This window comes from Marinomonas epiphytica (assembly GCF_054780655.1).
In genome coordinates this window covers 1-44,926 of sequence record NZ_BAAGVX010000013.1, presented here as the reverse complement: position 1 = coordinate 44,926, position 44,926 = coordinate 1, and the positions used below count along the sequence as shown (strand labels likewise).

Annotated in this window: 44 protein-coding genes and 5 tRNA genes; 24 read left to right on the top strand and 25 right to left on the bottom strand. The window is 43.9% G+C overall.

Annotated features, from left to right (window positions below; genetic code table 11):
- Nucleotides 1–274 precede the first annotated feature (274 nt).
- On the bottom strand, nucleotides 275–1,582 hold the full coding sequence (gene tyrS, locus ACYVGZ_RS04230; protein WP_460751665.1) for a tyrosine--tRNA ligase: 1,308 nt from the start codon (nucleotides 1,580–1,582) through the stop codon (nucleotides 275–277).
- A 108-nt stretch (nucleotides 1,583–1,690) separates the two neighbouring features.
- Here tyrS and ACYVGZ_RS04225 point away from each other — a divergent pair, with 108 nt between their 5' ends.
- Nucleotides 1,691–3,136, top strand: a complete 1,446-nt coding sequence (locus ACYVGZ_RS04225; protein ID WP_460751662.1) for a peptidoglycan DD-metalloendopeptidase family protein — start codon at nucleotides 1,691–1,693, stop codon at nucleotides 3,134–3,136.
- A 57-nt stretch (nucleotides 3,137–3,193) separates the two neighbouring features.
- On the opposite strand, the gene trxA is transcribed toward ACYVGZ_RS04225, so the two are convergent.
- From trxA to lptM, 6 genes are all read right to left on the bottom strand, one after another.
- On the bottom strand, nucleotides 3,194–3,520 hold the full coding sequence (gene trxA, locus ACYVGZ_RS04220) for a thioredoxin TrxA (protein ID WP_460751660.1): 327 nt from the start codon (nucleotides 3,518–3,520) through the stop codon (nucleotides 3,194–3,196).
- Between the two features lie 101 nt (nucleotides 3,521–3,621).
- Nucleotides 3,622–4,335, bottom strand: coding sequence for an HAD family hydrolase (locus ACYVGZ_RS04215; protein WP_460751657.1), 714 nt, complete (start codon nucleotides 4,333–4,335; stop codon nucleotides 3,622–3,624).
- Nucleotides 4,332–4,997 (bottom strand): DUF484 family protein, encoded by a 666-nt coding sequence (locus ACYVGZ_RS04210; RefSeq protein WP_460751654.1) that lies wholly within the window; start codon nucleotides 4,995–4,997, stop codon nucleotides 4,332–4,334. The genes ACYVGZ_RS04215 and ACYVGZ_RS04210 overlap by 4 nt, the downstream gene beginning before the upstream one ends.
- A gap of 7 nt (nucleotides 4,998–5,004) precedes the next feature.
- On the bottom strand, nucleotides 5,005–5,838 hold the full coding sequence (gene dapF / locus ACYVGZ_RS04205) for a diaminopimelate epimerase (RefSeq protein ID WP_460751652.1): 834 nt from the start codon (nucleotides 5,836–5,838) through the stop codon (nucleotides 5,005–5,007).
- A gap of 10 nt (nucleotides 5,839–5,848) precedes the next feature.
- Nucleotides 5,849–7,102: a diaminopimelate decarboxylase gene (gene lysA / locus ACYVGZ_RS04200; RefSeq protein ID WP_460751650.1), complete on the bottom strand. Its 1,254-nt coding sequence runs from the start codon at nucleotides 7,100–7,102 to the stop codon at nucleotides 5,849–5,851.
- Nucleotides 7,103–7,112: 10 nt separating this feature from the next.
- On the bottom strand, nucleotides 7,113–7,232 hold the full coding sequence (lptM, locus tag ACYVGZ_RS04195) for an LPS translocon maturation chaperone LptM (protein ID WP_460751668.1): 120 nt from the start codon (nucleotides 7,230–7,232) through the stop codon (nucleotides 7,113–7,115).
- A gap of 187 nt (nucleotides 7,233–7,419) precedes the next feature.
- On the opposite strand from lptM, the gene ACYVGZ_RS04190 reads away from it, so the two are divergent.
- On the top strand, nucleotides 7,420–8,193 hold the full coding sequence (locus ACYVGZ_RS04190) for a hypothetical protein (RefSeq protein WP_460751647.1): 774 nt from the start codon (nucleotides 7,420–7,422) through the stop codon (nucleotides 8,191–8,193).
- A gap of 43 nt (nucleotides 8,194–8,236) precedes the next feature.
- Here ACYVGZ_RS04190 and argH read toward each other — a convergent pair whose 3' ends face one another.
- Entirely contained in the window at nucleotides 8,237–9,637 is a 1,401-nt protein-coding gene (gene argH / locus ACYVGZ_RS04185; RefSeq protein WP_460751645.1) for an argininosuccinate lyase, read from the bottom strand.
- Nucleotides 9,638–9,785: 148 nt separating this feature from the next.
- Here argH and hemC point away from each other — a divergent pair, with 148 nt between their 5' ends.
- From hemC to ACYVGZ_RS04165, 4 genes are read left to right on the top strand one after another with little or no spacing between them, the layout of a single operon-like run.
- Nucleotides 9,786–10,712: a hydroxymethylbilane synthase gene (hemC, locus tag ACYVGZ_RS04180; RefSeq protein WP_460751642.1), complete on the top strand. Its 927-nt coding sequence runs from the start codon at nucleotides 9,786–9,788 to the stop codon at nucleotides 10,710–10,712.
- A gap of 3 nt (nucleotides 10,713–10,715) precedes the next feature.
- Nucleotides 10,716–11,462 carry a uroporphyrinogen-III synthase gene (locus ACYVGZ_RS04175; RefSeq protein ID WP_460751639.1) on the top strand — a complete coding sequence of 249 codons (747 nt, stop codon included), beginning with the start codon at nucleotides 10,716–10,718 and terminating at the stop codon, nucleotides 11,460–11,462.
- Nucleotides 11,463–11,466: 4 nt separating this feature from the next.
- Complete coding sequence (locus ACYVGZ_RS04170) at nucleotides 11,467–12,819, top strand: uroporphyrinogen-III C-methyltransferase (RefSeq protein ID WP_460751636.1); 1,353 nt, start codon at nucleotides 11,467–11,469, stop codon at nucleotides 12,817–12,819.
- Nucleotides 12,816–14,054, top strand: a complete 1,239-nt coding sequence (locus tag ACYVGZ_RS04165) for a heme biosynthesis HemY N-terminal domain-containing protein (protein WP_460751633.1) — start codon at nucleotides 12,816–12,818, stop codon at nucleotides 14,052–14,054. Before ACYVGZ_RS04170 ends, ACYVGZ_RS04165 begins: the two co-directional genes overlap by 4 nt.
- A gap of 41 nt (nucleotides 14,055–14,095) precedes the next feature.
- Here ACYVGZ_RS04165 and ACYVGZ_RS04160 read toward each other — a convergent pair whose 3' ends face one another.
- Together ACYVGZ_RS04160 and ACYVGZ_RS04155 are read right to left on the bottom strand one after the other, a co-directional pair.
- Complete coding sequence (locus tag ACYVGZ_RS04160; RefSeq protein WP_460751631.1) at nucleotides 14,096–15,004, bottom strand: hypothetical protein; 909 nt, start codon at nucleotides 15,002–15,004, stop codon at nucleotides 14,096–14,098.
- Nucleotides 15,005–15,036: 32 nt separating this feature from the next.
- The gene (locus ACYVGZ_RS04155) at nucleotides 15,037–15,219 is read right to left on the bottom strand and encodes a hypothetical protein (RefSeq protein ID WP_460751628.1); all 183 of its coding nucleotides are present in this window, start codon (nucleotides 15,217–15,219) and stop codon (nucleotides 15,037–15,039) included.
- Nucleotides 15,220–15,311: 92 nt separating this feature from the next.
- On the opposite strand from ACYVGZ_RS04155, the gene yaaA reads away from it, so the two are divergent.
- Entirely contained in the window at nucleotides 15,312–16,091 is a 780-nt protein-coding gene (gene yaaA, locus ACYVGZ_RS04150; RefSeq protein WP_460751626.1) for a peroxide stress protein YaaA, read from the top strand.
- 42 nt (nucleotides 16,092–16,133) lie between these two features.
- Here yaaA and prmC read toward each other — a convergent pair whose 3' ends face one another.
- Genes prmC through hemA form a run of 3 tightly spaced genes read right to left on the bottom strand, consistent with a single transcriptional unit; the run spans nucleotide 16,134 to nucleotide 19,348 of the window.
- Entirely contained in the window at nucleotides 16,134–16,976 is an 843-nt protein-coding gene (prmC, locus tag ACYVGZ_RS04145; protein WP_460751623.1) for a peptide chain release factor N(5)-glutamine methyltransferase, read from the bottom strand.
- A gap of 12 nt (nucleotides 16,977–16,988) precedes the next feature.
- Nucleotides 16,989–18,077 carry a peptide chain release factor 1 gene (prfA, locus tag ACYVGZ_RS04140; protein ID WP_460751621.1) on the bottom strand — a complete coding sequence of 363 codons (1,089 nt, stop codon included), beginning with the start codon at nucleotides 18,075–18,077 and terminating at the stop codon, nucleotides 16,989–16,991.
- Nucleotides 18,078–18,079: 2 nt separating this feature from the next.
- Nucleotides 18,080–19,348 (bottom strand): glutamyl-tRNA reductase, encoded by a 1,269-nt coding sequence (hemA, locus tag ACYVGZ_RS04135; RefSeq protein WP_460751618.1) that lies wholly within the window; start codon nucleotides 19,346–19,348, stop codon nucleotides 18,080–18,082.
- Between the two features lie 218 nt (nucleotides 19,349–19,566).
- On the opposite strand from hemA, the gene ACYVGZ_RS04130 reads away from it, so the two are divergent.
- The 13 genes from ACYVGZ_RS04130 (at nucleotide 19,567) to ACYVGZ_RS04070 (ending at nucleotide 27,504) form a co-directional block, all read left to right on the top strand.
- Nucleotides 19,567–21,366 carry a tetratricopeptide repeat protein gene (locus ACYVGZ_RS04130; RefSeq protein ID WP_460751615.1) on the top strand — a complete coding sequence of 600 codons (1,800 nt, stop codon included), beginning with the start codon at nucleotides 19,567–19,569 and terminating at the stop codon, nucleotides 21,364–21,366.
- 3 nt (nucleotides 21,367–21,369) lie between these two features.
- A complete protein-coding gene (gene lolB, locus ACYVGZ_RS04125; protein WP_460751612.1) occupies nucleotides 21,370–21,942 on the top strand; it encodes a lipoprotein insertase outer membrane protein LolB in 573 nt (190 codons plus the stop codon).
- On the top strand, nucleotides 21,927–22,802 hold the full coding sequence (ispE, locus tag ACYVGZ_RS04120) for a 4-(cytidine 5'-diphospho)-2-C-methyl-D-erythritol kinase (protein ID WP_460751610.1): 876 nt from the start codon (nucleotides 21,927–21,929) through the stop codon (nucleotides 22,800–22,802). Before lolB ends, ispE begins: the two co-directional genes overlap by 16 nt.
- A 64-nt stretch (nucleotides 22,803–22,866) precedes the next feature.
- On the top strand, nucleotides 22,867–23,814 hold the full coding sequence (locus ACYVGZ_RS04115; RefSeq protein WP_460751607.1) for a ribose-phosphate diphosphokinase: 948 nt from the start codon (nucleotides 22,867–22,869) through the stop codon (nucleotides 23,812–23,814).
- Between the two features lie 69 nt (nucleotides 23,815–23,883).
- The gene (locus ACYVGZ_RS04110; protein ID WP_460751604.1) at nucleotides 23,884–24,462 is read left to right on the top strand and encodes a 50S ribosomal protein L25/general stress protein Ctc; all 579 of its coding nucleotides are present in this window, start codon (nucleotides 23,884–23,886) and stop codon (nucleotides 24,460–24,462) included.
- Between the two features lie 19 nt (nucleotides 24,463–24,481).
- A complete protein-coding gene (gene pth / locus ACYVGZ_RS04105) occupies nucleotides 24,482–25,066 on the top strand; it encodes an aminoacyl-tRNA hydrolase (protein ID WP_460751602.1) in 585 nt (194 codons plus the stop codon).
- A gap of 24 nt (nucleotides 25,067–25,090) precedes the next feature.
- A complete protein-coding gene (gene ychF, locus ACYVGZ_RS04100; RefSeq protein WP_460751599.1) occupies nucleotides 25,091–26,182 on the top strand; it encodes a redox-regulated ATPase YchF in 1,092 nt (363 codons plus the stop codon).
- Nucleotides 26,183–26,293: 111 nt separating this feature from the next.
- Nucleotides 26,294–26,368: transfer RNA gene (locus ACYVGZ_RS04095), tRNA-Gln, on the top strand.
- 10 nt (nucleotides 26,369–26,378) lie between these two features.
- A tRNA-Met gene (locus ACYVGZ_RS04090) sits at nucleotides 26,379–26,455 on the top strand.
- A gap of 15 nt (nucleotides 26,456–26,470) precedes the next feature.
- Nucleotides 26,471–26,545, top strand: a tRNA-Gln gene (locus ACYVGZ_RS04085).
- A gap of 20 nt (nucleotides 26,546–26,565) precedes the next feature.
- Nucleotides 26,566–26,642, top strand: a tRNA-Met gene (locus tag ACYVGZ_RS04080).
- A gap of 17 nt (nucleotides 26,643–26,659) precedes the next feature.
- Nucleotides 26,660–26,734: transfer RNA gene (locus ACYVGZ_RS04075), tRNA-Gln, on the top strand.
- A 104-nt stretch (nucleotides 26,735–26,838) separates the two neighbouring features.
- A complete protein-coding gene (locus tag ACYVGZ_RS04070; protein WP_460751597.1) occupies nucleotides 26,839–27,504 on the top strand; it encodes a TIGR04219 family outer membrane beta-barrel protein in 666 nt (221 codons plus the stop codon).
- A 95-nt stretch (nucleotides 27,505–27,599) separates the two neighbouring features.
- Here the strand turns inward: ACYVGZ_RS04070 and clpB are convergent, their stop codons facing one another.
- The 3 genes from clpB to ACYVGZ_RS04055 form a co-directional block, all read right to left on the bottom strand.
- Nucleotides 27,600–30,176: an ATP-dependent chaperone ClpB gene (clpB, locus tag ACYVGZ_RS04065; RefSeq protein ID WP_460751594.1), complete on the bottom strand. Its 2,577-nt coding sequence runs from the start codon at nucleotides 30,174–30,176 to the stop codon at nucleotides 27,600–27,602.
- A gap of 116 nt (nucleotides 30,177–30,292) precedes the next feature.
- On the bottom strand, nucleotides 30,293–31,027 hold the full coding sequence (gene pgeF / locus ACYVGZ_RS04060) for a peptidoglycan editing factor PgeF (protein ID WP_460751590.1): 735 nt from the start codon (nucleotides 31,025–31,027) through the stop codon (nucleotides 30,293–30,295).
- Between the two features lie 420 nt (nucleotides 31,028–31,447).
- Nucleotides 31,448–32,011: a TetR/AcrR family transcriptional regulator gene (locus ACYVGZ_RS04055; protein ID WP_460751588.1), complete on the bottom strand. Its 564-nt coding sequence runs from the start codon at nucleotides 32,009–32,011 to the stop codon at nucleotides 31,448–31,450.
- A 134-nt stretch (nucleotides 32,012–32,145) separates the two neighbouring features.
- Between ACYVGZ_RS04055 and lpdA the strand changes: the two genes are divergently transcribed.
- A complete protein-coding gene (lpdA, locus tag ACYVGZ_RS04050) occupies nucleotides 32,146–33,552 on the top strand; it encodes a dihydrolipoyl dehydrogenase (RefSeq protein WP_460751585.1) in 1,407 nt (468 codons plus the stop codon).
- Between the two features lie 941 nt (nucleotides 33,553–34,493).
- Here lpdA and rluD read toward each other — a convergent pair.
- Nucleotides 34,494–35,477, bottom strand: a complete 984-nt coding sequence (gene rluD, locus ACYVGZ_RS04045) for a 23S rRNA pseudouridine(1911/1915/1917) synthase RluD (protein ID WP_460751582.1) — start codon at nucleotides 35,475–35,477, stop codon at nucleotides 34,494–34,496.
- Nucleotides 35,478–35,639: 162 nt separating this feature from the next.
- On the opposite strand from rluD, the gene ACYVGZ_RS04040 reads away from it, so the two are divergent.
- The gene (locus ACYVGZ_RS04040) at nucleotides 35,640–36,482 is read left to right on the top strand and encodes an outer membrane protein assembly factor BamD (protein ID WP_460751580.1); all 843 of its coding nucleotides are present in this window, start codon (nucleotides 35,640–35,642) and stop codon (nucleotides 36,480–36,482) included.
- A 32-nt stretch (nucleotides 36,483–36,514) separates the two neighbouring features.
- On the opposite strand, the gene ACYVGZ_RS04035 is transcribed toward ACYVGZ_RS04040, so the two are convergent.
- Together ACYVGZ_RS04035 and ACYVGZ_RS04030 are read right to left on the bottom strand one after the other, a co-directional pair.
- Entirely contained in the window at nucleotides 36,515–37,195 is a 681-nt protein-coding gene (locus ACYVGZ_RS04035) for a glutathione S-transferase (protein WP_460751577.1), read from the bottom strand.
- Between the two features lie 81 nt (nucleotides 37,196–37,276).
- Nucleotides 37,277–37,492, bottom strand: a complete 216-nt coding sequence (locus tag ACYVGZ_RS04030) for a cold-shock protein (protein ID WP_460751574.1) — start codon at nucleotides 37,490–37,492, stop codon at nucleotides 37,277–37,279.
- A gap of 400 nt (nucleotides 37,493–37,892) precedes the next feature.
- Here ACYVGZ_RS04030 and ACYVGZ_RS04025 point away from each other — a divergent pair, with 400 nt between their 5' ends.
- Together ACYVGZ_RS04025 and ACYVGZ_RS04020 are read left to right on the top strand one after the other, a co-directional pair.
- Nucleotides 37,893–39,104 carry an ammonium transporter gene (locus ACYVGZ_RS04025; protein ID WP_460751571.1) on the top strand — a complete coding sequence of 404 codons (1,212 nt, stop codon included), beginning with the start codon at nucleotides 37,893–37,895 and terminating at the stop codon, nucleotides 39,102–39,104.
- Between the two features lie 80 nt (nucleotides 39,105–39,184).
- Nucleotides 39,185–39,643 carry a DTW domain-containing protein gene (locus ACYVGZ_RS04020; protein WP_460751568.1) on the top strand — a complete coding sequence of 153 codons (459 nt, stop codon included), beginning with the start codon at nucleotides 39,185–39,187 and terminating at the stop codon, nucleotides 39,641–39,643.
- Here the strand turns inward: ACYVGZ_RS04020 and ACYVGZ_RS04015 are convergent.
- From ACYVGZ_RS04015 to ACYVGZ_RS03990, 6 genes are all read right to left on the bottom strand, one after another.
- Nucleotides 39,633–40,355, bottom strand: coding sequence for a fumarylacetoacetate hydrolase family protein (locus ACYVGZ_RS04015; RefSeq protein ID WP_460751565.1), 723 nt, complete (start codon nucleotides 40,353–40,355; stop codon nucleotides 39,633–39,635). The genes ACYVGZ_RS04020 and ACYVGZ_RS04015 overlap by 11 nt on opposite strands.
- Nucleotides 40,356–40,371: 16 nt before the next feature.
- The gene (locus ACYVGZ_RS04010; RefSeq protein WP_460751562.1) at nucleotides 40,372–41,016 is read right to left on the bottom strand and encodes a cupin domain-containing protein; all 645 of its coding nucleotides are present in this window, start codon (nucleotides 41,014–41,016) and stop codon (nucleotides 40,372–40,374) included.
- 243 nt (nucleotides 41,017–41,259) lie between these two features.
- Nucleotides 41,260–42,171, bottom strand: coding sequence for a porin (locus tag ACYVGZ_RS04005; RefSeq protein WP_460751559.1), 912 nt, complete (start codon nucleotides 42,169–42,171; stop codon nucleotides 41,260–41,262).
- Between the two features lie 431 nt (nucleotides 42,172–42,602).
- The gene (locus ACYVGZ_RS04000; protein ID WP_460751556.1) at nucleotides 42,603–43,262 is read right to left on the bottom strand and encodes a DUF2058 domain-containing protein; all 660 of its coding nucleotides are present in this window, start codon (nucleotides 43,260–43,262) and stop codon (nucleotides 42,603–42,605) included.
- 20 nt (nucleotides 43,263–43,282) lie between these two features.
- Entirely contained in the window at nucleotides 43,283–43,492 is a 210-nt protein-coding gene (locus ACYVGZ_RS03995) for a cold-shock protein (protein WP_012071288.1), read from the bottom strand.
- Nucleotides 43,493–43,749: 257 nt separating this feature from the next.
- A complete protein-coding gene (locus ACYVGZ_RS03990) occupies nucleotides 43,750–44,148 on the bottom strand; it encodes an MmcQ/YjbR family DNA-binding protein (RefSeq protein WP_460751552.1) in 399 nt (132 codons plus the stop codon).
- Nucleotides 44,149–44,926 lie beyond the last annotated feature (778 nt).

The following is a 44,926-nucleotide window of genomic DNA, read 5'->3' as shown; positions in this document are numbered from 1 at the left end:
GAAACACTAACAATTTACTTAATAAAGCGAATTGACGTGTTAGACGTCTCGTAAGACTTCAATTTCTTTTTGAAGCCTCCAGCGAGCGCCCACACAAATTATCTGATTATCTATTTTAAAGAGCGTCTGACACTGTTGCCGTGTCAGTGGATGCGTATATTACCGACTAGATTTTTTTCTGCAAGTAGTTTTTTTACTAAATCTAAAAAAAGGCAGAAAAAAGCGTTTTTACCATACGCCCTCTTCCGCCTCTTTCGAGTTCACTCGTTAAACATTAAGAAATAACAAAAAGGTGATGCTTCTTCTTACCGAGCTTAACAAGGAAGTATTTGTTGAAGTAACCATTTTGCGGTGTAAATATGTCTGCAGCGGTCATGTTGTCTTCCATGCCTTTTGCAACACCATTTACTACGACCGAATTTCTTTGCAGCGCATCTTTAACTTGCTTACCGCTTGCAGCGAGACCTGCGTCTGCTAATAGACTAGTCAAAGGTGTTGACTCTAAGGCTATGTTTTCAAGACTACTACTAGGCAGGCCATCTTGGCGAATTTGTTCTAAGTCACTTTCACTTAAGGAAGCCACATCACCGCTAAACAGCGCTTGGGTAATTCGCTCAGCAGCTTGCAAGCCTTCTTCACCGTGTACAAGTCGCGTCACTTCCTTTGCTAAGACTGATTGTGCTTGGGGCTTACCTGTACTGGCTTTATCTTGTTCTTCAATAGCGTCAATTTCCGCTAAATCCATGAAGGTAAAGAACTTCAGAAATTTATAAACATCTGCATCAGCCGTATTCATCCAAAACTGGTAGAAGGCATATTGAGACGTTTTCTTAGGATCTAACCAAACAGCGCCTGACTCTGTCTTACCAAACTTAGTACCATCTGACTTAGTTACAAGAGGTACGGTCATACCAAAGACTTGAGTTTTATTTTGGCGACGAGATAGATCAATACCACCAACAATGTTGCCCCACTGATCGCTTCCGCCTATTTGGACACTGCAATCATGCATGCGATTGAGTTCGGCAAAGTCCATTCCCTGCAATAAGGCATAGGAAAACTCTGTAAAAGAAATACCTGCACCTTCGCGATTTAGGCGCTGCTGAACCGACTCTTTATTGATCATAGCATTAACAGAGAAGTGCTTACCGACATCTCGCAAGAAGTCGAGGACATTCATTTCCCCAGCCCAATCCAAGTTATTTACCACTCTTGCAGGGTTATCTACACCTTCAAATTTAATAAACTGGCTCACCTGGCCGCGAATTTTTTCCGCCCAACCCGCAACCACATCAGATGTATTTAGCTGTCTTTCAGCAGCTTTAAAACTTGGGTCACCAATGAGACCGGTAGCACCGCCCACGAGTGCAATAGGATTATGACCGTAATCTTGAAAACGCTTTAAAACCAAAAGTGGTACTAGGTGACCAAGATGTAGACTGTCAGCAGTAGGGTCAAAGCCACAATACAATGTACGGCTACTATTATTTAAATGAGCACGTAGCTCGTCTTCCGCCGTCATTTGAGCTATCAGCCCACGCTCTTGTAGGTCTGCTAAAAGGTCTTTACTACCGGTTGTCATTATTTCAGTCCATATCCTAGTAAGTTAATCAATAATTAAGCATTCAATTATAAAAGTAATGTTGGTAGGATTATAAGGCTTTTATAAAAGATTTTTTGGGTACTAATTTTGATTAAGTTACTTCCAGCTAAACATTTAATGCTTTTGGCTGCCGCCAGTGCATTCATTGCCGTTGGCCTTCTCATTATTCCAAGCGGAACAGACCAACAACCATCCTCGGTTTCATTGGAGACAAATTTTGCCATTGTCGACCAGTCACAACTAAAACTGTCCGACTTACCAACATTACAAAGCAAACCTTTTGCTAACCAGAACAGCATTATTGCCGCCCCCAGCACTCCGGCGGTGCCCTATGAATTAGATTCCCCTATTGCGCAGCAAAAAATAACGCAAGATCCTATAGCCCAACAACAAACAGAGCTCCCCGTTAAAAAAGAACCAAATCACTACTCTGTTAAAGTGGTTGCCGGAGACTCTCTGTCAAAAATTCTCAATAAATACGATGTGTCAGCAAACGATATTTACCGCGTCTCACAAGCAGACAAAGAACATAAGTCGTTATTACGTATGCGTCCAGGTCAGTCTCTTGATTTTGCAACTGACCCTGAAAGTGGCCAACTTACCTCATTAACCCTTACCCTAAATCGGCTCGACAGCATCACTTTTGAGCGCGATGAGACGAGCTTTCAACGCAAAGAAATTTCTCGCACCCCAGAAATTGTCCAAACTTATAAAGAAGCCACCATCAATAATTCCCTATTTGTTGATGGTATGCGCGAAGGCATTAAGCAGTCACTATTGATTGAACTTGCCAATATCTTTGGCTGGGACATAGACTTCGCCTTAGATATTCGTAAAGGTGACAGCTTAGGAATTCTTTACGAAGAGAAATTTCTAGATGGAGAAAAAATTGGCGAAGGCAATATTATTGCTGCTCAATTCATTAACAATGGTCGAACTTTTCAGGCCATTCGCTATGAGACAGACCGTGGCCCAAGTTACTACACCCCTGATGGTCTAGCCATGCGAAAGGCCTTCATTCGAACCCCTGTGGACTTCACTCGAATTTCATCTAAATTCAACCCCAATCGATTACACCCTATTTTTAAAACCAAACGTCCTCACCGAGGAGTGGATTATGCGGCTGCCAGTGGCACACCGGTTAAAGCAGCTGGTGACGGCAAAGTAACCTTTGCAGGAAAACAAACTGGCTATGGAAACGTTGTGATTATTGACCACGGCAAAGGCTATCAAACTCTTTACGCACACTTAAGAGGCTTCGCCCGCGGAACTAAGCGCGGCACTCGTGTTAAGCAAGGCAAAATAATAGCTTATGTTGGTCAAACTGGGTGGGCGACAGGCCCTCACTTACACTATGAATTCCGTATTAACGGCGTTCATAAAAACCCTGTAACAGTGAAGCTGCCAAATGATGACCCTATGGCTAAAAAGGATCTGAAAAACTACCTTCCTTATGCCAAGCAAGTTCTTGCCACTCTTGAGAATTCTCACTCTCCTGAGTTTGCCCAAAAACTGGCTTTACTTAGCAATTAATTATCAGACATAAAAAAAGCAGCCTCGGCTGCTTTTTTATGTCGTTGACCGAGCTAGTTAGATAGCGCTGTTAATGAACTCAACTAACTGAGATTTAGAAACAGCACCTACTTTTGTTGCTGCAACTTCCCCACCTTTAACAATTAACAGTGTTGGAATACCACGTACATTGTATTTAGGAGCAGTTTCTTGGTTCTCATCAACGTTTAGTTTAACGACTTTCAAACGACCTTCAAACTCAACAGCAATATCTTCTAAAACAGGCGCAATCATTTTACAAGGACCACACCAAGGAGCCCAAAAGTCAACAATTACAGGAGTTTCTGAATTTAGCACTTCATCAGCGAATTGCGCATCAGTAATTTGGATAATATTTTCACTCATCAGTTTAATCCTTAAATCTAAGTATCTATTTAATGAGCCTAGTGTACCATCAAATGACACAGGTAAAAATGAGTTCCTACTAATAAGCTAATAGTAAAACGCTATGACAATAAAGAAGAAATGGCACCTGGAAGCTCGAGCAAAGAGTAGACTTCGGCATCCGCACTAGCTGGCCACTCTTCATTCCATCGCCTTGCGCCATGACGGTTAAACCAGATAGATTTAGCTCCTGCATTGGCCGCACCATAAACATCATCGATTGGATGATCACCAATATGGATAATACTCTCAACAGCCACTCCAGCACGGTCGGCAACGCGCTGAAAAATGCCTTTGTCCGGTTTAGCAATACCCATTTGATCCGCACGTTGTGCGAACTCAAAATACTGCCCTAGCCCAACATAAGGGTGAAACACATCAGCATTGCCGTTAGTAATCACTGCCAGCTTATAATCGGAATAAAGATCTCTCAGCACGTCTTGTGCATGAGGAAATAAATCCACCCTTTGACGCCACTCAGTAAAGTGGGCAAGAGCGGCTTCAGCAACCATATTCGCTTCTTCACTAGGCAAGCCATAATGCTTTAATAAGCGCAAATATACGGCCAATCGCAGAGCCGTTAGATTGGTTTTTAGGTCTGGCTGTTCAAGCAACACATCTTTGCGCAGCTCAAACTGGGTAGTAACAGGGTATTGCTCATACAACCCTGGAAAGCGCTCTTCAAACCAAGATTCCATGGCATATTCGGCACGTTGAATCACAGGTTCAACATCCCATAACGTGTTATCAAGATCAAAGGTGATTAACACACTCATGGCAGCAACCTCGACAGCAAAGCGCACACTAGGTCAGCTATGTATTCAAGAAACAAAGCCCCCTTATCTTGATGGAAAGCTTCAGCACGATTGGAAGCCAACACCAACACCCCAAGTTTTTTGGTCTCTCCAGCACGCTTTAAAATAAGCGGCAAAACGGCCGTGGAGGCAATTCCCTCTGCTTCTTTTTCAAACAAAAAGGCAATTTCATTAGCGGGAAGCTCGCCACAAAAACATTCGGTAAAACCAGATACCTGAGGAATAATGAGGTCGTCTTCAGTTAAAAAGTGAGAGCGAACAGACAAGTCGGGGAAGTCACCAAAGAGCACAAAACGATGAAAGGGAATATTAAATTCATTTTGCACCATATCATCGATCACGACGGCTAGATCTTCAACGGAATCGCAAGCCAAACCAGATAACACTAAGCGCCGACTCTTTTTCATGGTCGCTTCGTTTTCACGGGCAACTGCTACTAGCCGCTCAAACTCCTGTCGATAGCTGGCAGTGGATTTGCGTAGCAAGTTCACCTGGTATTCCAGTAACGATATCGCATTACCTGAAACAGGGTGAGGAAGGGTTAAGCCTTCCAGTAGCTCTGAATTTTTAAGAAAAAAATCAGGGTGACTCGATAGGTACTTAACCACATCCTTTTCGTTCATAATGCCTCTATAGGTAAATTTGACCTTCAAAAACAGTTTCAGCCGGTCCAGTCATCAGAATCGGATGCCCTTCCCCTTGCCATTCAATCCGTAGATCACCACCACGTAAGCGAGCTGTCACTATTGGACCAAGCCAGCCTTGTTTAATACCAGCAACCACGGCCGCACAGGCACCTGTGCCACACGCTTGAGTCTCTCCGACTCCTCGCTCATACACCCTTAAGTTAATTTCATCAGCAGACACCACATCCATAAAACCAACATTCACGTTGTTAGGAAACACATCATGTGATTCCAGCACAGGGCCAACGCTAGACACTAATTCGTCGGTTAAACTACCTACTTTAATAACCGCATGAGGGTTACCTACTGATACAGGTGTGATAGTTTGCACACCAAACTCGGTGTCTATGTCATACAAGGAAGAAGCAGATGCTGGCAGACTAAAAGGCAAATCCTTTGGCTCAAAACTAGGGGTCCCCATGTCTACAGTAACTTGGTCATCATTCATGACTCGCAACTGAATAGGACCTCTTTTGGTTTCAACATTAATAATGTGTTTATTAGTCAGCTCTTTATCTAGTACGAATTTGGCGAAGCAACGAGCACCATTTCCACAGTGCTCAACTTCGGTGCCATCTGAATTAAAAATTCGATAGCGAAAATCCATCTCTGGGTGAGAAGGTGGCTCAACCACGAGCAACTGGTCAAAGCCAATCCCCCAGTTTCGATCACTTAAGCGCTCGATTTGCTTCTTGTTAAAAAACACCTTACGTGAAACCGCATCAACGACTACAAAGTCATTTCCCAAACCGTGCATTTTAGTAAATTTTAATAACACAATAGACTCCTTAGTCTGGTAACACTTGCTCACCAGCCAATTGATGTTCTATCGTTTCACGAGCACGAATTAGGTGAGTTTGTTCACCGTCAACCATCACCTCAGCAGCACGATTACGACTGTTATAATTTGAGGCCATAGTGAAACCATAAGCCCCTGCAGATAACACGGCTAAGTAATCCCCTTCTTGAATATCAAGATCACGGTCTTTACCCAAGAAATCCCCGGTTTCACAAATAGGCCCAACCAAATCATATTGGCGAGTCCCTTGCTCTGTAGGCGTTTGAGAAACTGGCACTATATCCATCCACGCACTGTACAAAGAAGGACGAATAAGGTCATTCATGGCACCATCAATCACTGCAAAGTTTTTATGTTCAGTACACTTTAAGAACTCAACTTGCGTTACTAGCACCCCAGAGTTTGCAGCAATAGAGCGGCCTGGTTCAAAAGCCAACGAGATATCTCGGTCACCTAGTTTTTCCAATAACAAGGCCGCATATTCAGCTGGTTGCGGCGGCTGCTCGTCTTTATAACGCACACCTAAACCACCACCAAGATCAAGGTGTTTAATTTCGATCCCCTGCTCGGCCAACTCATCAATCAGTCCCGTTAGGCGATCAAAGGTATCAAGGAACGGCTGAAGGTCCGTTAATTGGGAGCCGATGTGACAATCAACCCCCATCACATTTAAGTTTGGTAGGCTATGAGCAATTTTATAAATGCGCACCGCGTCTTGAATATCAATGCCAAACTTATTCTCTTTCAACCCCGTTGAAATATAAGGGTGAGTTTTTGCATCAACATCAGGGTTAACTCGCAGAGAGACGGGGGCTTTCTTGCCCATTTCCCCTGCCACTTTATCAAGACGATACAGTTCGGCTTCAGATTCTACATTAAAGCAGTGGATGCCAACCTCTAAAGCCCGTTGCATTTCTAACGCTTGTTTACCAAGCCCTGAAAACATAACTTTTGAAGGGTCGCCACCCGCTTTTAATACACGCTCTAGTTCACCAATTGAGACAATATCAAAACCCGCTCCTAGTCGAGCGAGTACATTTAATATAGCAATATTGGAACAAGCTTTAACGGCATAACATATTAATGTCGGGTGACTAGAAAATGCTTCCGCATAAGCCAGATAACGGGATTCAAACGCCGCACGAGAATATACATAGCAAGGCGTGCCATACTGTTCCGCGATAGTGTTCAGCGAAACCCCTTCAGCATGCAACTGCTGATTCGAGTAGTTAAAAAAATCCAATCTAAATTCCTCAATTCGCAGATGATAACGACTCAATTTGGACGCTTTCAGTTGGTAAATAAAGCGCACCTTTATTACCACACGCCACTATGAACAGGGCAAAAAACACCATAAAGAACCACTTCAACATCATCTTTATCTCTTCTAAACGTATTTGTAACAGTATACTGGCAGGCTTTACGTTTCCCAACCCTAGAAGCACCAATTAACTCAATATTACCAATATATTGAGAAATTACTTTGGTAAACTTGATATTCGGTTTTTCATCACAAGCATTAATGAAACAAGATCAGACTGGAGACGATTAACACCTCACATGAGACAACACTTTTTGCCTAAAAGCCTTGCCATCGTCATTGCTGTGCTGATTCATGTTGCGCTCTTTTTCTGGCTCAACCAATCTCAATGGTTGGCGGACCTATTTGTGCCCTATGAGCCTGCGAAATTGGAAATCCAAATCCAGCCAGCTCAAATTGAAGATGTCGCGCAAGCTGAACATCAAGCGGCCACTGAGCAGGGTCAAACCAAAGAGGTAAAATCGGCTCAGACAGACACTCTACCTGCCTCTACAGAAAAACACGTGGAACAATCTGACATGGGAGATTTACAACCTTTTCTAGAGCAAAGCCCGTTTAAAGAAATCTACCCATGGCAACCAACTTCCGCCCCCCCCTCTTTTTCTTATTCAGACCAAGCGAACTTAACAGCCAAAGAACAAACTCAGACAATTGATACCAGCAAGTTGCTTGATATTGGTGGTCTCACCATCGCAGATTCTGAAGACCCTGCGACCAATGCGATTTTCTCACCGGAATTAAAAAAGCAGATTAAAAAAGCTCAGAGTGACCATCAAGAATATTTAAAAAATCAGGAAAAAGAGCATAACTACCCTATTACCGAAGATGCGGACGGAACTCGTTATGTGAACATTGAAGGAGTATGCTGGAAAATCCCTAACGACCCCACCAAAGAAGAATGGGCGATCGTCTTATCTGGCTGCGGTGGCCAAACCAAGACATTTCATTTTGAACTTAATATTGCGCCAGACTTATTAGGCCCTGACTCACCTTTGCTGTTTCCAACGGAGTAAAGCAACGGCTCAAGCGTAAAACTAGAGCCGTTGTTTGTCGTCTTTAGCGTTTGGCCAACTCTTGCTCTGCTCTTTCTACGGCCAATAACACTTGACGTGGTGCTGTGCCACCAACGTGGTCACGAGCAGCAACAGAACCTTCTAAAGTTAACACATCAAAAACATCTTGCTCTATCATATCGCCGAATCCTTTTAGCTCTTCAAGGGACATTTCAGAAAGATCTTTGCCTTCAGCCACACCGTAACCTACTGCTTTACCCACTACTTCGTGGGCATCACGGAATGCAACCCCCTTACGCACTAGATAATCTGCTAGGTCGGTAGCCGTTGAGAAGCCGCGACGGGCAGCTTCATACATATGCTCTTTACGAGACTCGATCGCAGGGATCATGTCCGCAAAAGAACGCAAAGACCCCTTCAAGGTATCCACGGTATCAAATAAAGGCTCTTTGTCCTCTTGGTTATCTTTATTGTAAGCCAAGCACTGAGACTTCATGAGAGTCAAAAGCCCCATAAGATGACCGTATACACGGCCTGTTTTACCGCGCACTAGCTCTGGCACATCAGGGTTTTTCTTCTGAGGCATAATAGAAGACCCAGTACAAAAACGATCCGGTAAGTAAATGAAGTTAAACTGCGCAGATGCCCACATAACCATTTCTTCCGCCCAGCGAGACAAGTGCATCATGATTATGGATGCAGCTGATGTAAACTCGATTGCAAAGTCACGGTCACTGACCGAGTCTAAAGAATTGTACGTCGGACGCTCAAAGCCCAGTAAGTCGGCCGTCATATTGCGATCAATCGGATAAGTTGTGCCAGCTAATGCAGCGGCTCCTAATGGTAAAATATTGATACGCTTACGGCAGTCCACTAAACGCTCGTAATCACGCAGCATCATTTCATACCAAGCCATTAAGTGGTGGCCGAATGTGACCGGCTGAGCGGTTTGTAAGTGAGTGAAACCTGGCATAATCGTATCAGCTTCAGTTTTTGCAAGGCTTAAGATACCCTGCTGAAGTCGAGTTACTTCTTCCAATAAGAAGTCGATTTCATCACGCATATACAGGCGAATGTCCGTTGCAACCTGATCATTACGAGAACGGCCGGTATGCAACTTTTTACCTGTAATGCCAATTTTTTGCGTCAGACGTGCCTCTATGTTCATGTGCACATCTTCAAGCTCAATTGACCACTCAAATTCGCCGCGCTCAATTTCCGCTTCAATTTCAGTCAACCCCTGAATGATCTGATCTCGCTCGTCTTCTGTCAAAACCCCAACACTTGCTAGCATTTTGCCATGAGCAATCGAGCCTTGAATGTCTTGTTTCGCCATACGTTGGTCAAACTCTACAGAGGCAGTAAAGCGCGCAACAAACGCATCGACAGGCTCAGAAAAACGGCCACCCCATTGTTGATTTGTGGTTTTATTTGTATCAGTCATTCAGTTGTTTCCCAGACAAGTTCAGTAAGACGCAAAGAGTACCTTATGAGGCAACACTTATAAAGTATTGAAAGATGACGCACGAGATTGGAACGAGTATGATTAATGCTTAATAAAGCCACTCCCTTAGACCCTTGTAGGAGAAACAGTGAAAGATAAAATTGTGATTGCCACCCGAGAAAGTCAGTTAGCCCTATGGCAAGCAAACAACATTAAAGACCAACTCTTGAGTCATTACCCAAATCTTAGCGTTGAGCTACTTGGTATGACCACAAAAGGCGATCAAATTTTAGACTCCCCCCTTTCCAAGATAGGGGGTAAAGGCTTATTTGTTAAAGAACTTGAAACGGCGCTAATGGATGGACGAGCAGACATTGCGGTTCACTCAATGAAAGATGTTCCTATGCAGTTCCCTGATGGGCTCGAACTTGCGGTAATTTGTGAACGAGAAGACCCAAGCGATGCCTTTGTATCCAATCAATATAACACTTTAGCTGAACTACCAGATGGCGCGATTGTTGGTACTTCCAGCTTGCGCCGTGCCTGCCAACTACAAACTCTATATCCTCATCTTGTTATCAAAGAACTGCGTGGTAACGTTAATACTCGTCTAGCCAAGCTCGATAACAAAGAATACGACGCCATTATTCTAGCGTCTGCCGGTTTAATACGACTTAAAATGGAAGACAGAATCGCCCAACGCATTCCTGATACCATCAGTTTACCTGCCGGTGGCCAAGGGGCAATGGGCATAGAGTGTCGAAGCGACGACCAAGACACCATTTCCATGCTCCAAACTGTAAAGCATCAAGAGACAAGCTACCGAGTGATGGCGGAACGGGCTGTAAACGAAAGATTAAATGGTGGCTGCCAAGCTCCCATTGCCTGCTTTGCTTTACTCGAAGATAACGAGCTTTGGATTAGAGGATTAGTCGGCAGTCCGGATGGCAAACAAATGCTCACTAGCGAGATCCGTGGCCCCAAAGAACAAGGTATTGAACTGGGCATTCAACTAGCAGAAGACCTCCTCAAACAAGGCGCAGATCGTATTCTAGCGGCTATCCAAGGCAGCTAGGCAATGGGTTATCAGATACTCGTTACACGTCCCGAACCAGAGAACACATTAACCTGCCGTGCAATAGAGCATGTCGGACATCGCCCTATTGCTTTACCCATGTTAGAAATAACACCTATTACCGACCAAGCAAGCCAAGCAGCCATTCGCTCGCAAATATTTAATATCGATGAGTTTCACTATGTCATCTTCGTCAGCAAGAACGCCGCTCGAATCGCCTGTGACTATTTAGACGAATGCTGGCCAATGCTCCCTGTCGGTGTTCATTGGCTAGGTATTGGCCAAGGCACAACACAAGCTCTTATTGATCAAGGTATTCCCGCCTTGTCTCACCCAGGCCACACCAGCGAAGAGCTTTTACATTGGTTAAAGCCTGCTAGAATGAGAGATCAAAAAATTCTTATTGTCAGAGGGGTTGGTGGTCGTACCACTTTAGGCGACAGCTTAATCGCCCGTGGTGCTAAAGTAAGCTACCTTAACCTCTACGAAAGAAAAAAACCTACTTATTTTGCTCAAACATTCACTATGTTGCCCGATATCAATATGATATGGGTTACCAGTGGCGAAGGTCTGAGCAACTTAACGGACTATGCCCAACAATATATGCCGAGCTGGTTTACATTGCCTATTATGACACCAAGTGCAAGAGTAACCGCTCAAGCAAAGAGTCTAGAATGGACCAACGTAATATGCTCTAGCGGAGCAGACGACACTAGCCTGATCGCCGCGACGAACCTTTATAAAGGATGATCGAATGACAGAAAAAAATGAGCCAAACAACGAATTAAAACAGGCTGAAACAACTCCTATGGATAACACTCCTCCTTCATTCGCACAGCTCGACAATAATCAACCAGAGCAGGAACACTCTTCCAGGCAAACTAAGCATACTGTCAGTTTTGTCGCTTTAGGGACTTCCATTGCGGCACTGTTAGCAAGCGGTTGGATTTACTACCAAAGCAGCCAAGCCTCCCATGACCTTGAGATTGCGCAACTCAAAACACATTATTCAACGGTTAGCCGTACTCTAGAGGCGTTAAAAACCCCAAATCAACAGTTGCAAACAGTGCAACAAAACCTAGCTAAACAGCAGCAATACTTCCAACAACAAAATAAAGACTTTGCTGAGCAAAGCGAAACACAACAGCAACAGATCAGCCAACTGCAAGCCAAGGTAAACCGCTTAACCAATACGACTAAAGAAGATTGGAAATTAGCAGAAGCTGAGTACCTCGTTCGTTTGGCAAGCCAACGCTTATTATTAGAGTCTGATAGCCAAGGCTCTGAAGCCTTGTTAAGCAATGCTGATGACATTCTTAAAAGCCTGGAGGACCCAATCGTCTTCGATGCTCGCAAAGCCATAGCAGCGGATATTCAAGCACTTAAAGCCATTGACCATTTTGATCTTGAAGGCCAATACTTAAAATTAGACGCCCTATATCATGCAATTAACACTCTTCCGCAAAGAGAGCCATCAAAAGCTTGGCAAGCCACCCAGACAAACGATTCTGAATCTGACACCACGCCCAATGACAACACCTTTAACAGCACGCTCAATGAACTGTGGCAATCATTGAAATCTTTAGTGGTTATCAACTATCAAAGCAAACCCATTGAAGCTTTATTGCCACCAGCCCAATACCAACAGCTTATTACTGGATTACAGCTACAAATAGATGTCGCCCAAGTCTCTATGGTAAAAGGAGAAAACGACATTTACCAAAACGCTTTAGAGCGCGTTGCAAAAGCGGTTACTGAGCATTTCGACACAAATTCCAACAGTGTGACAAGCTTTCTTGCTACCTTGACAGAATTACAGCAGCTCAACCCGTCTCCTGAACTTCCATCGCCACGTAATTCTCTTATTGAAATGATGCAACTTGCTAATGCATGGAAAGACAGATCTTCTCAAAACACTGAGGAAGAGCAAGAAAAAACGCAAGAAGCGGCGACCATTGACAACACTACCGCTACAGAAGCCGAAGCCGAAGCCGAAATTACGGGGTCAGACTTATTAGAAGAGCAAACAGAAGACAAACTCCCTACCAATACGCTTAAGCAAGAAGCCCAGCCTGACAATACCGCCAAGACAGGAGCACAAGCATGAGAAAATCCCTCTTTCTACTTGTGATTGTCATGGCCGTGGGCGGAGTTTTAGGTCTACTAATGCGCCAAGACAGTGGTTATGTTTTGATTGCTTACAACAACGTCACCATTGAAACCAGCCTTTGGGTATTGGTTGCCTTAATGGTGGTCGCATTATTTGTTATGAGCTGGGTCAAGCGCATCTTATTCATAGCCTTAAGACCCAGCAGTTCGATCGCAAAAGTAACTGATAGTTTGGCTCAAAAACGCGCTTCAAGAAACACTATTCGCGGCATGCTAGAACTCATTGGTGGAAACTGGCGTAAAGCTGAAAAGCTGCTAACAAACAGTGCTGAACGAGTCCCCTACCCGCTTATCAACTACATTGGTGCCGCTTATGCGGCCAGTGAGCAAGATGAGCATGAACGCTCTAAATCTTTGTTGCGCAGTGCTCACCAAAAAACACCTGAAGCGGAGTTCGCCATTAGTTTTGCCCAAAGCCAAATTCAGATGCGCCAAAAGCATTACGAGAGCGCACTGGCATCTCTGTTGCGCTTACAAAAGTTAAAACCGAAGCATAAACAAACTCTGAAAATGCTGGTCACTGTCTACACACAACTAAAAGACTGGGATGCTTTGCTCGCCCTTACTCCTACTCTTAAGAAATACGGCATATTCGATCACGATAACCTTTTTGAGCTCGAAAAAAATGCTTTTCTAGCCCTGTTAGACAACATTAAATTTCGTAATAAGCTTGGCGAAGGAGACAAAAACCTTGTCAGTGAAGTCGAATCGTTGTGGCGCAAGTTAGATTCATTGGATGATGATGAACGTATGCAAACTCTTTATGCCCAAACGTTAATCACCTTTGGCGATGACAGTAAAGCAGAAAGTTTTATTCGCTCTTGCTTAAACAAACACTGGTCTGAAGCCTTAATTTATGAATACGGCAATCTCAATATAGAGAATGCGAAGAAGCTCTTAAGCCAATGCGAAAACTGGTTAAAGAAAGAAACGGACAGCGCCAACTTGTATTTAGTTTGTGGACGCTTTAGTCAGTGCCTACAACTTTGGGGCAAAGCAAAAGATTACTACGAGAAAGCGTTTTCTCTTGACCCTCAAAATGAAGCACTGGTTGAACTAGGACGCCTGTTACAGGCTATGGGGGATGAAAAATCCAACCAAGAAATGGTGCGCATTAGCTTACAACAAGCAAGCCACCAGCTAAAACCATTACCACTTCCCCACCTTCACTAACAAATCCCTAGGCGCTAACCATTAGCGCCTAGCGTACTTCATCATCTCATTACGCGATTAAGCCAACGCACAATGACTGGTAGCAAATACGTCGGCAGCTGTAAGGCCCCCAGTAATGGAATAAATGCGGGACCCAATAAGCTCCCTGCAATGGTGTAAGTCAGTAGCACATTACGGTTAGTTGAGGTTAATGCCGCCGTTAACGCTATTTCTTTTCCTTGATTACGATAAACGATAAAAGCACCAACAAACAAGATGACACATAAGCCGATGGCAATGAGCAAATAGTTTAGTGCAACTAAAGGGTCCTCATCAAAAGCGACTCGAAAACCACCAATCAAACCAAAAGGGAAAGTAAAAACCAGAATTATGGTATAAGGGGACACTTTTTGAAGCAGGGAATTCAAGGATTTTTCCGGCATCAAAGCATGCACCACAAAAGAAAAAACCATAGGCCCAAAGATAAAGACCACCAAGCGCAAGAAATAGGTTTGTAGATCCAGGCTTACTTCATTGTCTTGAAACAGCATCAATGTGATAAAAATACTCACTGGCAATATCAAGGTGGTTGCAATGGTCATGGCCATCGCTTGAAGTGCATCAAAACCTAATGCTCTCACTATCGCTGGTGTGGCAAACAAAGATCCTGTTGCCGCTGCAGCAACACAAGCTAGCAACAAGTCTGGGGAGAACGATAGAAAATAACCAAGCAGCGCCACGATAAACATCATGCCAAAGCTATGTAAACAGGCGAAGCGCCAAACTGAATAGGACTTTAAACGCTCAATAAGCTGGCGCTGTTTCATACCCAGCAAGGTTAGAGTCATTAGAAGAAACAGAGAAATGGGTAAGTACGGAAATAAAGCTAATGATGCAGAAGGTAATAAAAAACCCAAAATTGCTGTGACAAACATCAGCAATAAGGAATGGCGCACAATGAAACCGAGCAAGAAAAACTCCTAGAAATACAGCAAATAACTTATTATTTTTTAGCGATATTTAAACGCTTGTTATTTTCAGGCAGCTCAGCCAGTTCAATAGGCCAACGCTCTCTAGCCTGATCAAATTTGTCGCGCAATTGAGCAACCTCTTCCAGCGCGACTTCCTTGTCTTTATGCTTAGAACGCCGCTCAATAGAAGGAAAGGGGATTAAATTATCTCTCATAATTTCTCTCTATTAAGACTACCTCTAGATATCTATCGACACTCTATGGATAATCTTGAATAAACGCAAACAAAGAGTCTAAGATACTTATTATGAAAATTCTAATTTCACCGGCTAAAACATTGGACCTAACGTCTGAGCCGAATAGCAACAGGTTCTCTACCCCCAAATTGCTCGAACACTCCCAGCAACTCATTGATACTATTAAAGACTACTCTCCTGCCGATATCGCCAGCCTAATGAAGCTAAGCGACAAACTGTCTACTTTAAATGTATCACGCTACCAAGAATGGCAACAGGAGCACAGCAAAGCAAATAGCCGCCCAGCTGTTTACACCTTCATGGGAGATGTTTACACCGGGCTAGACGCCTACACACTTAGCGAGCAAGACATTGATGAAGCTCAACAACGGCTTCGCATTCTGAGCGGTTTATACGGCCTTCTTAAACCACTAGATCTGATGCAGGCCTACCGACTTGAAATGGGCACTAAACTCGCCAACAGCCGTGGAAAAAATCTTTATGAATTCTGGGGCGACATCATTGTAGAGCAACTCAATTCAGAACTGGCTGAAGAGGAACTTCTTATTAACCTTGCTTCCAATGAATACTTCAAAGCGGTTAATAAGCGCAAACTCAATAACACACTGATCACACCTGTTTTCTTAGACGAGAAGAACGGACAATACAAAGTTATCAGTTTCTACGCCAAAAAAGCCCGTGGCTTAATGGCCCGATATCTTATCCAGGCACCATGTGAAGACCTGGAAAGCGTGAAACAATTCAGTCTGGCTGGTTATCGCTATGATGAGCAAACCTCAACCCCGAATGAGCCTGTATTCAAACGTTCTGAAGAATTTCATAACAAATAGGTTGAAACGTTAATGCGATAACGTCGGCAGGCTGTTATTGCATTAACTTGGCTTTATTCCTAGCGTGACTCTGTCTTTTCCTGCGTAATCTTGAAAGCTCTCGACGCCGTGGTAGCCATACCGCTTGAAAAGGTCCCGAACTGACTCAGCTTGATCATAACCATGCTCAAAAACAAGCCGGGCATTCGGCGCAAGGTAGCGAGGCGCTTGCTCAATAATAAGTCGAATATCTTGCAAGCCATGCTCAGCACTGACTAAAGCACTTTTTGGTTCAAATCGAACATCCCCTTGATGAAGGTGTTCGTCATCAGGGTCAATATAAGGAGGGTTAGAGACAATCAAATCAAAGGCCTCTTCAGGAGGTAAACGGTCAAACCAACAACTCTGGTGAAAATTAACCGACAGCTGATTTTTCAACGCATTGCTTTGTGCTAAAGCAACCGCCTCAGGCACAAGGTCAACACCAACAACAGAGGCATTCGGCACTTCTTTGGCAAGAGCCAGTGCTATAGCCCCAGTGCCAGTCCCCAAGTCTAAAATACGATTAACCTGGGTTTGATCGATACACTCTAAGGCAACCTCAACTAGGCGCTCAGTATCTGGACGCGGAATCAGTGTACAAGGAGCCACATCAAGATCCAGCGTCCAAAACGCTTGTTCACCCAGTAAATAAGCCACCGGTTCGCCATCTATTCGACGCACTAAGAGACGTTCAAATTGCTCCACATCCGAATCATTCACTTCACGCTCAGGCCAAGTAAACAAATAGGATGTGGTAACTTTTAGTACATGCGATAAGATCAGCTGAGCATCAAGCAAAGCAGTTTCAGAACCCTGCTGCAAACGCTCAGTTGCCTGTTTTAATACACTGTCAATTCGAGCCATAAGTCAGTCGAATTAACCTTCACCGCTCAAGGTAGCTAGCTGCTCAGCCTGGAACTCGTTCACAAGAGGGTTAATCAGAACATCCAAGTCCCCTGTAACGATTTCATCTAGCTTGTACAAGGTAAGGTTAATACGGTGATCTGTAACACGCCCTTGAGGGTAGTTGTAAGTACGAATACGCTCAGAGCGGTCGCCACTTCCCACTAGAGATTTACGAGCTTCAGACTGCTCACTGGCCGCTTTCTCTTGCTCAGCAGCCAATAGTCGAGAGGCCAGTAAAGACATCGCTTTAGCACGGTTTTTATGCTGTGAGCGCTCATCCTGACACTCAACTACAACGCCAGTAGGAATGTGTGTAATACGAATTGCTGAATCCGTTTTGTTGACGTGCTGACCACCCGCACCTGACGCCCTAAAGGTATCAACACGCAAGTCAGCCTTATTAATATCCACACCCTCCACTTCGTCCATTTCTGGCATGATAGCCACAGTACACGCAGAGGTATGAATACGCCCTTGAGACTCAGTTGCAGGCACTCGTTGTACTCGATGCGCACCAGATTCAAACTTAAGCTTTGAATAGGCCCCGTCACCAACGATACGCGCAATCACTTCTTTATAACCGCCATGCTCACCTTCACTGGCACTCACAATTTCTACCTTCCAGCGCTGTGTTTCAGCATAACGTGAATACATGCGGAATAAGTCGCCAGAGAAAATAGACGCCTCATCACCACCTGTACCAGCACGTACTTCTAAAAACACATTGCGAGAATCGTTAGGGTCTTTCGGCAGCAACAGTTTTTGCAAGGTGAGCTGGAGCGTTTCTTGTTGTTGTTGGCCAGCTTTCATTTCTTCCACACCCATCTCTTTAATATCTGGGTCGGAGTCCGTCATCATGACTTCTGCTTCTTCAATGTTTTCAAGAACTTGTTGGTATTCTTCAAAGCACTTCACGACAGGTTCAAGTTCGGCGTACTCTTTTGAATACGTGCGAAATAAATCCTGATCCATAATGACATCGGCTTCACTCAATAAAGCAGCCAATTCCTCATAGCGCTCAGACAAACTTTCTAATTTAAACTTAATAGAGTCTTTCATTGTTAATTTTCTTTTTCTTCATCAATACCCAAAACATTCGACGCAATCTTTAATGCCTGTTGATCAGCGTCAGCACCCGCATCACGTAAATACCGTGTTGGGGCATGAATGAGTTTATTCATTAAATTATGAGCAAACTTGTTTAGAACTTGTTCCGGTGCCTGACCGGATTCTAAACTTTTAATGGCTTTGTCTAACTCAGCTTGTTTAATCGATTGAGCAGAGTCTCGAAAGGTAACAATCAAGTCTGATACTTTTCGAGACTCAACACCGCGACGATAAGTCGCCACACCTTCATCTATAATACTTTCTGCTGCTTTAGCGGCGTCATGACGGGCCTTAACATTCTCCTCAATCACAGAATGTAGGTCATCAACCGTATATAGATAAGCATCTCTTACATCTTCTACTTCTGGTTCAATATCTCGCGGAACAGCAATATCAACCAGCAACATAGGCGAGTGACGGCGCTGTTGTGTCGCCTTCTCCACCATCCCTTTACCAATGATCGGAAGTTGACTCGCTGTCGACGAAATGACGATATCAGCCTGACCTAAATACTCCCCGACATCCCCCAGCAAAATGGCTTCAGCTCCTAGGTCATGGGCAAGCTTTTGGGCGCGTGCTAGAGTGCGGTTGGCGACTATAATACGTTTAACACCACTTTCTCGTAAGTGCTGCGCCACCAGCTCAATTGTTTGGCCAGCACCCAGAAGCAAAGCCGTCGATTTTTTCACATCCGCAAAAATACGTTGTGCTAGGCTCACGGCAGCAAACGCAATTGAAACCGGGTTCTCACCTATGGCCGTGTCCGTGCGGACACGTTTTGCGACAGAAAATACCTTTTGAAACAAGCTTTCCAGCTCACTCCCAATACAAGCACCTTCTTGAGACACTGCGTAGGCCGATTTTACTTGACCAAGAATTTGCGGCTCACCCAATACTAAAGAGTCGAGGCCAGATGCCACACGCATAACATGGCGAACACTTTCATCGTCATTGTAGGCATAACAATATTGCTTGAGTTCAGCGATATCTAGCTGATGATACTCCCCTAACCAGGTCACTAGATCGTCGGCTTTATCAATACTTTCTGAGGCACAGTAAAGTTCAGTGCGATTACAGGTAGAAACAATCACCGCTTCGCTTGCCAGCTTTTGCGACACGATGGATGACAACGCATCGATCATTTTTTCTGGCGCAAAAGCAACTCGCTCCCTAATCGATACAGGTGCTGTTTTGTGGTTAACGCCCACGGTAATTAGTGACATTCAGAAACTCTTATCAAGGGTCGACATTAAGGCATACATGGAAAGGTAACACGTTTGCTCCGACTCATTTGTCGTTATGGTTCATCATTATACGAGAATCTGGCACCTTTTCGTACCAGTTAGATTAATAAATCTCATAGGAATAATTCATACATATAGCTGACATCAGAGCCTTAGGGCGCTAATATGAGGTTTAATGTACAAGAGTTGGCAAAGAAATGTTACTGAAAAGTCGAACTAAAAAGCAGATTTCAAGAGCAGGTTCAATTAAGAACAGCGTCTTACTGTCTGTTATTTGCTTTTCATTAAGCGCTTGTCAAACAACTGAAAAGTCTATCTCGCCCGTCGTCTCTAAACCTCGATCAGCCCCTACTGATGAAACTGAGGTGAGCCGCAGCTCTAGTGAATTTATCAGCGCTCTACTCGCTGCGGAATTTACGCTACAACGTGAAGGAGCTGATGCAGCCTATCCCCAATTCTATGCTTTAGCCAGTGAATACCGAGACCCAAAACTCATTCGACAATTGTCTCAAGTGGCGATTGCGACTCAAAATACGTCCAGAATTCTTCACAGCACAGATTTATGGCTGACCTTAGAACCAAAATCTAGCCAAGCTTACGCATTAAAATTTCAAATACTCATCAAAGCAGATCAAAAAGACAGCGCAGCAGCCTTGCTAACGAGTGCAGAACAGAATCAAGTAGAATTGGTTTTTCTACCAGCCTACCTAGAACAGCATATAAGTGACGAAAAAGTCGTTCATTGTATTTCTGAAACCCTCAAGGCGCTCCCTAAAAGCACCAGCAATAACCACCAAGTCATTTTAACAGCCGCTCGGCTCAGTTACTTAAATGGGGAATTTCAAGCATCTGTTGACGCTATTGATAAACTCTCTAAAGAACAGCCAGACAGCTTATCTGAAAATGCTTACCTAATTTCAGCATACAGCCATGAAAAGCTGGGTCAGAGTTCTGAAGCGATAAAAACGCTACAGGCTTCTTTGCAACGACACCCTAACAGCCAGTTAACGCTAAGCCCGCTACTTGAGCTCTTGACGATCGGAGGGCAAGCCGAGCAAGCCTATTCTTTATATTTGGAACATGCCCCTGAATCTGAAAATGCGTTTACTGCCGGCATTCAATTTGGCCGCATACTGTTAGCCAACAAGCACCCCCAATTGGCACTCAATGTTATTCGTCAACTACCCCGTTCCCAACCAGGCCTTAACGAACAAAAGGTTTATTTAGAAGCCGTAGCTTTGTTTGAATTGGGCAAGACAAACCAAGCCATAGAAACAATGCTAACGGTGCAAGGGGCACTTAAAGCTAACGCCACAGAGCAAACAGCGAAATGGCTATACCATGATCAACGCGAAAATGAGATAAACGCTATCGCCATTCAGCGCTTAAGCCGCGAAAACGCACCAGAAGAACTAGCAACCATAAGCCGTTTACACAATCAATTCAGTAATCAGAAACTGTCTTTCGAGCTCCTTTCTCAGGCGCTTTTGCTTTACCCAGAATCAGATTCAGTGCGTTATCAAAAAGCTTTACTTGCTGACTTACTGGGTAACTGGCAAGAGGCTGAAAAAGAATTCCTGTGGTTGCTGCAAAAAGATCCGCTTAATCCTCGTTATCTGAATGCACTTGGCTACACCTTGCTGGTGCGCACAACCCGAGTGAATGAAGCGATGGACTATATTGAGCAGGCTTATGAACAATCAAGCAACGACCCGGCTATTATAGACAGTTTAGGTTGGGGCTTTTTTATTATGGGCGAGCTAGAACAAGCTGCTTACTATCTTAAAAAAGCATGGACGATCTTACCCGACCCTGAAATTGCCGCTCACTATGGCGAGGCACTTTGGGCGCAAAAAAACTATCAACAAGCTGTAAATGTTTGGCAAGCGGCTTTAAGTCAGTCTCCGGATGCCCCTATACTACAAGAAACTATTAATCGTTTATCACCCAGTTTGTTTCAGTACGCTTCGCAGCCAACGGACTCTAAGGATAACTAGATAATGCCAATTCGCCTTCCACTGCTGTTATTAATCAGCCTAGTGATTGCCGCTTGTAGCAGCCAACCCAATATCTCCACACCTACTCCTACAAGTGTAGAAGCCATAAGCCACTGGGATATTTCAGGCCGCATTGGTATTCGTACTCAAGACGATGCGGTATCTGGCAATTTTAGTTGGCAACAGACTCCCCAAGATTTTTCTTTGGATATTGTTGGACCATTTGGGCAAGGAGCCACATCGTTGTCTGGCACAAATCATGAGATGGTTACACTCACTTATAAAGACCAAGTCGTCAGTGCAACAGACGCCACCACACTGTTGCAACAAGAGCTCGGCTGGGAGTTTCCTGTTGAGCAAGCGGTTTACTGGGTGCGCGGACTAGCCAGCCCTAACTCAACAGCCAACAATGAATTCGATGAATCAGGTCAGCTAGCCCAACTACAACAAGACGGTTGGCAGATCCAATATCGAAATTACACCGAGATCAGCGGTTTATCGCTGCCTCAACGCATTCAAATCTCTAAGCCCCCTTTTCGAGTTAGCTTAATAATTAATCAATGGACAATTCAATAAGTACACTAACACTGCCGTCTCCTGCCAAGCTCAATCTTTTTCTACATATAAATGGGCAAAGACAAGACGGCTATCATGAACTACAAACGATATTTCAATTCTTAGATTTATCAGACCAGTTAACATTTCACCGAACCGAGACACCAGGCATCACCCTTTCCCCACCTATACCGGGTGTCGCGGACGAAGATAACCTGATTGTAAAAGCCGCCAAAGCACTATTACCCTATCAAGCAAACTCTTGCTTTGGAGTACAGATTGACTTAGTAAAGCAACTTCCTATGGGTGGAGGCATTGGCGGCGGGAGCTCTAACGCTGCGACCACCTTACTAGCCTTAAACACTTTATGGGACTGCCAATTATCCTTAGACAAATTGGCTCAGATTGGCAGTCTGCTTGGTGCCGATGTAGCCGTTTTTGTGAAAGGGTTTTCTGCCTTTGCTGAAGGCATTGGTGACATACTGCACCCTATTGAACCAGTAACGCCTTACTACCTTCTTGTAAAACCGGATTGCCATGTTTCTACTGTCCAAATTTTTACCGATAAGTATTTGACAAGAGACACCCCGCCCATCAAAATATCGCACGCCTTGAAGCTGGATGGGCATAATGACTGTTTGGAAGTGGTTCTCAAGTACAATCCTGAGGTAAAAGACGCTTACTTTTGGTTAAAAGAGCACGGAAATGCGAAATTAACCGGTACAGGAGCTTGTTTATTCCTTGCATTCGACAATTGGCAGGATGCTGAAAACGTGAGGTTATCTGTCCCAGATAAATGGCAGGCTTGGGTTTGTCAGGGGTGTAACGTGTCACCCACTCATAGAGCACTTAACCAGTGGATTGAGCAACAAGGAGTCTAGTAGATACATTTCTACAGCCTCGCCAGTCTATTTTCATCGCTACAAAATACAAAGGGTATACAAAGTGTCCAAGTTGATGGTTTTTACCGGTAATGCAAACCCTGAACTCGCTCGCAGAGTGGTACGCCGCTTAGGGCTTCCAATTGGAAATGCAACAGTAGGTAAGTTTAGCGACGGAGAAATCACTGTCGAAATCAATGAAAACGTTCGCGGTAAAGATGTTTTCATTATCCAATCCACCTGCGCCCCAAGCAATGACAACCTAATGGAACTGATTGTCATGGCCGACGCTTTACGTCGCGCCTCTGCTACTCGAGTGACCGCTGTTATCCCTTACTTTGGTTATGCTCGTCAAGATCGACGTGTACGCTCTGCAAGGGTCCCGATTACTGCTAAGGTCGTAGCTGACATGATCTCTGCAGTGGGAATCAATCGTGTATTAACCGTTGACCTACACGCAGACCAAGTACAAGGTTTTTTTGATATTCCAGTTGATAACGTATATGCTACGCCGCTCTTACTGGATGACCTGCAACGCCAAGGCCACAATAACATCACTGTCGTCTCTCCAGATGTTGGTGGTGTGGTACGTGCCCGCGCCTTTGCTAAGCTTTTAGATGATGCAGATTTAGCCATCATCGATAAACGCCGTCCACGTGCCAATGAAGCGCAAATCATGCATTTGATTGGTGATGTTGAAGGTAAGACTTGTGTCCTAGTGGATGACATGTGTGATACTGGTGGCACTCTTTGCGCCGCTGCAAAAGCACTAAAAGAACACGGCGCTGAAAAAGTGCTTGCTTACTGTACTCACCCAGTACTGTCTGGCAAAGCCATTGATAACATTTCGAATTCCGTGCTCGATGAGTTGGTTGTGACTGATACCATCCCATTGACACCTGAGGCACTTAAGTGTACTCAAATCCGCCAATTGTCGATGTCTGACATTATGGCTGAGGCTGTTCGTCGCGTCTGCAACGAAGAGTCTATTAGTGCTATGTTTGGAGCCTAAACCAAACACTTTCGCTCGGAATGGGTCGCAGTTCTGGGCATTTAACTTATGAACAATTAGGAAATTAAAATGACATTATCTATTAATGCCGAAGCACGTAACCTAGAAGGTAAAGGTGCGAGCCGCCGCCTTCGCAACCAAGGTCAAGTACCTGCTGTAATCTACGGCGGTGACGCTGAGCCACAATCTGTTGCTTTTAAGGATAACGAGCTTGTTAAAGCCGTTGCTACTCCTGGCTTCCTAACAGGTCTTATCGAAGTATCTGTTGCTGGTAAAGCTGAAAAAGTAATTGTTAAAGCGCTACAACGTCACCCAGCTACAGGCGCAGTAATGCACCTTGACCTACTACGTGCTCAAGAAGACAAAGTTCTTACAACTCGCGTACCTTTAACTTTCGCTGGCGCTGCTAAGAGCGAAGGCGTGAGCAAACAAGGTGGTCGTCTAACAATTGAAGCTAAGCTTGCTGAAGTACGTTGCCTACCTGCAAACCTTCCAGAAGCCTTGACTGTTGATGCTAGCCAAGCTCAACTAGGTCAAATCTTCCACTTGTCTGACGCTCAACTTCCTGAAGGCGTTGAACTTGTTGCTTTGCTTAAAGGCGCTGATCACGACCAACCAATTGGCCGTATCGAGAAGTCTAAGCGTTAATATCATTGAAGGTGGCATTGTGACTGGTTATAAACTATTAGTCGGCCTGGGTAATCCTGGCAGCGAATATGAAAACACTCGTCATAATGCAGGCGCTCAGTGGATAGAGGCATTGGCTCAGCAGAGCCAATGCCTTCTTCGTTTAGAAAAGAAATTTTTTGGCTTATTTGGAAAAGTTTCTATAGCTGGTGAAGAATGTTTCCTTCTTATTCCCACCACCTATATGAATTTAAGCGGCAAAGCCGTACAAGCCGTCTGCCAATTCTACAAAATCCTCCCTCAAGAAGTCTTAGTCATTCATGATGAACTAGACATTCCTCCTGGCAGCGTCAAATTAAAGAAAGGCGGAGGACACGGTGGCCACAATGGCCTGAAAGACATCATCGCAAAACTTGGCAACAATAAAGATTTTACACGTTTACGCATCGGTATAGGCCACCCAGGCCACGCTAGCCAAGTTGCTAACTATGTTTTAAAGAAAGCCGCTCCAACCGAATACACCAAGATAATGCAGACGATTGATGAATCTTTGCGCTATCAAGATGACATAGTAAAAGGCGACTTGAGCCGTGTCATGAATCAACTTCATAGCTATAAAGCTTAACCTTACGATTTCAGGAATTTCATTATGGGTTTTAATTGCGGCATCGTTGGCTTACCTAACGTTGGTAAATCCACTCTATTTAATGCTTTAACAAAAGCAGGTATTGGAGCAGAAAACTTCCCTTTCTGTACTATTGAGCCAAACGCAGGCGTGGTTGCCATGCCTGACCCAAGACTCAACGCCTTAGCTGATATTATTAGCCCTGAGAAGGTCATCGCCACCACTATGGAGTTCGTCGATATTGCTGGGTTGGTTGAAGGTGCGTCAAAAGGGGAAGGTCTGGGCAATAAGTTTCTTGCCAATATTCGCGAAACCGATGCCATTGCACACGTCGTGCGCTGTTTTGAAGACGACAACGTCATTCACGTTGCCAATCATGTGAACCCTAAAGCCGATATTGAGGTTATTAACCTCGAATTGATCTTCGCAGATATTGAATCTGTTGATAAACAGCTACAGCGTACAGCAAAGAACGCCAAAAGCGGCAACAAAGAAGCCATTGCTCATAAAGCGTTCCTTGAGCGTATTAAAGCGCACTTAGAAGATGGCCTACCAGTACGCTCTATGGAGCTGACGGACGATGAGCGCAAAGAAGTGAAGCTCATGCACTTACTCACCACAAAGCCGACCATGTACATTGCTAACGTCTCTGAGGACGGTTTTGAAAACAACCCTTACCTTGACCAGGTAAAAGAGATCGCCGCAGCAGAGAGCGCAGTTGTCGTGACCATCTGCAACCAACTAGAAGCAGAAATTTCAGAGCTAGACGCTGAAGAGATGCAAGACTTCTTGGATGAAATGGGAATGGAAGAACCTGGCCTTGACCGTGTTATTCGCGCAGGTTACGAACTATTAAACTTGCAAACCTATTTCACCGCAGGTGTAAAAGAAGTTCGCGCTTGGACAGTGAAGCAAGGTGCTACTGCCCCTCAAGCGGCTGGCGTTATCCACACCGACTTCGAAAAAGGCTTTATCCGTGCTGAAGTTGTGAGCTACGACGACTTCATTAGTTACCAAGGAGAAAACGGTGCTAAAGAAGCGGGCAAATGGCGTCTTGAAGGTAAGGATTACCTAGTGAAAGACGGCGATGTTATGCATTTCCGTTTTAATGTTTAATTAAATAAAAGAATTTTAGAAAAACACTTGACCCGTTAACGGGTTATATGAATAATATCGCGCCACAGACACAGCGAAGCATTGTTTCAAAAGTGTTTGTGCCGAGATTGTTGGGGTATAGCCAAGCGGTAAGGCAACGGGTTTTGATCCCGTCATGCGTTGGTTCGAATCCAGCTACCCCAGCCACTTTCTCGAAGGCTATGTAGCTCAGTTGGTTAGAGCACATCACTCATAATGATGGGGTCACTAGTTCGAATCTAGTCATAGCCACCAACAACTCGATATTGTTGGGGTATAGCCAAGCGGTAAGGCAACGGGTTTTGATCCCGTCATGCGTTGGTTCGAATCCAGCTACCCCAGCCATCGATATCGATACAGAATTAGGCTATGTAGCTCAGTTGGTTAGAGCACATCACTCATAATGATGGGGTCACTAGTTCGAATCTAGTCATAGCCACCATTCTAATTCTTTCTAATTGGGGTATAGCCAAGCGGTAAGGCAACGGGTTTTGATCCCGTCATGCGTTGGTTCGAATCCAGCTACCCCAGCCAGAAAGCCTCTCTTTAAGTTTTTTCTTTTTTCCGTGAACTTTATTTCCATACTGCTATATAATAATTGAAAGTTATCCACCTTCTTTATTTATGGACATAAGATAATGAAAAAAGCGCTTCTTATTGCGACAGCCGCAACTGCCCTTACTGCTAACACAGCGTTTGCTGACTTGCTTGGCGCAAATGCTGAATTTGGTCTATTTGAGTCAGAAAATACTTTTTCTACTGACGACACTCGCAGCTACAACTTAGACGATGATTCTGGCCAATACTTCAGTGCCGACGTCCAACACTTTATTCCACTTATCCCTAACGTTCGTGTAGACGTTTTCAGCCTAAGCACATCAGGCACTAGCACTTCTGGCGGTACAACCACTGCAACAACTCTAGATATCGAAACGAAAGACGTCACAGGCTACTATGGCCTAGGTCTTTTATGGGTTGGCGTAGAAGGTGGTTTGACAGTTCGTAATCTAGAAATGAACTATGACATTGGCGGCACAGAAACAGAAGTCAGCAAGTCTGCTGTTCCTATGCTTTATCTAGCGGCTACTTTGTCCATTCCTGGAACTGGCATTACACTGGCAGCTGAGTCAAAAACGGTGTCTTCTTTTGACGATACAACCATTACCGACGAAATTTACAAAATTCAGTATGAAACACCTTTCTTAGTGGGTATTGAAGCCGGTTACCGAAGCCTAGAGCAAGAAGTGAAAAACACGAAGGCTGAAAACGAAGGCTACTTCATTGGGGTAACCATAGATATTTAATATCTTCCTCAGCGAAAAACGCCCCAGCCGGAATATTCCGACTGGGGCGTTTTTGTTAACAGGGATTTTTGTCGTTTATTTATTTCACAACTGGCTTATTTTTCGAAAACGATGTTGCCATCTTGCCAAGCAGCTTGAATGTCGTCACCGCTGATAAACTTGCCAGACAACAAATCACTTGCTAATGGATTTTCTATCCATTGCTGGATCGCTCGTTTAAGAGGACGAGCGCCGTACACTGGGTCGTAACCCACCTCAGCCAGCTGCTCCATCACCTCTTCACTCAAACTTAAGGTCATACCCATTTCTTTGAGACGATGACTTAATTGAGCCAGCTGAATTTTAGCAATGCCTTGTATTTGTTTTTGCATCAGCGGATGAAACACCACGGTTTCATCAATACGGTTAATAAACTCAGGTCTAAAGTGGCTAGAGACCACAGACATCACTCTTTGTTTGATCTCGTCATACTGGCTTTGTTGATTCAGGTCTTGGATCACATCGGAACCAAGATTCGAAGTCATCACAATGACGGTATTACGAAAATCAACAGTGCGTCCTTGTCCATCGGTTAAACGACCATCGTCGAGCACCTGTAATAGTATATTGAAAACATCAGTATGAGCTTTCTCAATTTCGTCTAACAATAAAACAGAATAAGGTCGCCTTCTTACTGCTTCGGTTAAATAACCGCCCTCTTCATAACCCACATAGCCTGGTGGCGCACCGATCAGCCGAGCCACGGAATGTTTTTCCATAAACTCAGACATATCAACCCGGACCATGGCTTGCTCAGTATCAAACAAAAAGCGCGCTAACGACTTACATAACTCAGTTTTACCCACACCAGTAGGCCCTAAGAAGAGAAAAGAGCCATTCGGCCTGTTAGGGTCTGCCAAACCGGAACGAGAGCGTCTAACGGCGTCTGAGACCGCCTTAACCGCTTCTTCTTGACCAATGACAGAGTCATGTAGCACAGCTTCCATTTTCAATAACTTATCGCGCTCGCCTTCTAACATTTTATCGACAGGTATCCCTGTCCAGCGAGACACAACGGTGGCGATTTCTTCTTCCGACACCTTGCGTTTAAGCAGTTGCATTTGCGCATCTTCTTCGCTTTGGCTGGCTTTTTCTATTTCCGCTTCAAGCATGGGAATGACGCCATACTGCAACTCAGACATTTTCGCCAAATTGCCTTCTCGGCGCGCTTCTTCCATTTCGTGGCGCACCGCCTCTAGCTCTTCTTTTAATTTCTGGGCCCCTTGCACAGACGCTTTCTCTGCATTCCAGATTTCTTCCAAATCTGAGAACTGTTTTTGCAACCCAGCTATGTCTGCCTGCAATTCAGATAAACGCTGTTTAGCGCCTTTGTCTTTTTCTTTTTTAAGCGCTTCTTGCTCTATTTTTAATTGAATTAAACGACGCTCTAAACGATCCATATCTTCAGGTTTAGAGTCCATTTCCATACGGATACGGCTAGCCGCCTCATCGATCAAGTCTATTGCTTTGTCCGGTAACTGGCGGTCAGTAATATAGCGCTTAGACAGCTTCGCCGCAGCAATGATGGCAGAGTCGGTAATATCAACACCATGATGGACTTCGTAGCGCTCTTTTAAGCCTCTTAAAATCGCGATCGAGTCTAACTCACTCGGCTCTTCCACCAGCACTTTTTGAAAGCGCCTTTCAAGAGCGGCATCCTTTTCTATGTATTGGCGATACTCGTCAAGAGTGGTGGCCCCGACACAATGCAACTCACCACGAGCTAATGCAGGTTTTAGCATGTTTCCTGCATCCATAGAGCCTTCTGATTTCCCAGCTCCCACCATGGTGTGAATTTCGTCAATGAATAAAATAACCTGACCTTCTTGTTTAGAAAGCTCAGAAAGAACAGCTTTTAACCTTTCTTCAAACTCGCCTCGATATTTAGCCCCAGCAATCAAGGTACCCATATCTAAGGACAATACGCGTTTATTTTTTAGCCCTTCTGGCACCTCTCCATTAATAATGCGTTGTGCCAACCCCTCAACAATGGCAGTTTTACCGACCCCTGGTTCACCTATTAGTACTGGGTTGTTTTTTCGACGACGTTGCAATACTTGAATGGTTCGGCGAATCTCATCGTCTCGACCAATTACTGGGTCCAACTTCCCTTGTGCCGCTCTTGCTGTGACATCTTGAGTGTACTTATCCAATGCTTGGCGATTCTCTTCAGCGTCTGGGTCATTGACACTGTCACCACCACGAACTTGCTCGATAATCGCAGCCACATCTTGTTTAGTTACCCCAGATGCTTTTAGTGCTTTTGCCAGCTCGTCTTTACCGTCGAACATGGCCAGCAAAAAGAGCTCCGAAGAGATAAACTGATCTTTGCGTTTTTGAGCTTCTTTGTCTGCTAAGTTTAACAAACGACCAACTTCGCTCGACATTTGCACATTGCCATCATGCTCTTTCACTTTTGGCATGGCATCTAATGTTTGAATAAGCTTTTCTTTAAAAGCGCTCACAGATAAGCCGGCTTGCTGCAAAATAGGTCGAATCCCCCCACCTTGCTGCTCAAGCATAGCCATAAAAATATGAATAGGTTCAATATAGGCATGATCATGGCCTAATGCGATAGATTGCGCATCAGAAAGAGCCATTTGTAGCTTACTGGTTAAACGGTCAATTCTCATAACGACCTCCTTATTAAAGTAAGAGTAAGTTCTCTGTTACTCACTTAATAAGCCTGTTTACAGTAATTTCAATGGATGAGTGTCATTATTTTGACACCCATCAATAAATTAAGAAATTATTCGATCCAAATGACCGATGCCATTCGGCCAGTTTTGCCATCACGGCGGTAGGAGTAGAAGCGCTCTTCATCTTGATAGGTACAGAATTTTCCGCCATAAACCTTAGCGACACCTGCCTTTGTGAGACGCTGCTTAGCCAATAAATACAAGTTACCAAGCCACTTTCCATTATTTTTTTGCGTAAAGGCTTGCCCTGCATCTGGGTCTTTCTCAACAAAGGCTTCACGGACCTCAGGGCCCACTTCGAAGGCATCTGGGCCGATAGCAGGACCAAGCCAAGCCATAACTTCTTGCCCTGTAAACTCTTCAAGAGTGCGTTCTAACACCCCTTCACACAGCCCACGCCAACCAGCATGAGCAACCGCCACTTGTGTTCCTTCTAGATTACAAAAAAACACCGGCAGACAATCTGCGGTAAGCACTGCACATACTTGTTGCTTGGAGGCAGTATAGGCGGCATCTGAAGTCACGTCATTACAAGATGAAGGTAAGTTTTTTACCACAGTGCCATGCACCTGATTCAACCAAACAAGGGAGTCTGGCATAGCAATGGACTGAGCAAATAAACGGCGATTTTGAGCCACATGAACTGGGTCATCCCCCACGTGACCGCCAAGGTTAAGAGAGTCAAACTCTCCTTCACTCACCCCATCTAAGCGAGTCGAAACATACGCTTTAATATGCGAAGGAGCAGGCCAATCAGGCGCTAAAAAGCGCTTTGCACTTGTCATAATAGACCTTCTTTAAAGCTAGATTAGAGATAGAAAATAATGAGTGACATTAGCAACTTAAGCGCCATAGCTACAGCTTTTTTGCGTTTTTTTTACTATTCAACGAGCGGCCTTGGTAAGCACTCTATTAAAAGCAGCCTTATTTGTTGTTTCCTCCTTGCTTACCGAAAGCTGGTTTCAAATCATAAGTCAGTGCATCTTCAATTAGCTATAGAATATGTGCTGGTACATCATATTCAAGAACACAAACCTCATACTTGCCAGTAAACCATTGATACATATGTAGTGAATACGTTTTATCAGGGCAATCAACCAGATGTTGCCTTAATCAGAAAGACCAATAGTGTGTGATGGGACCTTTGTCTACTTTGCTCAAGCGTCGCTCACACTAGTAAAAAAACAAAGCCCCCCCTCTAAAAGTTAATTATACGCCGTACGCCAATGCGACAAAGCTCGATCAAAAAAAGCAGGGTCATCTGCACCTTGAACCAATATAGAAGCGCCATGTAAGCAAGCAAGAAGTTGGCTTGCTTTAGTTAAAGCTTTTTCTTCACCGGACTGCTCCAAACGCATAAAGACTTGCTTCAGCCAATCTAGTTTTAACTTATAAAAAATGGCCAACTCCTGGCTTACTGCATCTGGTAAAGAAGCTTTATCAGATGTCAGCATAGTACATAGACTCATGTTCATTTGATCTACCACTTTGGCTTTGAAGCCATCAATAAACCCATTTATCAGGTCCTTAGTACTAAGCGTTGCATCACAAGGGTTCGGTAGCATCTGGGAAAATTCATGGGTATATCGAGCCATTACAGCAGCCACTAAGTCGCCTTTGGTGGGGTAGTGATAGTGCACACTGGCACTCTTTATACCGACTTTTTCAGCTATATCTCGAAAACTAAAAGCACCATAACCCCCTTGAGAAATAAACTCCTCGGCGACATCCATAATTTTAGATTTAGTATCTACCTTTGCATCTTTCATATCGTTATCAGTTCTCTACTTACACCACCATCTACCTAGTGGTAGGTATTTTATTGACTTCACTTTTAACTACAAGTTATATTTCACCTATCAAGTGATAGATAGATTCAAAATACTTCACAGGAGAATTTAGAATGACATACGACCTTTTGGTATTGGGAAGTGGGCCAGGTGGCTATGCTGCTGCTTTTCGAGCGGCAGATTTGGGCTTAAAAGTCGCCATGGTCGAGCGCCACCCCACTATTGGTGGGGTTTGCTTGAACGTTGGTTGCATCCCCTCTAAAGCGCTATTGCATGTAGCAGGCAAAATACGCATGGCAGACGAGCCTAGCCATGGGGTTCAATATGCCAAGCCAACCATTGACCTAGACGCTATTCGTCATCACCGACAATCTACAGTAGACACCTTAACCAGTAACCTTGCTCTCATGGCAAAAGGCCGCAAGGTGGATGTGCTACAAGGTGAAGGGCACTTTGAGTCAACGACTTCTCTAACCGTCACAAAAGACAATGACGTTAAAAAGCTCACATTTAAAAAAGCCATTATCGCCGTTGGCTCACGTGCCATTAAATTACCTTTTGCTCCTTACGATGACCCACGCATTCTTGATGCTACCAGTGCGCTGCAACTTGAGCGCATTCCAGAACATTTGTTAATTCTTGGTGGTGGCATCATTGGTTTAGAGATGGCAACCGTGTACCAGTCACTAGGAGCAAAAATTACTGTGGCGGAATTGGGCGATCAGATTATGACTGGTGCAGATAAAGACCTTGTACGTGTTTTCGAACAAGCTAATAAAGATCGCATGACGTTTTTGACACAAACCCAAGTCACTAATATTCAAGCCACTCCAGAAGCATTAAATATCACGTTGAAAGACAAAGACAGTGAACGGAACCTTGCAGTTGATTCAGTATTAGTTGCCGTAGGCCGTTCTCCAAATGGTCGCAACGCCGGTATTCCAGACATTGGCGTCAAAATAGATGAAAGAGGTTTTATTTTGACAAACGATCAGTGCAAAACATCAGTATCGAATATTTTTGCGATTGGTGACGTTACTCACGGTCCCATGCTTGCCCATAAAGCAGCTCACGAAGGCCACATAGCCGCGGAAGTCATCGCTGGACATAATGTCGCCTTTCAACCTATGGCCATTCCTTCCATTGCTTACACCTTCCCAGAAGTGGCGTGGGTTGGGTTAACAGAAACTGAAGCAAAGAAGCAAAAAATCCCTGTAAAAACCGCTGTTTTTCCATGGAGTGCCAGTGGTCGAGCCATAGCTTCTGGAGTAACACAAGGCAAAACCAAACTCATTTATGATGAAGCAACAGAGCGCGTTTTGGGTGCCGGTATTGTAGGTTCCCACGCTGGCGAGTTATTAGGAGAATTGACTCTGGCTATTGAGTTTGGTTCCACACTTGAAGACATTGCCTTAACCATTCATGCCCACCCAAGCTTACATGAAAGTGTTGGGCTCGCCGCAGAGCTGGGCGCAGGAACCATTACCGACTTGCCAAACAAAAAAGCAGTAAAACGATAACAACATTCACATCGCTAACTCCTTGAGTTGAAGTTCTACGCCATAGCCTTCTGGTAAAGATGGCATATTTAGAAGGACCAAATCGTGGGGGATGGCCTATTTGTTTACTTTATGGGAACTGCCTTCCCAACGGTGCATTACGGCCTTCGGCCTAACAGCCCCCTACTTTTTTGTGAAGTTTTATCGTTTTTATCAAGACAGCCATGCTTAAAAGGCCCCAATAATGGGGATGGCGTATTTGGTTACTTTATGGGAACTGCGTTCCCAACGGTGCATTACGGCCTTCGGCCTAACGGCCCCCTACTTTTTGTGTGACGTTTTATCGCTTTTAACAAGACAGCCATGTTAAGAAGTGCCAAATGATGGGAGATGGCCTATTTGTTTACTTTATGGGAACTGCGTTCCCAACGGTGCATTACGGCCTTCGGCCTAACGGCTCCCTACTTTTTTTGTGACGTTTTATCGCTTTTAACAAGACAGCCATGCTTAGAGGGCCCAAATGATGGGAGATGGCGTATTTGGTTACTTTATGGGAACTGCGTTCCCAACGGTGCATTACGGCCTTCGGCCTAACGGCCCCCTACTTTTTTGTGACGTTTTATCGCTTTTAACAAGACAGCCATGTTAAGAAGTGCCAAATGATGGGAGATGGCGTATTTGTTTACTTTATGGGAACTGCGTTCCCAGCGGTGCATTACGGCCTTCGGCCTAACGGCCCCCTACTTTTTTGTGAAATTTTATCGCTTTTAACAAGACAGCCATGTTAAGAAGCGCCGAGTGATGGGAGATGGCGTATTTGCTTACTTTATGGGAACTACGCTCCCAGCGGTGCATTACAGCCTTCGGCCTAACGGCCCCCTACTTTTTATGATGTTTTATCATTAGGTAGAGGAAGGTGCAGCCGCAGGAGACTGTGGCTGCGTGTGTTTGTATTAGCGTGGTTAGAAATACTCAGAGTCGTTGCTGCCGGACTCTAGCATGTCTTGTTTTAGAGCTTGCAGTAGCTTTTGCATGTCTTCGGGAAGATCTATTTCCCATTCCATCCATTCGCCAGTGATGGGGTGGGATAGTTCTAGACGTTTTGCATGTAGAGCTTGTCGTCTAAAGCCTCGTAGCTCTTCTTGCAATGGTTCTGAGCAAGCTTTAGGCATTTTCAAACGCCCTGCATATTGTGGGTCACCTACCAGTGGATATTGAATATGTGCCATGTGCACGCGAATCTGGTGTGTACGCCCTGTTTCAAGTTTCAGGCGGATGTGGGTATGGTTTTTATAGCGTGTAACTAATCGGTAGTGAGTTACCGCATCTTTACCATTAACTGGCTCTACAGCTTGTTTTTGACGGTTATGAGGGTGTCTGCCAATAGGCTCATCGACTATGCCGCCGCCAGTCATTAGACCAATTGTAATGGCTTCATACTCACGCCCCATGCTTCGCTCTTGCAGTTGTGCAACCAGGTCCGTTTGTGCCGCTAGAGTTTTAGCAACTACCATTAAGCCCGTGGTTTCTTTATCCAATCGATGCACTATGCCTGCTCTTGGAATATGAGCAGTTTCAGGTGCATGGTGCAAGATAGCGTTCATCAATGTGCCATCACGATTTCCCGCTGCGGGGTGAACTACTAAACCAGCGGGCTTGTTAACTACCATGATGTCGTCGTCTTCATAGACCACGTCAATCGGCATATCTTGTGCTTCGTGAATTTCTTGATCTTCAATCTGAACATCTAGGGCGATCAGTTCACCACCAAATAATTTTTCTTTCGGTTTGGTAACTTTACCGTCAACGGTGAGTTCCCCGCCCTTTATCCATTCTTTCACTTTTGACCGTGAATAATCATGAAATAGCTCTGTTGCTATCTGATCGAACCGGTTACCACCCAAATCAAATGGGACTTGGGCTTCTTTTACTATGCGCTCTGCCATACAATGTACTTATCTTTGTCTTTTTTAACTTCTTAATGTAATGATAAGAAGTTGAATGTGAAATAAACGTGTAGCGTCTTGTTCTGCATCAATATTCGTAATATAACGCTACAGAATGCCAATTTTGGCTAATCTACTACCATATCAGGGTTTTTATTATACATGGGATTTCATCACTCGTTGCTTAGATTCTCAGGAATCGTCGGTTTTTCTTTTCTTGTTGTTGCCTGTTCCAGTAAACCTGTTCATGAACCAGACCTACCTGAACGCGAATATTATGAAGAAGCGCAAAAAGCGTTGGACGATGGGCTGCCTTCAACCGCCATTAAACATCTCAAAGACTTAGACTCTCGTTACCCTTTTGGCGAATTCAGTACTCGAGCTGAGCTAGATTTAATTTATGCGCAATACGAAGCGGGTGATTACATTGCCTCACATGCCAGTGCTGATCGGTTTATTAAGAACCATACCGACCATGACGCCTTGGATTATGTTTATTACATGCGTGCCATCGCTACTTACAGTGGCACCCAAAGCTTACTAACCCGTTATTTATCGGTTGACCCTAGTGATCGTGATTCGAAAGAGTTTACGAAGGCTTTTAATGAACTTGCCGATCTATTAGCCCGCTTTCCAAATAGCCAGTACGCACCTGACGCAAAAGCGCGTATGCAATATTTACGTGAGATCATTGCAGAACATGAAGTAAACGTGGCTTTTTATTATTTAAAACGCCAAGCTCCTTTGTCTGCTCTACGTCGTAGCCAAGAGGTGATTCAGCATTACCCAAGCTCAAATTCAATGGAAAGAGCTCTAGCTATCAGTGTACAGTCTTACCAAGACCTTGAACAAAACGAGCTTGCCCAAGTTAATTTAGGGGTGTTGGCAACGAACTTCCCTGATTCTGAATACCTAAATGAACAAGGACAATTTAATCGTATTACTTTGCCAAATGATGCCGACCCAAGTTTTTGGTATTGGGTGTCTTTTGGTTTAATCGATTAAAACAAACTATATACCTTAAATAGCCTCTTAACCTAACCGTTACAGAGGCTATTTTTTTCTCTTGGGAACACGATAGGAGCAGAGTCTTCCAGCCAAGGGATGAATTTCTCCATCACCACATCTGTGAATAATGCTTGCTCGGTGAAGCCTTTTAACCAACGATTCAAATGCTCATAAGGGCTGGCTTCAAACCACTTAATGTCTACCATAGAGAGCTGTCGAATGAAGGGAAATACTCCAATGTCAGCTAAGCTCATATTCTCTCCACACAAGAAGGCCGAATGGCTTAATCTCTGGTTTAAACGCTGCAAAAATATTTCGGCTTTAGTACGGTAATACTCTTGATTAAACTCAGGGTAACGATCTGCATATTTATAGCGGTCTAGCCAATGTTTAAATTTGCCATCGTTATACCGTATCCAAGTTAATATTTTTACTTGGTCAGGTTGGTTCTTTGGCCAAATCCTCTGAACAAGCTCACTCTCACTAGCCTGCAAGGCGTAAAAAATAATATCCAAGCTTTCTGGATAACGCCTTCCCTCGCAAGTGATAAGTTGAGGGACGCTTGATCGACCACCAAGATCCAATAACGCCTGGGGCTTATTTTTTAACACTATTTCCCTAAGAACAACAGGGAAATTCAATAGGGCTAATGTATAACGTGCGCGAATAGCATAAGGACAACGACGAAAGGAATATAAGGTAGGATACAATGACTTCTCCGATCTTTATCTTTTAGACATAAAAAAGCCATGATAAAGATCATGGCTTTTAAAGTCACATCAGGCAGAAGCTTATTCTACGATCGTCACGTTCTCAGCTTGAGGACCTTTTTGACCTTGAGTCACTTCAAATGACACTTTTTGACCCTCTAAAAGAGTACGACGACCGGTACCATTGATAGCACGGAAATGAACAAATACATCTGAACCGCTTTCTTGCTCAATGAAACCAAAACCTTTTTCATCATTGAACCATTTAACAGTACCTGAAACTAACTGACCTGACATACAAACCTCAATTCTTATTTAATTACCCCAATATGGGCAAACTACAATTTAAGCAGAAAGTCTTAAGCCTTTCGCCATATCGATGCGCTAGAAATCATCCAATTGAAACTAGCACTTTGATAATAAGACGAAGAAATTAAAATATAAAGACGTTAGAAACCAACTTTTACAAATTAATTCCTTATTTCTTGATTTTTATATCAACATTTCGAAAAAGGCATCATATGTGTGCAAATCAAATAACTTAAACAAAATAAGCACCATTTCAAAGCAAACATGGAACACATCTTGCTTTAACTCCCTCCAACTCAAGCCAGATTTCAATATGACTATTTTTTTGAACCAATTGAGTGCAAATAAAAACAAATCGCACCCATAGTGCACACAACAGGAGATTCTTGTGAACGAAGTTAACAGCGCTGTAGAAACCCTCATCTCCAGCTCAAACACTTTTTTTATTCTTTTGGGGGCCATCATGGTCTTCGCCATGCATGCTGGCTTTGCCTTCTTAGAAGTTGGAACTGTACGAAGTAAAAACCAAGTTAATGCACTGGTTAAAATCATGACAGATTTTGCTATCTCAGCATTGGTGTATTTCTTTGTTGGCTACCAAATCGCGTATGGCGTTAACTTTTTCGCTAGTGCCGAAACGCTCGCACAACACAATGGGTATGATCTAGTTAAGTTCTTCTTTTTAATGACCTTTGCTGCGGCTATTCCTGCCATCATATCTGGTGGGGTTGCCGAACGAGCTCGTTTCTACCCTATGCTCATTAGTGCCGCAGTCATTGTTGGGGTAGCTTACCCGTTTCTTGAAGGGTTAATTTGGAATGGCAACTATGGTTTTCAAACTTGGTTAGAAAGCAATTTTGGTGCACCTTTTCATGATTTCGCAGGCTCCATTGTTGTGCACGGTTTTGGCGGCTGGGTTGCTCTAGCTGCGACATTACTATTAGGCACTAGAACTGGGCGTTTTAGAAATGGCAAACTCGTGGCCTTTGCTCCATCTAACATCCCATTTCTTGCCCTTGGCGCTTGGATTCTATGTATTGGCTGGTTCGGCTTTAATGTCATGTCTGCCCAAACCTTAGACGGCATAAGCGGTTTGGTTGCCGTAAACTCGTTAATGGCCATGGTGGGTGGTATTTTTACCGCTATGCTATTTGGTAGAAATGACCCAGGCTTTATCCATAACGGTCCGCTAGCGGGCTTGGTGGCCGTGTGTGCAGGCTCAGATGTTATGCACCCGATTGGCGCTCTAGCAACTGGCCTAGTGGCGGGAGCTCTGTTTACGTGGTTCTTCGCTATGATCCAACAGAAGTGGCAACAACTAGACGATGTATTAGGCGTTTGGCCCCTGCACGGCTTATGTGGTGTTTGGGGCGGACTTGCGGCTGGTATCTTTGGTCAGAGCAATTTAGGCGGACTTGGTGGGGTTAGCTTCATGTCCCAGCTTATTGGTTCAGCACTGGGTATAAGCATTGCACTGATCAGCGGCTTCTTAGTCTATGGCATGGTTAAACAAATGTCTGGTCTTCGTCTAACGCAAGAGGAAGAGTTCAATGGCGCTGACTTAACCATTCATAAAATTGGTGCCGTTAGCAAAGACTAGCCCTTGCTTGCTTTCATGCTGTGTATCTATATGATGCTGCTTTGGCATCATGTAGATAGGCAGATGAGCAAGAGAGCACAATGAAAATATGGTTACTGACCCACTCAGAGGAACGAAAGAAAGCGTCTGGCACAGGTAAGTTAGTTAAAGCTCAACTTGCCAAGAATTGTGACATTATTGAATGGTCCAGAACTCAGCCTAATAGCACACTCGCCAACCTTCCAGCAGAGGACACTGTGCTCATTTATTTGGATAACGAAACCTCTCCTGAACACCAAAAAATCCAGGCTAAACTGGCTAAGCATGTCATTATTATCGACGCGACTTGGCAACAAGCTAAAAAAATTTTTAACCGCACACCCTATTTACACAAATTCCAGCGCTATCAAATTCGTGACGCCCACTCCCAGTATTCAAAACGCCGCAACCAAGTTGAAGGAGGGCTTTGCACCGCAGAAACGGCCATACACATGATGGCTTTGAAGGGACACCCACAAACAGATGCCCTTCAAGCGGCCTTCGATACATTTAACCAATAACATTTAGCTGTATGTCACCCAAGCCTTCAACACTGGCTAACATAGTATCACCCACCACAATTGGCCCAACATTTTCTGGTGTGCCAGTCATAATTAAGTCACCAGGTCTTAACTCAAAGGTTTGTGATAATCTGCTGATCACTTCTTCAATAGACCAAGTTAAATGGGACAAATAACTTTGCTGTTTTATCTCGCCGTTTACGCTTAGGCGGATTTCTCGCTCGGCTAGAGAGTCATATTCAACCTGACTAGCCAATATAAGTGGGCTCATTGGTGCTGATTGATCGAAGGACTTCCCGACCTCCCAAGGTCGGCCCTTCTTTTTAGCCTGGGCTTGTAGGTCTCTTCGAGTCATATCTAAGCCTACGGCATAAGCCAGAATACTGTCTTTGGCTTGCGCTAATGATAGGTTGATCCCCCCTTGGCCAATCGCCACCACTAACTCCACTTCGTATTCAAACTGCTCCGTTGCCATTGGGTACGGCAAATTAACTGGCGTAGAAAACCCAACTGGCAAAACACAAGAAGCGTCTTTCGCAAAGAAGAAAGGAGGATCTCTATCTGGGTCATCGCCCATCTCGCGAGCATGGGCTGCATAGTTTCGGCCAACGCAAAACACTCTGCCAACAGGAAGAACTTGCTCACTGCCCTCTATAGGTAAATATACTCTTGGTTGCTCCGCAACAATACAAGACTTCTCGTTACTACCCATTTTTCCTCTCATATTCTTAAAAATGACCCGCTTTTAACCATACTAGGCTGGAGTCTAAGGTTGATAACAAATCACTTTGAAAGCTAGGCTCACGTAACCAACAACCAGCTGTTAACTGATAACCTGAATATTGTAACGCCCCTTTTATGACAAATAGCTCAACGCTTTTAAAGCCTGAAAGAATACTTTCAAAATCTAATTGGTCTTGCGTGTTCGTTCTAATTAACCAAACATTTTCTGAGTTCAGTTGGTGGAGGTGACGATATTCTGTTTTCCCAGGCAACCATAAATCAGCACAAGGAGAATGACTCTGATGAAGGTCGTCTACTTGGAATTGATGCAGTTTAACCAACAATAAACACCCATTACGGCTGTGGGGCGCATGGCTTGTGCCAGGTGGATTACGAAAATAACTACCTGCCGGAAAGTCTCCGTACTCATCAGAAAAAGTGCCTTCTAACACGAGAATCTCCTCACCCAAAGGGTGCGGATGAGACCTAAAAACTGAGCCAGCTTCATACCGTACAATACTGGTAGCATGGCCACGTTCTACTTCTTCACGAGCCAAGGGCTTTCGATACACTCCAACCATTGGGCTGGCTGACCAATCGAGTGAATGCGTGTTTATCATGATGGTTTTATGAAAGTCCATATTGAGCATGAGAAGCCTACCTTTCAAAGAAGAAAGATTAGTCTACCCCTATGGCAAAAGCACAATCAAGAAACTGAGTTAAATATCGGTTATTTTTTACAAGCATAAAAAAAGCACCAGGTGCTGCCACCTGATGCCAAGGAATGTTCCAGCTATCTACGAGAGGTAAAGAGTGGAACCTTGAATGATCCTACTTAACATAGAGCTTCTTAAATTAAGAAGCTCTAGAGTAAATAAAATCGCTAACCGATCTTAGAAACCGTAGTAAACACCAACAGCTGATTGAGAGTCTTCATCAGAACCGAATTGGCCAAATTCACCATAAACGTAGATGTTAGAAGCAAGATCGTAAGTGATACCTACACCGTACTCATCGTAATCTTCAGAAGCGGCAGCTTCTGGATCAACAGTTTGGTAAGATGCGTAAAGGTCACCAGCACCATAACCATAACGACCAGAAAGACCATAAATGTCTTGAGTATCTGACTCAGTTTCGTATTTAAGCGTTACGTTTAAGTTAGGTTGAACAGCGTAAGCAACAGATAGACCCGTTGTTTGGTTTTCATCTGCTGTATTATCATTTGAGTCGTAACCAACCGCTACAGTAAGATCATTCAGAGTATATTTGATTACAGAAGTTACTGCTGTACCGTATGAGATTCCGTCAGAGTTAGCTTTGTCTGCATCACCTTTTGATTGTGCAGAAAGCTGAATTTCAAAACCATTTAAACTTGGTGAGAAGTAAGCAATAGTGTCGCCTTCTTCTGTTGTAGACGCACTTTCAAAGCCAAGGAACTCGAACTGATCTACATCGTCTTGGATAGCGTTGTTGTAGATGCTATCAAACGTGCCAAGCTGGACTTTACCAAAGTTACCTTTAAGGCCAACATAAGCCTGGTCAACACCAACACTAACATCACTGTTCTTTTCGTCTGCGTCAGCTTCTAACTCATATTTGAAGAAAGCCGTTAGGTCTTCATTGATTTTAGTATCGCCTTTAATACCAAAAGTAGAGCCGTTGTCTGTGAATTCTGAACCATTTCCACCTTCAACGTATGAATATTGAATATTACCGTAGATATCCGCATTTACTTCAGCAGCAGAAGCTGAAACAGAAGCTAGCGCCGCACCAGATACCGCCAGAGCAATTATAGATTTTTTCATTCTCGTTTCCCTTAAATAGATACAGTTTAGTATTTTCATTATTTATGCTCGTTTCGTGCAAGCAACAACAAATAATCTAAACATTTCTGCAAATATGACAACAAGGTGAAGCTTACTTGCATAGTCTTATCCAAATCAGTTCTTTATTTTTGACAAGTGACAAATAAAGAGGAATAAAACTTGAAATATGCAAATCAAAAAATTTAAAATACAATAAAATCAATGATTTAGATAAAAATTGGTAAATAATGTGTAATAGATCACATTAAGATATGACAATAATCTGTCGAAAAATGAAGTTACTGGAGTATTTTTAGGCTGGACAAAACAAAAAATCAGGTTTGTAACAGAAAAATAGGAATAAGACTGTGAAAACAAACGTGACTAGCGTCCATTTTCACATCTAAAGGTATCAGAAATAGGGAAGCGATTTACCACATTAAATCATCTGGAATCTTAAAGTCAGCATATGGGTCATCTTCATCTTCTACATCATCTTGCCTAATATTACAGACAAGAATATAAGACTCATCGCGCTCTTTTATCTTGGCAGCAACGGGTTCGGCCACCAACTCATATTGCTCTTCAAGCTTTACGATCGCCAATCTGCCACGAGTAAGTTCATCGTGCATAGTTTGGCTTATATATAACTGCTTAACCTTTTTATTATCTGTAAAATGATAGGCAATATCACCGTCTTCTTTTTTAACTCTATTTTGCTCAATCATTTGCCTAATTTGGCCCTGAATGGCTTTTTGCTTGGCAAGTTGTTCACGTTCTAAGTTCAAGGCTCGATCTTTCGCTATTTTCTCGTCTTTTTGCTTCTGTAGCTCGGCCTTCCTTGCAGCGCCATCATCAGCACTAATCTTACCTTTTTTAACTTTTTGCTTATGCTGAAGCTTTTCTGCTTTAAGTTTATTTGCCTTTTTCTTATCAACAAGACCTGCACCTAGTAGCTGCTCTTGTAAAGATTTTGATGCCACGATAGCCTCCAAGAATGTAATGACTGCAAATGTACGTTCATATCTAATATAAAAACAAAAAAAGCGACTTTGAAAGTCGCTTTTTAATCGATACAAAGCTGAGTTCAACTCAGCGAGTTACCTTCTAATTAAAGAGGAGTAACGTTTTGAGCTTCAGGGCCTTTTTTACCTTGAGCTACTTGGAATTCAACTTTTTGGCCTTCAGCCAAAGTTTTGAAACCAGAAGTATTGATTGCAGAGAAGTGAACAAAAACGTCAGGACCTTGATCCTGAGTGATGAAACCGAAACCTTTAGTTTCGTTGAAGAATTTTACTGTACCAGTAACTACGTCAGACATGTCTGTTTATCCTGTAGATTAAGTTAATTTAATTGCTAGCAAAAACACCAACAATATAATGCTAAAAAAACTCGGTATTACTTATGACTTAACAGGATCGAACATACTGACGTACAATTCGCAACTCTGGACATAAATATAGCCAACTCTTTTAAACGAAACTGATTGTAGTCCGCTTTCTATCATGGGGTCAATGGACAATTCAATATTTTATTGAAATAGTTTTGGGGTTAAATGCACCAAAAAATCAAAAAGTGTTAATTGTCAGTACCATGCCTTCCATGAAGCTCTTGTTGTGTGAACTTCAGTTCCATAGCTTGCCTCTCTGTTTTTTTCAAAGAAGCAAAAACAAGAGAGTAAGAGTTGTCGATCATTCGCTCAATTTCACCTGCAGGTAAAGCCCCGTCAAGATGAATAGAGTTCCAATGCTTTTTATTCATGTGATAACCAGAAGTGACTTCAGGAAAAATATCCCTTAGCTGAATCGCTTCTTCTGGATCGCACTTCAAATTCACAAACAACTTGCCTTTCATTGCAAAAACCAAGGCGAAGACTTTATTATAAATCTTGAACACTTTCGGCTCAGGGCCAAACGGATAATCAAGAAACGCTTCTGGCTTATTCGTCAGATACCGAACCACATCACCTTCATTCATTAACTTACTCCTTGCCTGCTTACTTGTAAAAAGTATAACCCCCAAAGGAGTTGCAGTAAAAAATAAGTCAAAGTTTGCGAAGCGAGGGTGAAGCTTTGTATAAACCCAAAGGGGTGTGGTAGAACATGACGAGGTACGAGACAGGCGCAAGTAAATGGATAACTACAACCGATATGTTCAATATCGGTTATATGGGCGCTTTGCACTCACGGCGCATTACGGCCTTCGGCCTAACAGCGCCCTACGATTGGTGATGTGAAAAAATATAATAGGTTGCGGTTATTTATTTACGCTGACGCGTCGAGGTACGAGACAGGCGCAAGTAAATGGATAACCACAACCGATATGTTCAATATCGGTTATATGGGCGCTTCGCACCCGCGGCGCATTACGGCCTTCGGCCTAACAGCGCCCTACAGCCGAGGGCGTAGCCCTCATGTTACACCACGCAATTTGGTTCAATCATGGATGCTTCGCACCCACGGCGCATTACGGCCTTCGGCCTAACGGCGCCCTACGATTGGGGATGTGAAAAAATATAATAGGTTGCGGTTATGCATTTACGCAGACGCGTCGAGGTACGAGACAGGCGCAAGTAAATGGATAACTACAACCGATATGTTCAATATCGGTTATATGGGCGCTTTGCACTCAGCGGCGCATTACGGCCTGCGGCCTAACGGCGCCCTACGAGTCGGAGCTTGGGATTGACGTTTTGGCGCTGTAAACGAAAAAACCCCACACGACGTTTGTCGTATGGGGTTTCTCTTATATTAAA

What these genes read in the sequence shown, in the direction of transcription:
- argH (WP_460751645.1), bottom strand. Translation starts at nt 9,637, where the DNA reads ATGACTGATACAAATAAAACCACAAATCAACAATGGGGTGGCCGTTTT.
- ACYVGZ_RS04175 (WP_460751639.1), top strand. Translation starts at nt 10,716, where the DNA reads ATGGGTTATCAGATACTCGTTACACGTCCCGAACCAGAGAACACATTA.
- ACYVGZ_RS04170 (WP_460751636.1), top strand. Translation starts at nt 11,467, where the DNA reads ATGACAGAAAAAAATGAGCCAAACAACGAATTAAAACAGGCTGAAACA.
- lpdA (WP_460751585.1), top strand. Translation starts at nt 32,146, where the DNA reads ATGACATACGACCTTTTGGTATTGGGAAGTGGGCCAGGTGGCTATGCT.
- trxA (WP_460751660.1), bottom strand. Translation starts at nt 3,520, where the DNA reads ATGAGTGAAAATATTATCCAAATTACTGATGCGCAATTCGCTGATGAA.
- ACYVGZ_RS04110 (WP_460751604.1), top strand. Translation starts at nt 23,884, where the DNA reads ATGACATTATCTATTAATGCCGAAGCACGTAACCTAGAAGGTAAAGGT.
- ACYVGZ_RS04040 (WP_460751580.1), top strand. Translation starts at nt 35,640, where the DNA reads ATGGGATTTCATCACTCGTTGCTTAGATTCTCAGGAATCGTCGGTTTT.
- ACYVGZ_RS04020 (WP_460751568.1), top strand. Translation starts at nt 39,185, where the DNA reads ATGAAAATATGGTTACTGACCCACTCAGAGGAACGAAAGAAAGCGTCT.
- ACYVGZ_RS03995 (WP_012071288.1), bottom strand. Translation starts at nt 43,492, where the DNA reads ATGTCTGACGTAGTTACTGGTACAGTAAAATTCTTCAACGAAACTAAA.
- ACYVGZ_RS04015 (WP_460751565.1), bottom strand. Translation starts at nt 40,355, where the DNA reads ATGGGTAGTAACGAGAAGTCTTGTATTGTTGCGGAGCAACCAAGAGTA.
- ACYVGZ_RS04190 (WP_460751647.1), top strand. Translation starts at nt 7,420, where the DNA reads ATGAGACAACACTTTTTGCCTAAAAGCCTTGCCATCGTCATTGCTGTG.
- ACYVGZ_RS04030 (WP_460751574.1), bottom strand. Translation starts at nt 37,492, where the DNA reads ATGTCAGGTCAGTTAGTTTCAGGTACTGTTAAATGGTTCAATGATGAA.
- clpB (WP_460751594.1), bottom strand. Translation starts at nt 30,176, where the DNA reads ATGAGAATTGACCGTTTAACCAGTAAGCTACAAATGGCTCTTTCTGAT.
- tyrS (WP_460751665.1), bottom strand. Translation starts at nt 1,582, where the DNA reads ATGACAACCGGTAGTAAAGACCTTTTAGCAGACCTACAAGAGCGTGGG.
- hemA (WP_460751618.1), bottom strand. Translation starts at nt 19,348, where the DNA reads ATGTCACTAATTACCGTGGGCGTTAACCACAAAACAGCACCTGTATCG.
- ACYVGZ_RS04005 (WP_460751559.1), bottom strand. Translation starts at nt 42,171, where the DNA reads ATGAAAAAATCTATAATTGCTCTGGCGGTATCTGGTGCGGCGCTAGCT.
- ACYVGZ_RS04010 (WP_460751562.1), bottom strand. Translation starts at nt 41,016, where the DNA reads ATGCTCAATATGGACTTTCATAAAACCATCATGATAAACACGCATTCA.
- ychF (WP_460751599.1), top strand. Translation starts at nt 25,091, where the DNA reads ATGGGTTTTAATTGCGGCATCGTTGGCTTACCTAACGTTGGTAAATCC.
- ACYVGZ_RS04210 (WP_460751654.1), bottom strand. Translation starts at nt 4,997, where the DNA reads ATGAACGAAAAGGATGTGGTTAAGTACCTATCGAGTCACCCTGATTTT.
- prfA (WP_460751621.1), bottom strand. Translation starts at nt 18,077, where the DNA reads ATGAAAGACTCTATTAAGTTTAAATTAGAAAGTTTGTCTGAGCGCTAT.
- ACYVGZ_RS04155 (WP_460751628.1), bottom strand. Translation starts at nt 15,219, where the DNA reads ATGAGAGATAATTTAATCCCCTTTCCTTCTATTGAGCGGCGTTCTAAG.
- ACYVGZ_RS04165 (WP_460751633.1), top strand. Translation starts at nt 12,816, where the DNA reads ATGAGAAAATCCCTCTTTCTACTTGTGATTGTCATGGCCGTGGGCGGA.
- rluD (WP_460751582.1), bottom strand. Translation starts at nt 35,477, where the DNA reads ATGGCAGAGCGCATAGTAAAAGAAGCCCAAGTCCCATTTGATTTGGGT.
- yaaA (WP_460751626.1), top strand. Translation starts at nt 15,312, where the DNA reads ATGAAAATTCTAATTTCACCGGCTAAAACATTGGACCTAACGTCTGAG.
- prmC (WP_460751623.1), bottom strand. Translation starts at nt 16,976, where the DNA reads ATGGCTCGAATTGACAGTGTATTAAAACAGGCAACTGAGCGTTTGCAG.
- ACYVGZ_RS03990 (WP_460751552.1), bottom strand. Translation starts at nt 44,148, where the DNA reads ATGAATGAAGGTGATGTGGTTCGGTATCTGACGAATAAGCCAGAAGCG.
- pgeF (WP_460751590.1), bottom strand. Translation starts at nt 31,027, where the DNA reads ATGACAAGTGCAAAGCGCTTTTTAGCGCCTGATTGGCCTGCTCCTTCG.
- lolB (WP_460751612.1), top strand. Translation starts at nt 21,370, where the DNA reads ATGCCAATTCGCCTTCCACTGCTGTTATTAATCAGCCTAGTGATTGCC.
- ispE (WP_460751610.1), top strand. Translation starts at nt 21,927, where the DNA reads ATGGACAATTCAATAAGTACACTAACACTGCCGTCTCCTGCCAAGCTC.
- lptM (WP_460751668.1), bottom strand. Translation starts at nt 7,232, where the DNA reads ATGTTGAAGTGGTTCTTTATGGTGTTTTTTGCCCTGTTCATAGTGGCG.
- ACYVGZ_RS04130 (WP_460751615.1), top strand. Translation starts at nt 19,567, where the DNA reads ATGTTACTGAAAAGTCGAACTAAAAAGCAGATTTCAAGAGCAGGTTCA.
- ACYVGZ_RS04215 (WP_460751657.1), bottom strand. Translation starts at nt 4,335, where the DNA reads ATGAGTGTGTTAATCACCTTTGATCTTGATAACACGTTATGGGATGTT.
- ACYVGZ_RS04070 (WP_460751597.1), top strand. Translation starts at nt 26,839, where the DNA reads ATGAAAAAAGCGCTTCTTATTGCGACAGCCGCAACTGCCCTTACTGCT.
- ACYVGZ_RS04055 (WP_460751588.1), bottom strand. Translation starts at nt 32,011, where the DNA reads ATGAAAGATGCAAAGGTAGATACTAAATCTAAAATTATGGATGTCGCC.